Source organism: Beijerinckiaceae bacterium (assembly GCA_004564215.1).
Taxonomy (GTDB): domain Bacteria; phylum Pseudomonadota; class Alphaproteobacteria; order Rhizobiales; family Beijerinckiaceae; genus Methylocapsa.
Window position 1 is genome coordinate 570014 of sequence record CP024846.1, and the last position, 57671, is coordinate 627684.

Below are 57671 nucleotides of genomic sequence, written 5' to 3' on the forward strand. Positions count from 1 at the left end.
CCGCTTTGTCTTTGGCCGAGGGAAAACTTTCAGCTTTTCAATACTATCGAAATACAGCGATCGGGCGATTCGAAGGCTGGAGCGGCCGGCTCTTAGGGTGACTTTTAACACCCCGCAATCCTGCTATTTTTGGCTCCTGGCCTTAGTCCTCAAGCTCAAAAGCAGGGTTACGGCGTGCAACGCAACCTAACGATCGACGGCCGGTTCCTGACGCAGGCCCGTACCGGGGTGCAAAGATACGCCCGCGAGATCGTCGCTGAGCTGGATGCCCAGCTCCAAAACGAACCCCTGCGATCGTCGCTCTCCGCAAGACTCGTCAAACCCTCCGGGCCCGCGAACCCTCTCGAACTGGCTGTCATCGACACCCAGACATCAGGCGTGCCGATCGGGGGAGCTCTGTGGACGCAACTTGTCCTGCCGTGGCTGACGCGCGGCGTGCTGCTAAGCCTTGCCAACGTCGGGCCGCTGACCGTCGCCGAACAAATCCTGTGTATCCACGACGCCAACATTTGTCTGACGCCCGAAACTTACAGCGGTTTTTTCCGGCTCTATTACAAGACGGTCTTACCGATCCTCGCCAGACGAGCCGCTCATGTCGTGACGGTTTCGAATTTCTCGGCCCGCATGTTGGACGAATTTGGCCTTTGCCCTTTCGGAAAGATTACCGTCATTCCGAATGGACACGAACACGTCAAGCGTTGGCGTCCTGAACGCTCTGCTTACGCTTCACCGTCGTCATATCGTCGTCCGTTTGTTTTTGTGCTGGGAAGCCAAGCCCGGCACAAAAACGTGAAGATCCTTTTTTCCATCGCCAAGGAGCTTGACGATTTGGGCCTCGATCTTCTTGCCGCCGGGGGAACATACAAACATTTTTCCGCGATCGACGGGGAAAAAGTCCCGTCCAATGTGCGGATGCTGGGCTTTGTTTCGGATGACGATCTCGCGGCCCTTTATCAAAACGCGTTCTGTTTTGCCTTTCCCTCGCTGACGGAAGGTTTTGGGCTGCCGGCCCTTGAAGCCCTGGCTTTCGGATGTCCGGTCCTCGCGTCCGGCTGCGCGAGTTTGCCGGAAGTCTGCGGCAATGCTGCGCTTTACGCCGATCCAAATGCGCCGCGCGCCTGGCTCGATCAGGTCCGGCGTCTGCACGCGGACCCGAACTTGGCCGCAACCTTGCGCGCCGAAGGACCGCCCCGAGCTAAGCAATTCTCCTGGAGCAAAAGCGCGGGGCTGTATCTCGATTTGATTCGGTCAACATTGCGGCAAACGGATTGATCGCATCGATTTGAAGGTGTCGGTTGGAGGAACCGCAGACTATAAAAAACCAAAGTGACGTGATATATATTTTCAGCTGTCAGAATAGAACAGCCCGTTTGGGGCATTGCTCCTTGAAGCGGGCGGCGGCATATCCAATTGAGGTGAATACTGGGCGGTCGCCAGACGTTCATCCAGTTTTGGCATTTTCAACCGCGAGCGAGGTGTCAACAGGGCCGGTAAGGCGGACTTTCAAACCTTTTTCGATAATGATTATGCGAGAACATGCAATAATACTTAAAAGTTTGACGTGAGCCTCCGCACGGATCCCTGTGTGCGCTTGACTATGCTGAACATCACTGTGGGGTTTGGCGAAACGAAAGTTTAAAGAGCGGCGATGAACCGAATGTTGAAGGTGGATAAGCGTCTCCTTTCGAACGAAATGAGCCCAAATGCGGGGGGGCCTCCGGAATTGGGCCCGCGTAATTTCTATATGCGGATCATTCGCCACCAGCTTCCCATCATGCTGGTGTTTTTCATTTTGTGCATGTCCCTCGGCGTTATCTATCTATTCGTCACGAAGCCGACCTATGTCGCTACCGCCTCGATGATGATCGACACCAGAAAAGCGCAGTTGCTTGACCCGCAGGCCAAGGGCGGGGAGCCGACCGTGGACGTCGGGATGGTGCAGACCCAAATCGAACTGTTGAAATCCCAGAATGTCAGCCGTGCGGTCGTCAAGGAACTGCATCTGATGGACGATCCGGAATTTGCCGGCGGCCGTCCCGGATTTATCGGCTCTCTCACGGCCAAGTTTTGGGGCTTGTTCTCGACCCCCGGGCCACCGCCGACAGAATCGCAGCGCATGCTGAGCGTCCTCGCGGTATTCCAGGGCAAGCGGACCGTGACTCGCGTCGGACAAAGCTATGTCATGGAAATTAGCGTTCAGTCGACCAATGCCGAAAAGGCAGCGCGAATCGCCAACGCTATCGCGAACGCCTATATCGACGACCAGCTCGAGGCCAAATATGAAGCGACGCGGCGCGCAAGCGTCTGGCTGCAGGACCGCTTGAAGGAACTCAGCGCCCAAGTCGCCGCTCAGCAACAGGCTGTTGTGAATTTCCGCGAGAAAAACAACATCATCGATACCGGCGGCCGGCTGATGAATGATCAGCAGCTTTCGGAGGTCAACAGCCAGCTCATTCTGTCCCAAGCCGCAACCGCCGAAGCCAAAGCCCGCTATGACCGGATTCAGGAAGTTCTGAAACAGGAGGTGCCGGACGCGTCCATTGCGGATGCCCTGAACAATCAGATCATCATCAAATTGCGCGGCGAATATCTGGAAATGGCCTCCCGTGTATCGATCTGGACGCAGAAATACGGCGCGGAACATTTATCGGTCTTGGCCCAGCGCACCCAGATGCGCGAGGTTCTCCGCTCGATCAGGGACGAAATGGGAAAGATCGAGCAAAGCTACAAAAGCGAATACCAGATCGCCCTTGCTCGCGAACAGAGCCTGCGCACCAGCCTCGGCAAGGCGGTATCGCAATCCCAGATTACCAATCAGGCGCAAGTTCAGCTCCGGGAGCTCGAAAGCAACGCTCAAACCTCGCGGTCTTTGCACGACAATTTCCTGCAGCGTTACATGGAAGCCGTTCAGCAGCAGTCCTTCCCGATCACCGAGGCTCGGCTGATCGGGCCTGCCGAAACGCCTTTGTCGAAAAGCTTTCCCAAGACCTCGCTGATCCTTTTGATCACTGCGGCCGCCGGCTTGGCGGTGAGCTTCGGGATCGCGGCCGTGCGGGAGATGATGGACCGGGTTTTCCGTTCGAGCGATCAGGTCGAGGAAGAACTGCAGCTCAACTGCCTGGCGATGCTGCCCCGGCTGAAGGCGCCGGCCATATCCGACGCCGAAGACCTCGATAGCCCGCCGCCACCGCCCCTCCTCGGTCCTGGGCCATTGCGCATTCGGTCGCACCCTCTGCTCGATCAAGTTCTGGATGAACCTTTTTCGCAGTTCAGCGAAGCTTTGCGCACTGTGAAGGTTGCGAGCGACATCAGTGGGATTTTGAAATCCAAACGCGTCATGGGGGTGATCTCCACCGTCCCTGGCGAAGGTAAAACCACGATCTGCGCCAATTATGCGCAACTCATCGCCCATGGGGGAAGCCGCGCGATCTTAATTGACGCCGACCTGCGCAATCCGAGCCTGTCGCGCCAATTGGCCTACGACGGACCGGGGCTGATCGACGTTCTCGCGGGTTGGAAAACGGTTGACGAGGTGTTGTTGGTCAATCCGCGCAGCGGGTTGCGGATGCTCCCCTCGGGCCAAACGTCAAATCTGCCCCATACAAACGAGCTGCTTGCATCCGACGCGATGAAGAAGCTCATCATGACGCTGCAGGACACCTATGATTATATCATCGCCGACTTGCCGCCGCTTATTCCGGTCGTCGACGCGCGCGCTTCCACCAGCTTCGTCGACTCCTATCTTTATGTTGTGGAATGGGGCGCCACCAAGATCGATCTGGTCAAACACGGTCTATCCGGCGCACCGGAGCTGTACGAACGTCTTCTCGGCGTCATCCTGAACAAGGTCGACATGACCTCGATCGGACGGTATGAGCGCTATCGAAACAATTATTATTACGAAAAATATCACGCTCGATACACCAATCCGGACCGGCCGCAATCCAGTGTTCCAAAAAGCTCGGTAGGGGCGCAACGTTAGGTCTTCAGGCGAAATCACAAACCGCCGCCCTTACCGAATGGAAAAATTCCCCCGATGAGCTGCGCCAAGATCATGCTGATCCGCCACGGGGAGAGGCCCAGCGCGGATAAAACTGTCCGCGGCGTAAATCTGGAAGGCTTCAAGGATAAGGAAGAACTGACGGTGCGGGGTTGGCAACGCGCCGGCGCACTTGTTCGTTTTTTCGCGCCTTTTGAAGATCGCTTCGCGCACCCGGCCCTCGAACGGCCGACCAGTCTTTTTGCCTGCAAGGCAGGCCCCGAAGACCCGAGCTTGCGCCCCCAGCATACTTTATTGCCGCTCGCGGAATTTCTCAAAAGCGAGCTGAATTGCGACTATTACGCGGGCGAAGAGGACAAACTTGTCCAAAAAGTTCTCCGGGTGCCCGGCCCTGTGCTGATCGTATGGAAGCACCTGACCATGCATGTCATCGCCAATTTAATTCTTGGCAACACAACGGACGCGCCACAATATTGGCCTTTCGAGCGTGTTGATCTCGTCTGGGTTTTCGAAAGGCAGGGGAAAACCTGGAGCTTCAGGCAGGTGCCGCAACTTCTCCTTGCGGGTGATCGGGCAGATGTGGTCGTCTGAGCGAAAGCTTTACTGCGAGCACAGCGAGCGGCTATGAGCATCATTGTCGCCGGAGCGAACAGCATGCAGCCAAAGAAAAGCGTAAAACATCGCTTCGAGCGCATTGCCTTTCTTTCGTCCGGCACGCCGGAAGCAAATACCGCTCAGGCCCAATTCATCGCCCGATATGGAACGGTTGACCCCGAGGACGCCGATGTTGTGGTCGCGCTTGGCGGCGATGGTCTCATGCTGCAAACCTTGCATCGGTTCATGGGAAAAAACAAACCGATCTATGGAATGAAGCTCGGTTCCGTTGGTTTCCTCATGAATGAGTTTCACGGCCCCGACCTGCAAAAGCGACTCGACGAAGCCGAAGCTTCCATCGTGCATCCTCTCTTGATGGAAGCCACCGACATCCAGGGCGAAACCGTCACGGCAAGGGCGATCAACGAGGTCTCAATTTTGCGCCAGGCCTATCAGGCCGCAAAAATGCGGATCTCCATCGATGGCAAGGTCAGGCTCGATGAACTCGTCGCGGATGGGTTGCTGGTTGCCACCCCGGTCGGTTCGACGGCCTATAATCTCTCGGCCTACGGCCCGATTCTACCGCTCGACGCAACACTCATGCCCTTGACGCCGATCGCGGCGTTCCGGCCACGCCGCTGGCGTGGCGCGCTCTTACCCGACAAGGCACATGTCACGATCGATATTCTCGAAGCTGACAAGCGCCCCGTCGCCGCGGTTGCCGATCATTTCGAACGGAAAAATGTCGTGAAGGTCATTGTCGCGATGGATCATGCGACGGATCTCGTGCTTCTCCACGATCCGGGCCATTCGCTGTATGAACGGATCTTGCGCGAACAGTTCGGATATTGAGCGGATGAGCGACGATATTTTCATCCGCAGCCGCCAGATCGTGGCCCGGGGATTTGGAGTGCTGGAAAGAATGGTCGTCGAACGCAAGCGCTTCGACGGAGGCATGCAAACCAGCAATCTTGAAGTTTATGACTCCGGCGATGGCGTCGCAATCTTGCTCTATGATCCGCAGCGCTCGCGGGTCGTCCTTGTTCGCCAGTTTCGCGGGCCGGCCTATTTGCGGGGACGGCATGAAAGCCTCATCGAGGTATGCGCCGGCAGGCTCGAAGGCGAGGACCCCGAAAGCCGGATCGTCAAGGAAGTCGAAGAAGAAACCGGAATCATCGTGCGAAAGCCGGTCCGCCTTTTCGAGGCCTTTATGAGCCCAGGATGTTTTTGTGAGAAAATTATTTTCTTTGTTGCGCCCTACGCGTTGACGGATAAAACCGCCAAGGGCGGGGGCCTCGACGATGAAGATATCGAAATCTTGGAGCCAACCTTCGGCGAGGCGTTGGCAATGATCGACACGGGCATGATCATCGATGCCAAAACGATCATGCTCTTGCATTATGCCAAATTCGCTGGGCTCATGGCTGAGCGATAAGAAAATCAAGGTGCAGGCGGGATCGATGAGCGACAAAGTCCAAGCTGATCCGCAACGGCACCCACGGGGCGGCCTTTTCTACGAGGATTTTGTCGTAGGCATATTGGTCGAACATCGCCTGACGAAGACCGTCACGCAAATGGACAATATGCTGTTTTCCAACATGACCCTCAATCCGCAGCCGCTGCATATCGATGCCCATTTTTGCGCAACCGAAACCGAATGGAAGCGCCCCCTCATAAATTCTCTCTTCACGCTCGGTTTGATGATCGGAATTTCGGTCAATGACCTCTCGCTCGGCACCACCATTGCCAATCTCGGGATGACCGAGGTGAAATTCCCATCGCCCTTGTTCGAGGGCGATACTTTGCACGTTACCAGTGAAATCATGAGCAAGCGCTTGTCGAAATCGCGGCCCGACGCCGGGATTGTCGAATTCCTCCATCGAGCCTATCAGCAGGAGGGCAAGCTTGTCGCGGAATGCCGGCGTCAGGCCTTTATGAAAAAGCGGATTTCCTAAGTCAGCCGGGGGCTTCATGCGGTCGCAGCTTTTCATTCCAGCCGACAGCGAGAAAAAGCTAGCCAAAGGTCTTGTGAGCGGCGCCGACTGTTTGATTCTCGATCTTGAGGATTCGGTTGCCCCCGAAGCGAAACATAAAGCCCGGGAACAGGCGTTTGTGTTTCTCGTCGATGCCTTGCCGAGATGCCCGCGCCCGCGCCTTTACGTGCGTGTGAATGGGCTGACGTCCGGCCAGACCGAGGCCGACCTCGAGGTCGTGATGCAAGCGCCGCCGGACGGGATTCTTTTGCCCAAATGCCTCAATGGCGCGGCAATTCAGCATCTTGGCGCGATGCTCGCGGTCAAGGAGGCGGAACATGATCTCGTCGATGGTACCACGCGAATCATGGCGATCATTACCGAGACACCGGCGTCGATCTTCAACATGGGCACCTATGCCGGCGCGAGCCAGCGCCTCGAAGGGCTCACGTGGGGCATAGAGGACCTCGCTGCTTCGCTCGGCGCGGAGACAAATCGAGACGGCGATGGCGGTTATACCTTTCCCTATAGGCTGGCGCGCAGCCTGGCCCTCTTTGCGGCAGCCTCCGCCGAAGTGCTGCCGATCGACGCGGTGTATGGAAATTTTCGCGACCTGACCAGACTACGCCTCGAATGCGAGGAAGCGAAACGCGACGGTTTTACCGGCAAAATGGCGATCCATCCGGCACAGATCGAGATCATCAACGAGGTTTTCACGCCCTCGCCGGAATCGATCGCCAAGGCGCGTGCGATCGTCGCGGCGTTCGAGGCCGAACCGCAGGCGGGCGTTATCGGTTTCGAGGGCGAGATGCTCGATGTGCCACATCTTGCAAAAGCGCGGCGGCTTTTGGCGAGCGTTGGAGAGAAGTAGTCAACCCGAGGCTGCGAGCACCTGCTCGTTTCCGACGCTACAAACTTACCACGGCACCCGTTTTTTCCGATTTGCGCTTAATTTTTTTTTAAGCGTTTTGAGAAATAGTTTCCAAACTCCCACGCGAACGATTGGAAACCACATGTATTTCTCACTCGGACAGGCCGCCAAGGAGGCGGGGGTCGCCAAATCCACAATCTCGAAGGCCTTATCTTCCGGCAAGTTGTCTTACCGGGAAAAAAATCCGGAGGGGTACAAGATCGATCCGGCCGAACTTTTCCGCGTGTTTCCAAGAACGACCAAAACCGATGCGGACGAAACCTCGTCGAACGATTGGAAACCGGGCAAAAATGGCAGCGAAACCATCCCCTATTCGGCGAAATTCGAAATTCAGCTCGCTGGGTTGAAAAGCCTTCTCGAGGAAAAGGATCGCCGCATCTCCGATCTCGAAGCCGACCGCGTGCATCTACGCGAAGACCGCCACCGGCTGACTCAGAATTGGCAGGAGGAACGTGTCCGGCTTTTAAAACTGCTCGAGGATCAATCTGGCACCGTAAAACTTCTGACCGACGAACGCGCCAAAGAGGAGACCGAAGCGGCCCGTACGTTCTGGCAAAAGGTTTTTGGCCGCAAGGCCGCGGTAGCTGCGTAAGGCTCACGAGGCCTTGAGATTAAAACGATTTTTTTGGGAGCATGCCCCGCGCAACGGGTCATGCTCCAATCTTTGTTTTCCATAAACAGGTCGGGAAGCCGGTTTCCGGCTCCGCGAATAAATTTAGTACCGGGTCACGATATCGGCGAGCATGGGCCGCGCCCGGTCCTCCCGCGGATCATCGGCCCGACCGATGTAAATAAAACCAGCGATTTTTTCGTTGTCCCGGACGCCCAACCGGCCAAGAACCGCGCGGTCATAAGCATACCATTCGGTGAGCCAGATCGAGGCAAAGCCCTGCGCATTGGCCGCGACCATCAGATTCATGCACACCGCGCCGGCCGACAGGACTTGTTCCCACTCCGGGATTTTTTGGTGCGGCGCAGTACAAGAAATTACACCTATGACGAGCGGCGCCAGGCAGAAGCGCTTTTTCTCCACCTCAATGCGCTGTGCGTCCTCGCCGGGATGGGCCTCGGCATAAACATCTGCGAGAACCTCGCCGGCGCGCGCGCGGGCCTCGCCCTCGAAGACAATGAAACGCCAAGGGATAAGTTTACCGTGATCGGGGACACGGGCAGCCAGCCCCAGGAGAATTTCTAATTCCTGCGGGGAAGGACCGGGGCCGGACATCATGGCCGGAGGCGCCGAGCGCCTTGTCCGGAGAAGTGTGATTGTGTCATTCATGGAAGGTTCATGCTTTCCTGTTTAAGGACGACCTTGCCCGGCATGTTCGATGTCCATCAGATGGCAAAATTTAAGTCGTTTCGCAACAATAGACCTCATGGCCACGCGGCTCACCCGTCATGCACGCAAGGAAAAAGCCGGCTCGGAACTCTTGGTGTTTCTTGCCACGAAAACGTCAATTTACAGCCCGATCACATTCCTGTACGCCGTAACGTGGCGATCTCTACCTTGACTATTTCCATCCAAGCCTTTCAAGCCGATAGGGCCGCCTTGCTTCACAGGACAATTCCCCGGTTTCCATTGGGCCTTGCCACGGACTGGCCCGCTAGCCGACAGGCTTGGCGTGCCACATCGCCTGCGATCGATTCGAGCCTGCCGAGCTAGCCCGCATCGAAACCTCCGCCGCAAACCTCGCCACCCGGATCTTTTAATGTCGCTTTTGGACACATCTTCCGCACCGCCCAGCATCGGTCTTGCGCGACGCGGGTTTAGTCCATTCGAGGCGACCCACACAATTTCCACCCCTGCTTGGACAAGGGGCGCAAATTTTCTTGCTATCTTGAGCGTTATTATCTTTTTTGGCCTCGCCATTGGTTCATGGCTCCACATCAACGCCGTCGTGCCATGGGATTCGAAAAATCATTTTTATGCGATGTTCCGTTTCCTTGGTGATGCTTTGCACAATGGCGAGATTCCGCTTTGGAATCCCTATCATTTCGCCGGCCACCCCGCGATCGCTGATCCGCAGTCCCTGATTTTCACGCCGACCATGCTGCTATTCGCGCTCGTCGCGCCGAATGCCTCGATGCAGCTGTTCGATACAGTCATTCTCGCGCATCTTTTTGCCGGCGGCCTTTGTGTTCTTGGTCTGTTGCGCCGCTGGCGCTGGCATCCCGCCGGCGCGGTTCTCGCGGCCATTCTCTTCATGCTAGGGGGCGCCGCGTCTTCGCGGCTTCAGCATACCGGCATCATTATTTCCTATTCCTTTTTTCCAGCGGCCTTGTGGTGCCTCGATATTGCACTTGAGCGGCGGTCCTACCGATTTGCTATGGCGTTCGGCATTTTCGGATCCCTGATGGCGCTTGGGCGCGATCAGGTGGCCTTTCTGCTGTGTACGGTTCTGATCGGTTATCTAGTCTTTGCCGCGATCCAATCCGGAAGCCCGTGGATCTATCTGCGGGCACGCATCGGGATTCTCTTGACAAGCGCCGCCGTCGTCCTTGCGATCTTGATCGTCCCGGCGCTTCTCACCATGCAATTTCTGGCCGATTCCAACCGCCCGGGCTTTCCGTTTGGGGTCGCGGCGGTGGGGTCTCTGGCGCCGGTCAATCTCATCACGCTATTTGCTCCAAATTTCTTCGGCTCGCTCGATCATCTCTATGATTATTGGGGACCGGACTACGACACCATGCCGCGCGCCGACTGGACCGACCGCGCCGTCAATTATCTGTTCATCGGCACTCTGCCGTTTCTGCTCGTCGCTTGGCATGGGCTCGGAGCCGGCCGTTTGTTGGCGCGACGCGGCCGGTTCTTTCTCATTTTGCTCGCTCTTTCGCTTGCTTACGCGCTGGGGCGCTACACGCCGTTTTTTGCTCTGGCCTTTGACCGGATCCCCGGCGTTTCGCTTTATCGCAGGCCCGCGGACGCGACTTTTCTCGTCAATATCGCGCTTGCCTTTTTGGTTGGCTTCCTGATCCATCGCTATGTCGAGGAGGGGTTGCCGAAGCCGTTTGCCACGCTGCCGAAATGGCTTGCCTTCACGCTTGCCGCCGCAACAACGTTCGCCCTCGCTTTGCTGATCGGGAGCGGTCTTGCGTTTTCCTGGCGGGAAGGTCAGCTCGTGAATTCCCTCATCGAGTTGGGCGTCGCTGCCGCGCTTGCGATTGTCGGAACCCTGATTTTATACGGACTTGGATCGCCACGAAGGCGGGCTTTAGCGGCAAGCTTGTTCGTGCTTTTGAGCGGCGGTGAAATTCTTTGGCGCAACGCCGCCTCACCGCTGAACGCCGAGCCCATCGACCGCTACAGCCTCTATGCGGGCACAAAGCCGAGCGAAGCCGCCGGTATCGAGCTTTTGCGCCATGAAGTCGCGGCGCGGATGCAAGAGGGAGATCGGCCCCGCATCGAAATCCTGGGCCTCAAAGGGCCCTGGCAGAATGCGTCGATGGTGCTGAAGCTGGAAGATTCCCTGGGCTACAATCCGTTACGCATAGACGATTATGAACGCGCGGTGGGGCCCGGCCAAGATGCCGAAGATTTCACCTTGCGCCGCTATCCAGACACGTTTCGCGGCTATAATTGCCGACTGGCGCGTTTGCTCGGCCTTGAATATCTGATCCTCGATCGCCCTTTGCGAAAGCTGCCGCGCCACATTCCAGTACCAAGGGCCCGGGCCATCTATTCAAGTGAATCAATGTACATCTACAAACTCGGCAAACCTGCGCCGAGGGCCTATTTCGCGTCGACGGTGAAGCCGATCGACAATGAAGAGGTTCTCGATGAGCATGTCATGCCGGAGTTCGATTGGTCGAAGGAGGTTTTGATCGACAAGTCAAGCATGGCCGATCTGCATGCCGGTCCTTATCCGCAAGCCGATCGGAAAGCGACTGAGGGCATCAGCCAAGACAATGAGAAGAGCGTGGCCCCCGGTGCCGACACTATGCCAAGCGTCGCACAAAGCGCCTCGAAGGCCGCGATCGTCAGATATTCCGATAGCGCGGTTGACATCGATGTCGACTCTGAGAATCCAGGCATCGTCGTGCTCCACGATCTTTTCTATCCGGGCTGGGAAGTGCGCGTCGACGGGCGCGCGGAGCCGGTCCTTCGGGCCAATATTCTCTTTCGAGGTGTCGAGGTTCCGGCCGGACATCACCACGTCGAATTCTCATTCCATCCGCTGTCATGGAGTAATCTTTCGGTGGCGATGCACAATGTCTTGCATCGGAAGGGGGACTGAGGTTTGAAGCGTAGCCCATTCGCGCAGGAGATAATCCAGCCCGCCTCCCGGAGGGGCAGCTTGCGGGCGCGCTATGTGGCATTGGCTCTTTGCCTTCTGTCCTGCCCGGCATGGGCGCAATCGCCCGAAACCGGAAGCTCCGGCCTTCCTCCCTTACGTTTGCCGGGAAACCACGCGGCTCCGCCCGCGCCGCCAGCCGAGACGGCGCATGGTGCCCTCCAGCTGACCGCGCTTTTTGTGGCCTCCGACCCGCAGCCGGTCCGCGAGGGCTTGCAATGGCGGGTATTCGAAGACGCCGCGGGACAGGACGGAAAACATAGGCTGGTTGCGCAATCTTCGGACGCAATGGCCAATCTGCCGCTACCCGATGGGAATTTTATCGTTCATGCCGCCTTGGGCCTCGCAGGCGCGACCAAGCGCGTGACCATCAATGGCGCGTTGTTGCACGAAACCCTGGTGCTCAATGCCGGTGCCTTGCGGATCGCCGGGCAGCTTGGCGAGACGCCGATCAATCCAGCCAAGCAATCCATCTCAATCTATGTGCCGGAGACCGGCAATTCGGAAGCAAAATTGGTCGTGGCAAATGCCAAGGCCGGCGACACGATCGGTCTGCCCGAAGGAAATTATCATATCGTATCGACATTGCTCGATGCGGCGAGCAACGGATCGTCAAGCCCGACGAATTCGGTCATCAGCGCCGACCTCCGCGTTCAGGCCGGCAAGTTGACGGACGCAACCCTGCGCCATCGCGCCGCCACCATGACCCTGAAACTGGTGAATGGCCTGGGCGGCGAGGCCCTCGCCAACACGGCGTTCACGGTCCTGACCCCCGGTGGCGACGTCATCCGCGAAATGATCGGCGCGTTCCCGTCGGCGACCCTCGCGGAAGGCGAATATGTCGCCATTGCGCGGCACGACAACAAAACCTATCAAACGACTTTTAAGGTCGTCTCGGCACTCGACCGGGACGTCGAAGTCGTTGCCCAGGAAGCTCCGTCAAGCGCAACACCGTAAGCGCGCGGGTTGGCGTCCAATCTAACGCGACTTGCCAAGGAACGCAGTGAAGGCCGCGCGAGCTTCCTCGGAACGAACCGCGAGGTAAAATAGCCGCACTTCTTCTTCGATCCTCTCTTCTATGTCCTTGAGGTCGCCGCGCAAGAGGCGGCGCGTGGCAGCAAGCGCCGCGCGAGGTTTGGCGGCCAGTTGCCCTGCCCTCTTGATCGCAAAGGCCCGCAGCTCACTCGCGGGGACGATAGCGTTGACAAGCCCCAGCCGCAGCGCATCTTCCGCGCCGTAGGGCTCGCAAAGAGCCAGGAATTCGGCCGCCTTTGCCATGCCGACCCTGCGAGGAAGGAGCAATGAGGACGCCGCTTCCGGCACAACGCCCAGATCGACGAAAGGCATCCGAAACACAGCCGCCGGGGCGGCATAAACAAGATCGCAATGCAGGGTCATGGTGGCGCCAATGCCGATCGCCAGACCTTCGATCGCCGCGATCAGCGGAGTTTCACAAGCGGCGAGCACCTTGATGAAGGTGAAGGCGGGAAATTCTTCCGATCCGCCGGTTGCGTCAAGAAAATCGCCAATATCATTGCCGGCCGTGAACATTCCGCCGGCGCCCGAAAATACCACGGCTCCGATCGATGGATCGGATTGGGCTTGGCGCAAGGCCTCGGTCGCAGCCTTGTACATCGCTCCGGTCAGCGCGTTCTTTTTTTCCGGCCGGTCGAAGATCACGCACAAGACTGCGCCTTCGCGTTCGATCTTGAGATGAGTGGTTTCCGGTGGCAATCGCGGCTCCCGTTCGCAAGCGCGTGAACTGAATAGAGACTACCGGTTTGGGCTCGATGGCCGGCGGCCCTTATTGGCGAAGCAAGAGCCCGCCTGCGTGAACAGAGCTCGCGCCCCGGGTCACGTCGCGTTCGAGGCCGCCCGCACCGATCGCGATGTTCTCGGCAAAGAAGCGTGCGGTGGCGATTCGCGCTGCCAAGGCGGGATCGCTGTTGCCCGATTGAGCCAGCCGATGCGCGGCAAGCGCGCCTTTCGCCAGCGCCGTGCCGCCGCGCGCGTAAGCGAACAGCCGCAGATAGGGCGTGGCGCCGGCCAGCGCATCGTTGGGACGCGTCTTGGCCGCATCCTGCATGAACGTCGTGGCGCGCTCGAGGGCCTCCACGGCGTCGGCCAGGCATGGTTCCATTTCACCGATGCTGTCGGCATTGGTGTTTCGCAGGAGATCGAGAGCCGCATGCATGTCGGCGATCTCGCGGGCAACGGCGGCGCCCCCCGAAAGACCCAATTTCCGCTGCACCAGGTCGATCGCTTGAATGCCATTGGTGCCTTCGTAAATGGCGGCAATCCTTGCATCGCGCAGATATTGCGCGGCGCCCGTCTCCTCAATGAAGCCCATGCCGCCGTGAACTTGAATCCCGAGCGAGGCGACTTCGCTGCCAATGTCGGTCGAAAAAGCCTTGGCGACCGGCGTGAGCAGCGAAGCCCGCTCGGCTGCTTGGGCACGGGCGGTGTCGTTGTGCTCCCGCTTGGAGCGATCGATCGCATCGGCCGTCATGAGGCAGATCGTACGCGCGGCCGCAGTCAGGGCCTTCATCGTCATCAGCATGCGGGCGACATCGGGATGATGGACAATCGGGCTCATCGCCTCGGTTCTGTCCCCATCGGCGTGCCCTTGGCGTCTCTCTTTTGCGTAAGCCAGGGCCTGTTGGAAAGCTCGCTCGGCGATCCCGACGCCTTGCACCCCGACATTCAATCTGGCGCTGTTCATCATCGTGAACATGCAGGCGAGTCCCTTATGCTCTTCTCCGACGAGAAAGCCTCTTGCGCCGCCATGATCGCCATAGACCATGGTGCAGGTTGGCGATGCATGAATGCCAAGCTTGTGTTCCAACGAAGTGCAATAGACGTCGTTGCGCTCGCCCAGCGAACCATCGGGATTGGCAAAAAATTTAGGGACAAGAAAAAGCGAAATGCCCCGCGTACCGGCGGGCGCATCCGGCAAGCGCGCGAGCACGAAATGAAGGATGTTTTCCGTCATGTCGTGCTCGCCATAGGTAATGTAAATCTTGGAGCCGAACAGTTTATAAGTTCCGTCCGCCTGCCGTTCCGCCCTGGCGCGCAGCGCGCTAAGGTCGGAGCCAGCCTGCGGCTCGGTGAGATTCATCGTGCCGGTCCATTCCCCCGAGACGAGCTTTTCAAGATAAAGCTGCTTCAACGCCTCGGTCGCGTGCGATTGCAGCGCCTCGATGGCGCCAAGGGTGAGCAGCGGGCAAAGGCTGAATGCCATGTTCGCGGCATTCCAAATTTCATTGCAGGCCGTATTGAGAAGCAGCGGCAGCCCCATGCCGCCATATTCGGTGGGAGCGGTGATCGCATTCCATCCGCCCGCCGCCCATTGCCGGTAGGCGTCGGCGAAGCCCGGCGCCGCGACAACTTTGCCGGCATCAAACTTGGCTCCCTGGACGTCCCCAGTCCGGTTCAGCGGCGCAAGGATGTTTTCGGCGAATTTGGCGGCTTCCGCCAGGGTTGCCTCGGCAAACCCATCGCCAAGATCGGCATGAACGGAATCTTCGAAGCCCTTTCCCGACCCGGCCTCGTGGTTCATGGCAAAAAGAATGTCGGCAACCGGCGCACGATAGCTCATCGACCAAGCTCCACAAATGATCTTGCCGCTGCGAACGACGCCATTGCCCAGGGATGCGCCAGCCCACGGATTGAATTATAAGCCATCAGCGCTTCTTATGTCGTCCAGGATGATATATACGGATGAAGAGTGATTTTGTTGCACAAGGTTCGGCACAAGCCGCACAAAAAATAATGGCGGCGGATGCAGCGGGAATTGCGGAGGCGGCCCGCCTGCTGCGCTGCGGCGGCCTTGTCGCCTTCCCGACCGAGACGGTCTATGGTTTAGGCGCCGACGCGACCTCGGCGGCGGCCGTTGCCCGCATCTATGCGGCAAAAGCGCGGCCGGAGTTCAATCCGCTCATCGCCCATGTTGCCAATCTTGAAGCCGCGCAGGAACAGGGTATTTTTTCCTCCGAGGCATTAGGGCTCGCCAAGGCGTTTTGGCCGGGGCCGCTGACACTGGTCGTTCCCCTCGCACCGCAAGCGACCGTTTGCGCCGCCGCGCGCGCGGGCCAACAAAACATCGCCTTGCGGGTTCCCGCGCATTCGGTTGCGCTTGCGGTTATTTCAGCGGCCGGGCGACCATTGGCTGCGCCGTCCGCCAATCGCTCCGGCCGGGTGAGCCCAGTGACCGCAGCCCATGTCGCCGAGGATCTCGCCGGTGAGATCGATCTTATCCTGGATGGCGGCCGCTGCCCCATGGGGCTTGAATCGACGGTTGTGGACTGTCTCGAAACGCCCCCGCGCCTGCTGCGGCCAGGGGGAATTTCGCGCGCGGAGATCGAGGCCGTCCTGGGCTTTCAGCTTGGAAAGTCCGAAGCGTCAAAAGAATTGCGTTCGCCTGGATTGCTACAGTCCCATTACGCGCCCCGCGCAAAACTCCGTCTCGACGCGGATAGCCTCGCGGAGGGCGAAGCGGGTCTCGATTTCGGCGGCGTTTTTGCGGGGGAAAAAAATGTGCTGGATCTTTCGCCGCGTCGGGACCTTGCGGAAGCAGCGGCGAATTTCTTCAGCTTTCTGCGGGAACTGGATGCCCGCGCACCGCGTCGGATCGCCGTCGCGCCGATCCCCCACGAGGGATTGGGCGAAGCGATCAACGACCGGCTTGTCCGCGCCGCCGCGCCCCGCGAAAATCGCTGAAGCCTTCACATATTCGGATAGTTCGGACCGCCACCGCCTTCGGGCGGCGCCCAATCGATGTTTTGCGCCGGATCCTTGATGTCACAGGTTTTGCAATGGACGCAATTCTGCGCATTGATGACAAAGCGCGGATCTTTCTTGGTCTCCTCGTCGCGGTAGACCACTTCATACACGGCCGCGGGGCAGTAGAGCCGTGCCGGTTCGCCATATTCCGGCAGATTTTTTGCAATCGGAATCGACAGATCCTTCAGGTGAAGATGACACGGCTGGTCCTCCTCGTGATTGGTGTTTGAAACGAACACCGAGGACAGTCGATCGAAGGTCAGTTTGCCATCCGGCTTGGCATAGCGGATGGGCGTCACTTCGGCGAGGGGCTTGAGGCTCGAGTAATCGGGTTTGCCATGCGGAAGAGTCCCCAGCGGCGAAGCGCCGAAAATTTCATTGAGCCACATATCGAAGCCGCCAATCGCAATGCCGGCCCTCGTGCCATATCGTGACCAGAGCGGCTTTGCGTTGCGGACCTTGTAGAGATCGCGGCCGATGGGCGAGCGACGCCATGCGTCCTCATAGCCGCTAAGCTCATCCTGAGCGCGCCCCTCCTTGATCGCGGTCACAGCATGTTCGGCGGCCAGCATTCCGGAATAAATCGCATTGTGCGAACCCTTTATGCGGGGAAGATTCACAAAACCAGCCGCGCAGCCGACCAGCGCACCGCCAGGAAAGACGAGCTTCGGCACCGATTGCCAGCCGCCTTCCGTGATCGCCCTTGCCCCAAACGACAAACGTTGCCCGTCCCGGAACAAGGGCGCGATCGACGGATGCGTTTTGAAGCGCTGAAATTCATCGAAGGGAGACAGCGTCGGATTTGCATAATTGAGATGAACCACAAAACCGACGGATACGAGATTGTCCTCGAAATGATAGAGAAACGACCCGCCGCCGGTATGGTCGTCGAGCGGCCAGCCGAAGGAATGCTGTACGAGACCGGGCTTGTGCAAAGCCGGATCGACTCGCCAAAGCTCCTTTAGACCGATGCCGAATTTCTGCGGTTCACGATCCGCGTCGAGGTGGAACTTGGCGATGATTTCCTTGGCGAGAGACCCCCGTGCCCCTTCCGCAATCAAGGTATATTTTCCGCGCAGCTCAATGCCACGGGTAAAGCCGCTTTTGAGATGGCCATCGCGCCCGACTCCCATATCTCCGGTGGCAATGCCCAAAACCTCTCCCGCATCCCCATACAGCACTTCGGCGCCCGCAAAGCCCGGAAAAATATCGACGCCCAAAGCCTCGGCCTGCTTGCCCAAATAGCGCACAACATTGCCGAGCGAGCCGATGAAATTGCCATGATTGCTCATAAGGCGGGGCATGAAAAAATTGGGCAGGCGGATCGCGCGGCGCGGTCCCAGCACGTAGAACCGGTCCGAACTTACCTTGGTCGTCAAAGGCCGGTCTTCGTCCTGTCGCCATGCGGGTATCAGCTGGTCGAGCGCATGGGGATCGATCACCGCACCAGACAAGATATGGGCGCCAAGTTCGGCGCCTTTTTCCACAACGACCACCGAGAGTTCCGGGTCGAGCTGCTTGATGCGGATCGCAGCCGCAAGGCCCGCAGGGCCGGCGCCGACGATAACGACATCGAAATCCATGCTTTCGCGCGACGGCAAGGGGGGGACGGCCTCGGTCATGATTTATTTCGATCCTGGAATGCCGAATTAATCTGGACTCGTCTTCGTCGGCTGGATGCCCACAAGACGCTGCGCGTGTGGCAAAGGGGAGAAGAACGGCTCAAATACTAAAAGCGAGGGAGTATCGTATTTCCTGGCCCCAAAGCGTACAAAAATACCTATGCCTTTGCCAAGAGGCGTTGAAATGCGACGGAACGGCCGAGATCATGAACAAAAATCTGATTGAGCTGCTGCGCTGGTACACGGAGATGGGGGTCGATATCGCCGTCGACGAGGCTCCGCACGACCGCATCGCGGAAAGCCTGGCCAGCGTCGCCACCCGCGTGGAAAAGCCCGATCCCCTCCCCGCGCCGATGCCGCAGCCCGCGGACGCCGGGCGCCGAGCGATGTCCGAACCGGCGGCAGCGCTTCCGGCCGAGGCTATCGAAGAAACCGCGCGGGAAAGCGCCGCTGCCGCCCAGACCCTCGACGAACTCCGCGAACGGCTCTCGCAATTCGAAGGCTGCGGCCTGAAGGCAACGGCGACCAGGCTGGTGTTTGGCGACGGCAATCCAAATGCAAGCATCATGATCGTCGGTGAGGCGCCGGGCGCTGACGAGGACCGCCAGGGAGTGCCGTTTGTCGGCCGCGCTGGTCAATTACTGGACAAGATGCTGGCTTCGATCGGGCTCGACCGCACAAAGGTTTTTATCGCAAATGTGGTGCCCTGGCGGCCGCCCGGGAACCGCACGCCGACTCCCCTCGAGACGGCGGCCTGTCTTCCCTTCACGCGACGGCAGATCGAACTCGTCGATCCGAAGATTCTGGTCTGCCTCGGCGCTGCGGCAGCCCATACTCTTCTTGGCAGCAAAGATGGGATCATGCGGATGCGGGGACGCTGGTTCAGCTATATGATGGGCACTAAAGAAATCCGAGCGATAGCCATGCTGCATCCTGCTTATCTCCTTCGCCAACCCGGTCAAAAGAAATTGGCATGGCAAGATTTGCGCATGCTCGCCAAGGAAATCGAACGCCTACAATCGATGTGAACTTTTTGAGGAACGAGGATGGCCGGGGACATAGATGATGGCCCGCCGTTGGGCCGATAAACCACGCGGCGAGCCGAGGTCCGCGCCTTTCGAGGAAGCTAGATCCGTAGGCCGCCCAAGTTGAGTTGCTCGCGGAGCTCGGCGAGCTTGTCCTCGCGCCGCTGCGTGACAAGGATCAAGACGACCATATAGAGCGATGTCAGCGAGACGCCGGCTTCCATCCATGGAAAGGGAGGCGAATCGAAAGGCCGGAATCCAAGCGCGCCCGCGACCAGATTTAGGCTGATCCAGCTGCCCAACATAATGGTCAGAATTCCGATGAAACGGGGACGGCCGAGGAAAGCCGTCACGCGATCCACGGTTCGTTGAAGGGGCGTTGCCTTCTGATGGTGCTCGGCATGGAGCCGGGCCAGAGATCGAATCGTCTCTTCGATATGGGACGGAATTATCGGTAGGGAGAGTTTCTCGTCGACCATATGATCCTCGCCCGTCTGCGCCCGAACGCCAGCTTTGTCGCTGCGTCCATCGAAGAGATGCGCCGCGTTTGGACGTCAGCATCGGAACGGCTTGGCGGAAGCCGAAGTTCCCCGCTGCTGTTGTCAACGCTCCCACCACGATGAAAGGAACAACTCATGCCTTTGGTGCTCGCACTCGCCGCCATCCTATTTTTGTTGGTTGGTGCACCCGCAAAGGCACTCCAACCGCTCACCGATGTGGAAAGAGCTGAACTCCGGCCCGCGATTGCCGCGCATGGATGCACAGGTGGCAAGATCGAAGTGGAGAAGGAAAAATACAGGGTCGAAGGAGCCAAGTGCGGCGACGGGCGAAGATATGTTTTGGAGTTCAATGCCGGGTTCGTGCTGACGAACAAGGAATTGGAGTAGTCGATAAGACGGCGAGCTTGAGCTGGCTTGAGAAACGCGGTCCCAGCACCGCCCCGCTGCGGCTCAGGAGCACAATGAAAAGGCGACGCATTTGCGCGTCGCCAAGGTGCCAGAGCTGGGAGGACAGATGCTCTGTGTCCCTCTTGGTAACCCTAAAAGCTTAACAAGGGCGTACGGAATCGCACACCCTGACTCCAGCTTGCGCCTCAAAGCCATGAAATTTGAATAAAATGTTGATTTTGCTGGCGAGAGAGACGGGACTTGAACCCGCGACCTCCGGCGTGACAGGCCGGCGCTCTAACCAACTGAGCTACTCCCCCGCGGAGGCGGCAACGAGGGCCGCACCGGAGACTTGCCGGATAGGATAGGCGCGAGGCCAAGTCAAGCAAAACAAGTTCACGCAAACCAGGCCATCCCGCCCTAGAAACCTCCGTCGGGCTTCCCTAAAGCTGAAGAAGCGACTTCGGCGACCTGGTTTGCGTTGGATTTCCCTGGATCAGACTCCGATCAAACTATGCAGGAACGCCAGGATGCCTTTCCGTGGGGGTGCGGGAGGTGGCTCCGGCTCTCTTTGCTGCCAATTGATCATTGAAAGAGCCAACTTCCGTTGCTCTTCAACCTCTGCGAGACTTTGACGGAGGCTGGCAATGACGCTGTCTTTTTGAAGCAGCTGTTCGCGCAGAAGTTTAATTTCACTGCGTAATGACAGATTCTGAAGAATCAAATTTGTCCCGTCCGGATCGCTCGATTGAGGGTCGGACGAGCTGCTCACTGTTCCAACGGGCGGAAACACACTGTGGAGATCCGCTGGGTCGATGGAATAGGAACTGTCTTCATTTCTTTTGGCTGCGATAGCTCCCTTTTTTACGTAGGCGGAAATCGTTGACTTGGATTTCCCGGTTGCCTTCGCAGCCTGTCCAATGGTGTACATGACGGAACCTGCACCGATCGGATTGACAGTCACTGGACCTTAGCACCGAACAGCCTAGGGCGGAACCATCTTCATGTCATCCGTCTTGCGCTCCTGCAGCAACTAGGGCCGCTCGCTTTGCTATTTTTTCAACCGGAACAAGGGGCTGCATGGGACGTTGCTGATTTTCCAAAAAGAGTCTTTTGGCTGAACCTTGAGGAGAATCAAATGCGTCAAGGCCTCGGCTGGGGTGGCGGCCCAGGTTGGCATGGCTGGCGGAGAGCGGGCGACTGGAAAACTCTGATTTCAAAAGCTGGATGGTGGGCGGTGACGGTCTCGAACCGCCGACCCTCTCGGTGTAAACGAGATGCTCTACCAACTGAGCTAACCGCCCTTAAATCTTCCAACCGTGCCGTGGCTGCCGGGACCGCCTCCCCACGGTCGCCTTGAGGCCCTCGCTTGGCGAGACAAGAACGGGATGCGGAAAAGTGGAAACCGGTTTTCCGCCCCCATTCCGCTCTTAGCATTTGGAATCGATCACGTTCATGATTTAGGTCGCATACTGGGTCTGGAGCGTCAATCCGGTCACGGGGGTCGCGGCGAGCGGCCCGATTTCCAATCAAACCTGGCCGACGCCGGCCTTCGCCTTTTCCGCGGCTTTCTTCCCCAGCCTCCGCTCGTCGAAGCGCTGCAAAACGGTGAAAAATGACGGGACAAATAAAACCGCCAGAAGAGTCGAGGCCAGCATTCCGCTGAAGACCGCAATCCCGATCGATTTGCGCGCCGAAGCGCCGGCGCCGCTTGCAAGAACCAGCGGCACCACACCAAGAATGAAGGCAAAGGACGTCATCAGGATGGGCCGGAAACGCAGCCGCGCCGCTTCAATCGCCGCAGCCATGATTTCCATGCCCTCCGCGCGTTTTTCGCGCGCATATTCGACAATCAGGATCGCGTTTTTGCTCGAAAGGGCAATGAGCAGGATGAGGCCAATCTGCGTATAAAGATTATTGGCGACCCCGAGCCCCATCAGCGCGCCGACGGTGCCGAGCAAAGCAAGCGGCACCGCAAGCAGTACGGCGAGCGGCAGGATCCAGCTTTCATATTGTCCGGCGAGGACAAAATAGACGAGCAGAATCGCAAAGGCGAAAACGTAATAGATCTGTTTGCCGACAGCCTTCTCCTGATAGGACATGGCCGACCATTCATATCCGGCGCTCGGAGGCAAGGTTTTTTGCGCGATCTGTTCCATCAGCGCGAGCGAGTCGCCGGAACTGAATCCCTCCGACGGCGTACCGATGATCGTTGCCGTCGGGTAAAGATTGTAGAGGCTGATCAGTCCAGGCCCCACCACGGTTCGGACATCGACAATGGTGCCAAGCGGCACCATCGTTCCATTGCCAGCTCGCACTTTGAAATTGCGGATGTCGTCGGGCCTGACGCGATATTGTCCCTCGGATTGGATATAGACCTGAAACACGCGGCCGAACTTGTTGAATTGCGTGACATAGTTGGAGCCGATGAAATCCGACAGGGCGGAAAAGACCTGGCCGACAGTGACGCCGAGCGTGGCCGCCTTGACCCGGTCGACCGAGACATAAAGCTGCGGCTCACCGGCACGAAACGAGGTGGTGAGATGGCTGAGGGAGGATTGTGTTTCGCCGTCCTGGACAATGGCGCGCGTTATGTTTTCCAGCATCGCGTAGTCGAAATTTCCGTCCTTCAGTTCAACCTGCATTGTGAAGCCGCTCGCATTGCCGATGCCCTGGATTGGCGGCGGCACGATAACGAAGGTGCTGGCGTCTTCAATTTGATGCAGCGCGCCGTTCAGACCGTTGAAGATGCTGCGCAAATCCTGACCCTTGGCCTTGCTGCGGCTATCCCAATCCTTCAGCATGACATAGGCGACGCCGCCGTTCGATAGGCTGGCGTTATTGTCGAGAACAGACACGCCATTGATCGCCAACACCTGATCGACGCCCGGAAAACCTTGCGCAATGGTGGTGACTTTTTGCATCACCGCCGTGGTGCGTTCCAGCGAAGCGCCGTCCGGAAGCTGCGCCCCGATCAGAACATAGCCCTGATCCTCGATCGGCAAGAATGCGGTCGGAAGCCGGGTTAAGCCCCAGGCCGCGATCCCAATCAAAACGAGCGACACGAACACCATGGCGCCACTTACATGGACCATGCGGCTGATCAAGGCGGCGTAGCCGCGTTCGCAAGCGTCATAGACCCGATTGAATCCGCGATAGAAGATATTGCGCTGTTCTGGCGGCACCGCGGGGCGAAGCCAGAGCGCGCATTGCGTCGGCTTGAGAGTCACCGCATTGATCGCGCTGATGAAGGCGGTGGCCGCGATGACGAGCGCAAATTGCTGATAGAGCTGACCCGTCAGGCCCGGCAAAAAGGCGGCGGGAATGAACACCGCCATCAGAACCAAGGTAATACCTACAATCGGCCCGAACAATTCATCCATGGCCTTTTCAGCCGCGGCCTGCCCGTCCATGCCATCGTCGATATGGCGGGCCACCCCCTCGACAATGACGATCGCATCGTCGACGACGATGCCGATGGCGAGGACGATCGCAAACAGCGTCGACAGGTTGACGGTGAAGCCAAGCGCCCACATTGCCGCGAAAGCCGCGATGAGGGTCACGGGCACGGTCGTCGCCGGTACTAAGGTCGCACGCCAATCCTGCAAGAAAACCAGAATGACGATCAGCACCAGGATCGCGGCCTCGAACAGGGTTTTGTAGACTTCGTGGATCGAGGCCTCGACAAAGACCGTCGTGTCGAACGGAATCGAATAGACAAGCCCCGGCGGGAACCTCTTGGAAAGCTCTTCCATCTTGGCGCGGACTTCCTTCGCGACGTCGATCGCATTCGCCTCCGGCAATTGATAAATACCGATGCCTGCCGCGGGATGGCCGTTGAAGGTGAAGGATTGGCTGTAGGTCTGCGCGCCAAGTTCGACGTGACCGATATCGCCGACGCGGGTGATTTGCCCGCCATTGGCCGCGTCGACTTTTACAATGATCTTCTCATATTCTTTTGGATCGTTGAGGCGGCCGTTGATATTGACCACATATTGGAAATCAACGCCGGCCTGAACCGGGGGCATGCCGATCGCGCCGGCGGTGACCTCTTGGCTTTGCTGTTGGATCGCGGTGACGACGTCGCTCGGCGTCAAGCCGCGCGCCTGAAGAGTCATTGGATCCATCCAGACCCGCATCGCGTACTGGCCCGTGCCGAACACATTGACATTGCCGACTCCCGGCAAACGCGCCAATTCGTTTTGCAGATTGATGACGCCGTAATTTGAGAGAAAAAGACTGTCGAACCGCTCGTCCGGAGAAGACAGAGTCACGAATTGCAGAATCGATGTCGCTCTCTTCTGGGTGATCACGCCCTGAATTTGCACGGCTTGCGGCAATTGCGCCATGGCTCTCGCCACCCGATTCTGGACAAGGACCTGCATGAAGTCGGCATCGCTGCCGATGGCAAAGGTGATCGTGAGCGTGTAGGTGCCATCGCTCGCGCTCGTCGATTGCATGTAAAGCATATGCTCGACGCCGTTCACCTGCTGCTCGATCGGCAGAGCCACAGTGTCGACGACGGTCTTCGCACTGGCGCCGGGATAGCGGGCCGTAACCTGGACAGTCGGCGGCACGACATTTGGATATTGCGCGACCGGCAGCTTGAGGAGCGCCACCCCGCCGATCAGCATCATCACGAACGCCAGAACATTGGCGAGGATCGGCCGCTCGATGAAGAAACGCGACATCATGAGGGCAGCCTCAGCACCGGGCGTTTGGCCGGCCAGCAGGAAAGCAACTCATAATGCAGGGCGGGTCGCCCCGGTTGTTCTGCGTGCGTCGGGCCCGTATCCATGTTCTGGCATATTCCTCAGGCGCGAGATGAATGAAATGGATTTGGCTTTGCGATAAGCAAGAACGATCTAAAGGTTGGAGGCTCCGCTTTTGCCGGCGCCCTGCCCCCCGGTCTCTGCTGCATTGACCTGCCGCGGTGAGACTTTTTGGCCGGGAACGGCACGTTGCGTTCCGCCGACGACGATCAAATCGCCGGGGGCGATCCCGCTGTCTATGGCCCGCAAGCCATCGTCCTGCAAGGGCCCGGTTTTCACCTGCCGCTGCTCCACGATGTCGTCCTGTCCGACCACCAACAGATAGCTGCCCTGCTGCGAGGTGCCGATCGCCGTGTCGGCGACAAACAGCGCCTTGTCCCTTTGGTCGATCGGCACGCGGATGCGCACAAACAGGCCGGGGAGCAACAGATCGTCTTTGTTGTTGAAAATCCCGCGGACCATCAAAGTGCCGGTCGCCGGATCGACTTGCGGGGATACGTAATCGAGATGACCCTTGTGGGGATAGCCGGTTTCCGACTGCAGTCCCAGCTCCACCGGCACCTCGGTGATGTCGATGGCTTTGCCGCCTTCCTCGCGCCGCCTCTCCTTGACGGTAAGGACCTGTGCCTCGCTGACATTGAAATAGGCGTAGATCGGGTCGACTTGAACAATCATCGCAAGCGGCGTCGGCCCGCTGACGCCGACCAGCGCTCCCACATCGACCAAATGATTGGTCACGACGCCATCGAACGGTGCGGTCACTTCCGTGTAACCGAAGTTGATGCTGGCCGTCTCCACCCCCGCTTTCGCGCCGTCGACTCCCGCCAGCGCCTGATCAAGTTTTGCCTTGGCGTCTTCGACCGCGGACACCGAGGCCACAGCCTGTTTTCCCAGCGCGGATTTCCGCCCAAATTCCTGTTGCGCCTGGAGCAGAATGGCCTGCTGGGCGGCGAGCGTGGCCTTCGCCTGATCAAGAGCTGCGGCATAAGTATCGCGTTCAATGCCGAACAGCCTTTGCCCTTTGCTGACCTTGGCGCCGTCTTTGTAGGTTTGCTCGGTGAGGAAGCCCTGGATACGTGCGTTAAGGGTGACCGATTTGAAGGCTTGGGTGTTGCCGGTCAGTTCGAAATAAAGCGTCAGCGGCCGCTCGACCGGCGGAGCGACGGTGACCTTGGCGGGCGGTGGCGGAACATAGGCGTTATGCTTGTCGCATCCGGCGACGCCGAGAGCCAGACCACAGGCAAGAGCTCCCGCGGCGGCGGTCCAGGTCTGCGATAAGAGTCTTGGCCGCTGCATGAACGCTCCCAAATCCGCTCTGTTGGCGGAGCCGATCCGCGGCGTGTCCGACGGCTCGCCGACAAGAGCTTCTACCGAATCAGATGAAATCTTTGCGAATCGATAAGACAGAGTTGACGGAAACGTCGCCCGCTATTTAACGCCTTCAAAAATTGCATAAGCCGAAAATAGCGCAAGGAAAAGGCCGCGTACCTTTCGGCCGCGGCCTTTATCTCTGACTAGGCTGGTTGTCCTCGACTAATGGGCGATCGCGCCGGGAGTTTCCTCCTCCGTAGCAAGCGGCGCCACGGCCTTTGCGTCCTCTTCCCAGACGATCGGCTTCGGTTGACGTATCAAGGCGTAACGCAAGACTTCATCCATACGGGCTACCGGGACGATTTCCAGCGCATTCTTCACCGAGTTCGGAATCTCAGCGAGATCCTTGGCGTTTTCCTCAGGGATCAGGACCATCTTCAGGCCACCGCGCAAAGCGGCCAAAAGCTTCTCCTTCAACCCGCCAATCGGAAGGACCCGACCGCGCAAGGTGATCTCGCCGGTCATCGCGATATCCCGCCTGATCGGAATGCCCGTCATGATCGACACGATGGCGGTTGCCATGGCGACGCCGGCCGAGGGACCGTCCTTGGGAGTAGCGCCCTCGGGAACGTGGACATGGATGTCACGCCGGTCGAAGACCGGAGGCTCGATGCCAAAATCGACGGCCCGCGAGCGGACATAGGACGCCGCCGCCGAGATCGATTCCTTCATGACATCGCGCAGATTTCCGGTCACCGTCATGCGGCCCTTGCCGGGCATCATCACGCCTTCGATGGTCAGCAACTCGCCGCCGACTTCCGTCCAGGCCAGACCGGTCACGACACCAACCTGATCCTCGGTTTCGGCCTCGCCGTAGCGGAACTTCGGCACGCCGAGGAAATCGGGCAGATTCTGCTCGGTAACCGCGACTTGCTTCGTCTCGCCCGTGAGGATCTGCTTGACCGCCTTCCGCGCCAGCTTGGACAGTTCGCGCTCGAGGTTGCGGACCCCCGCCTCACGTGTGTAGCGCCGGATCAGCAGGATCAGGCCGGCATCGTCGATCGACCACTCCTTGAGCGCGAGACCGTGTTTCTTGAGCCCCGCCGGGATCAAATGGCGACGCGCGATCTCGACCTTTTCGTCCTCGGTGTATCCGGCGATGCGGATAATCTCCATACGATCCATCAACGGCGCCGGAATATTCAACGTATTCGCGGTCGTGACGAACATCACGTTCGACAGATCATAGTCGACTTCGAGATAGTGATCGTTGAAGCAGTGATTCTGCTCCGGATCGAGAACTTCAAGAAGCGCCGACGAAGGATCGCCCCGGAAATCCATTCCCATCTTATCGATCTCATCGAGCAAGAAGAGCGGATTGGAGCTCTTGGCCTTGCGCATCGACTGAATGATCTTGCCGGGCATGGAGCCAATATAGGTGCGCCGATGCCCGCGGATTTCAGCCTCGTCGCGCACGCCGCCGAGCGACATCCGGACGAATTCACGTCCGGTCGCCTTGGCGATCGATTTACCGAGCGAAGTCTTGCCGACGCCGGGAGGACCGACGAGGCAGAGGATGGGCCCGGTCAACTTATTGGCCCGGCTTTGAACCGCAAGATATTCGACGATCCGTTCCTTGACCTTTTCGAGACCAAAATGCTCGCTATCGAGCACGTTCTCGGCAATCGTCAGATCTTTCTTGATCTTCGAGCGCTTGTTCCACGGAATCGTCAGCAGCCAGTCGAGGTAATTGCGCACGACGGTGGCTTCCGCCGACATCGGCGACATCTGGCGCAGCTTCTTCAGTTCCGCGGTCGCCTTGTCGCGCGCTTCCTTCGAAAGCTTGGTCGTCTTGATCCGTTCCTCGATTTCGGCAAGATCGTCCTTGCCGTCCTCATCGCCGAGTTCCTTCTGAATAGCCTTCATCTGCTCATTCAGATAATACTCGCGCTGGGTCTTCTCCATCTGCCGCTTGACACGGGTGCGGATGCGTTTTTCGACCTGCAGAACCGAGATCTCGCTCTCCATGAGGGCCAGACATTTTTCGAGTCTCTTGGCGATCGAAATGGTCTCGAGCACAGCCTGCTTGTCATTGATCTTGACCGCCAGATGGGAAGCGATGGTGTCGGCGAGCTTGGAATAATCGTCGATCTGGGTGACCGCGGCCACGACTTCCGGCGAGATCTTCTTGTTGAGCTTCACATAGCCTTCGAATTCGGCGACGACGGAACGCGCAAGCGCTTCGACCTCGACTTTGTCGACCGGCTCCTCAAGGACCGCTTCCGCATCGGCTTCGTAGAAATCATCCGTGCGGGTATAGCCCTGCACCTTGGCGCGCACCTGTCCTTCGACAAGCACCTTGACGGTCCCGTCAGGCAATTTCAAAAGCTGCAACACCGAAGCCAGCGTTCCGGTTGTGAAAATCGCTTCTGTCGCTGGATCGTCGTCGGCGGCCGTCATCTGCGTCGCGAGCAGAATAAGCTTGTCGGTTTTCATCACCTCTTCGAGCGCGCGAATCGATTTCTCGCGGCCCACGAACAGCGGCACGATCATATGCGGAAACACCACAATGTCGCGCAACGGAAGCACGGGATAGCTTTCGGTCGTACCGGGGCGAACAGGTTCGCGTTTCTGGGTCATTTCATCGTCCTATTCGTCGAGACTACGGAGCAATATTGCTGAGATGGCAGCGCGGCTCTTGAGTTTCAAGAAGTCCTTGTCAGGACCGCGTTGCCTTTTATGACGCAGACGGCTTACAGCTCGTAGAGATCGCGGACCAAGGCTCAAGCGCTCGTGCCACTCTTTTCGCTTCGTTCCGCATAGATGTAGAGTGGGCGGGATTTGCCCTCGACCACGTCGGGGCCGATAACAACTTGTTCGACGCTGTCGAGGCCGGGAAGATCGAACATGGTGTCGAGCAGAATGCCTTCCATGATGGAGCGCAAGCCGCGGGCGCCGGTGCGCCGCTCGATGGCCTTTTTGGCGACGACGTTGAGGGCCTCGTCCTGGAAAGTAAGCTCGGTGTTCTCCATTTCGAACAAGCGCTGATATTGCTTGACGAGCGCGTTCTTGGGCTCGGTGAGGATTTTCTTCAGGGCGTCCTCATCGAGATCCTCAAGCGTCGCGATGACCGGCAATCTGCCCACGAATTCGGGGATCAGCCCGAATTTCAGCAAATCCTCCGGTTCAACTCTCCGCAGGATCTCGCCGGTTCTGCGATCGTCGGGTGACTGCACGATCGCGCCAAAACCGATCGAAGTGCTTTTTCCGCGTGTCGAAATGATTTTCTCGAGCCCGGCGAAGGCGCCGCCGCAGATGAACAGAATATTTGTCGTATCGACCTGCAAGAATTCCTGCTGCGGGTGTTTGCGCCCACCCTGCGGCGGCACCGACGCGACCGTGCCTTCCATGATCTTCAAAAGCGCCTGCTGGACGCCTTCGCCGGACACGTCGCGGGTGATCGAAGGATTGTCGGACTTGCGGGAAATCTTGTCGATTTCATCGATGTAGACGATCCCGCGCTGCGCCCGCTCGACGTTATAATCGGAGGCCTGAAGCAGTTTCAAAATGATGTTTTCAACATCCTCACCCACATAGCCGGCTTCGGTGAGCGTCGTGGCGTCCGCCATGGTGAAGGGCACGTCGAGAATCCGCGCCAAGGTCTGCGCGAGCAGGGTCTTGCCCGACCCGGTCGGCCCGATCAGAAGAATATTCGATTTCGCCAGCTCGACGTCATTGTGTTTGGTCGCGTGGTTGAGGCGCTTGTAGTGATTATGTACGGCGACCGACAAGACACGCTTGGCCTGCGGCTGGCCGATCACATAATCGTCCAGGACTTTGCAGATTTCCTTGGGTGTCGGAATGCCGTCCCGGCTCTTCACCAGGGAGGACTTGTTTTCCTCCCGGATGATGTCCATGCATAGTTCGACGCATTCGTCGCAGATAAACACGGTCGGCCCGGCAATGAGCTTGCGGACCTCATGCTGGCTCTTGCCGCAAAATGAGCAATAGAGCGTGTTTTTCGAGTCGCTGCCGCCGACCTTAGTCATGGAAAGTCTCCGTATTGGCCGAAGCCATGTGCTGCTAACTCCGGTCGGTGTCGTTGGCTGAAGTATGCTGCTTCCGCCACAGGCTGGCGGAGACGCATGAACCCGCCAAGAATGCCCACCGCAAACTCTATCCTAGTCCTGCTTTCCTTCAAACCATGCCCCGACCGCAGGCCGTTACTTTCCAATGTGTTGTTTCGCTTGCCGCCACTCGACTTGTTAAGTCCGGTGCCATTCATCACCGGCTTTCGCCGCGAGTCTAGCATCAACCTAACCATACGTTCCCACATTGGTTGCGCCAAATCGCACACGAAAGAAAATATAAGCAATTTACGTACCAATACAATCCTTCGTTCTTTGTCCGTTTCCTGACTTGGCCTACGCCGCTGCCCTTAAGCCTTCAGCCCGTTAAAGACCGATTCTCGATGCTGCCCGCTGTCCATTAATAAACAGGCAAAAACCCGCTTCGATAGACCTATTTGCTCTCCGGCAGCGGAAGGTCGTCCGGCCGCTTGACGATGACATGGTCGACGATGCCGAACTCCTTTGCATCGTCGGCGGACATGAAATGGTCGCGGTCGAGGGTTTTCTCGATCGTTTCGTAATCGCGGCCGGTGTGTTTCACGTAGATCTCGTTCAGCCGCTTCTTGATTTTCATAATGTCTTCGGCGTGCCGAAGAATATCGGAAGCCTGACCTTGGAATCCGCCGGACGGCTGATGCACCATGATCCGTGCATTCGGCAAGGCGTAGCGCATGTTCTCCGCGCCGGCGCACAACAGAAGCGAGCCCATCGAGGCAGCCTGGCCGACGCAAAGGGTCGACACCTTCGGCCGAATGAATTGAATCGTATCGTAGATCGCAAGGCCCGCCGTCACGACGCCGCCCGGCGAGTTGATATACATCGAGATTTCCTTCTTGGGGTTTTCCGCCTCCAGGAACAAAAGCTCGGCGATAATCACGGAGGCCATATGGTCCTCGACGGGTCCCGTCAGGAAAATCAGCCTTTCGCGCAGCAGCCGCGAATAGATATCGAAACCCCGCTCGCCGCGGCTGGTGTTCTCGATGACCTGGGGAATCAGGTAATTGTCATAGATTTCAATCGGATCGCGATCGCGCATGGCGCAGTCTTTCCTGGTAAGGATCTCGTCCAAGACGGGCCGGCATCACCTGGCAGGCCCAGCGGGCGAGATGTCTGAGGTACCCCTTGGTTTGAAAAGATAGCATATTGCAGGTGGCGGGCCAGAAAACCTTACCCACTGGTAAACTTGGTGGAGCGCGGTCGCCTCGGCGGCTCATTTTTCGCTGTCGACCGCGGCCTCCTCATCTTCCTCCGCGCTGGCCGCCTTCAGGAGCTCCTCCTTGGAGACCTTTTTATCGGTCACCTTGACCTGAGCGATAATGTGATCGACGACTTTTTCCTCAAACAAGGGAGCCCTGATTTCGGCCAAAGCCTGGGGGTTCTTTCGGTAATAGTCCCAAACGACCTGTTCCTGACCGGGGAAAGCCCGCGCCCGCTGAGCCAGAGCCTGGCTGACTTCCTCGTCCGAGACTTTGATCTCCGCCTTGTCGCCGACTTCGGCCAATAGCAAACCAAGCCGCACCCGGCGTTCGGCTATTTTTTGATATTCAGCCCGCGCCGCTACTTCGGTCGTGCCCTCGTCTTCATAGCTGCGCCCGCTCCGGCGTTGTTCGGCTTCAACCTTCCGCCAGACCGTTTCGAACTCCTGGGTGACCAATCCCTCGGGCACTTCGAATACATATTTGTTGTCGAGAGCATCGAGGAGATCGCGCTTCCATTTGCCGCGCGAGGCCGCAAGGTGGTCGCGTTCGATGTTTGCGCGAACGGTCTCCTTCAACTTGCCTAGATCTTCCAAGCCGAAGCCTTTGGCGAAGGCATCATCGATCGTAATTTCGCCGGGTGCCGCCGCCGCCTTGAGCGTCACATCGAAGGTCGCCTCCTTGCCCGCGAGCTTGGCGGCGCTGTAATCCTCCGGAAAAGTCACGGCAATCGTCCGGCTTTCGCCGATCTTCATGCCTTCGACTTGCGATTCGAAGCCGGGAAGAAAGCTGCCCGAACCCAGCACGACATCGATATTTTCGCCGGCACCCCCCTCGAAGGCTTCACCGTCGATCTTGCCGACAAAGTCCAATGTGACCTTGTCCCCGTTTTCTGCAAGGGCTTCCCCCTCTTTGGGCGTGTAGGCCCGATTTTGTTCGGCAAGCCGGTTCATGACCAGATCGACCTCGCTGTCGGGAACATCGACGATCAGCCGTTCGATGGCGATCTCTTCGAACCCGCCCAACTCGATCTTCGGCAAGACTTCGAGCGCGACCGTGAAGGCGAAATCGGCCTGCGCTTCAAACACTTTTTCGATTTCGTCCTTGTCGCCGCCCAAATCGATCTTGGGCTCCGTGGCGAGCCGCAGCTGATTGTCTTCGACAATCTTGCGATTGGCTTCGTTGACGGCGTCCTGGACAACTTCCGCCATGATCGAGCGGCCGTAGAGCCGCTTCAAATGCGAAACCGGAACTTTGCCCGGCCGAAACCCATCGATCCGAGCCTTGGCCCTGACCTCGGCGAGCTGACCTTCGACGCGCTCCGCCAGATCGGTGGCGGGAATCACCACCTTGAATTCCCGCTTGAGGCCCTGCGAGAGGGTTTCCGTAACCTGCATCTTACTAAACCTTTTTTGACTGCGTCGCCTTAGAGCAGGTCCTTAAAAAAGTTACCAGACTTTTCGACAAGAACCCGCCGCAACTGTTTGATTTCAACCGAGTCCTTGAACCTCAAATGAGGCCATCCGACCGCGATATACAAGACCTAACTTTCACTTTGAGAGGGGCTCGGCTGGCGAGGCGCGGCCGTTTTGCCGGTTGATCGTCGACCCCACGCTCCCGGAGACCGCTCAAAGATTTGGTGCGGGCGGAGGGACTCGAACCCCCACGATTTTCACCACCGGAACCTAAATCCGGCGCGTCTACCAGTTCCGCCACGCCCGCCACATATTTCAAAGGCTTAAGGTTCAAGCCGCGCCTCCCGCAGCCAGGTCGCGGAGCTAACGCTCCTCCAGCGGCGCTCTCAACCACCCCAAGGCACGCTACGAAGTTAATTTTGGATGACGGCTGTATATCGGTCTGCTCTCGATACCTCAAGCTCTCCTGAGCAGGTATTTTCCAAGATCATCCGATGGGGTCTGGGCGATAAATCTGACACGACAAAGCCGCTCGGAGAAATGAGCGGTGGCCGCCTGCTGATGAAGTTGCGAGACGAGAGACTTCAGGGCGAGGGAAGCCTTGTCGAAGGGATGACCGGCAGCCACCGCTTTTACGGCTTCCGGGCAAACTACCCCCAGACTTCCTGGCGGTATTTGCCGTAGTTGGATTGGCCTCCGGACTACACGTTCCGGGTGCCGCTTGGCCGTCGGTGCAATTAAGACGACGAAACGCTGATATGGCTCGACTCGTTCTGGCTCAAGCTGGAGGCGGAAGTTCCGACGGGTTCTATCGAAACGACTTCAAAAATATGGAACTCGCTTTCCTCCCGGATCGAAACATGGTCTCCCAAAATGAACCGGTCGGTAATGAAGTCGTGGCTGGTCGCGTTTTCGGAATGATCGCCCTCGAATTGGAAGGCCCAGCTGCGACCGGATTTCCTCAGCAAATGGGCAGTTTCGACCGCCGCGGCCGGCCTAAGGCGAATAATCCCACAAAACTCATGATAAAGGCGCCACAAAACGCTATCGATTCTTCCGTTGCCATCGATGGGCGCGATAAGAATGTATCCAATGGATTGAGCGCGCTGCCGCCGGCCTCTGTCGCTTGCAGGCTCCAGCCGAATGCGCAGAAAACTTGCAGGAAGTTCTGCCCAGGTGATTTTTGCGATTTGGGCCAATCGTTGCATGTCGCCCTAGCTTGCTGAGAAATTAAAGACAAAATTCCGGTCGACGTTGAAGCTGATCTTAGAGCGATAAGTTTGAGCGCGCTGTGCGTTGAAACAGCGACCCAGCCCGCGAACGGAATAGGAGCTAAATTGCAGCAAGCGGCGACAGATGAACAAAGTCTCGCTTTGCGTGCTCAGTCAGACCGGAGGTTCCCCACCCGACGATTTCCGAAGTTCTTGCGCCATCTCGCGCGCAAAAGAAGCGCAGCGATGGTCGAATTTTTGAACAAAATCGGACCAGGGCGAGGCGTTTTCAAAGAACGCAGCGTAGGCCTGCAATTGCGCAGCCGCGATATCCTGTGGCTTAGCGCTTTGGTTGAGTCCAGCCAGCGAATGCCCTAATTCCCTCATCGCGGCGACATAGGGGACGGCCTGGCGGCTCAGGGCGTCGGCGTAGGCCTTCTGAATATCCAACGCGAAATGTTGAAAACGCTTCACATTCTCATCGAGACCGTTGGTGCCCGGCGCCGGGAAGCCCGGCCACATCAGGAAGGTTAAGGACCGGTCCGATCCTAATGGAGACGTGTGATCATTTGGATTTATCACGCTCATGGTTCCCATCCAGAGGTTTCCGACGGGCCAAGTCGGATGTACCGCACCCGCTAATAGCCAAAGCCGATGTCAAACGTCATTGACGCAGATCAACAGGGCCGTTGATGGAGCGGTCTGTTGCCTTGCGCGGGGACAATAGACGCCCAAGATAGGGATAAGCCGTCTGGCTATAGGCGGCATGACATTCGCGGAGATCAGCAGACAATGCAGGAAAATTTCCCTGACAAACCAGGTGTCATCGCCCTGCCCCCGGTGATCCTAGGCGGAGCCGTCGCGCTCGGATTAATTCTTAATTTTATTTGGCCGGCGAATTTCTTGCCCCGCGAGCTTGCCATTCCGCTCGGCATACTCATTGCCCTCGGCGCCGTTGGCCTCGCTTTTTTGGCGGTTCGAGAAATGCACGCCGCGAACACGCCCCTGGACGTCCGCAAAGCCTCGAAGGACATCGTATCATCCGGCATCTTTCGCTTCACTCGCAATCCGATTTATCTGGGAATGGTTGTTCTGTGCGTGGGCATTGCCTTTCTCATAAATTCCCTGTGGATACTTTGCCTTGCGGTGCCGCTTGCGTTTATTCTCCAAAAGGGTGTCATCGAACGGGAAGAGGCCTATCTCGAGCGAAAGTTCGGTGAAAAATATTTGCGCTATAAGGCGAGTGTCCGCCGTTGGCTATGACAGAGTCAGCGTGACCGCGACCTCCTGTTCACTTAAGGATTTTTGATGCCGCCCTCGTGTGCGACCCTCAGTCGTCGGCTTTTTCTTGGGCAGACGATCGCCAGCGTGCTGACCCTGCCGGCTAGGGCGGACTCCTCTCCCCATGCTGCGGACAATTTTCATATCCTCGAAGCAAGACCCGGCAGCCTTCGCCTTGTACCGGTGCCCGGCGTTGCAACCGACGTCTGGGGATATAATGGAGAAGTCCCTGGGCCGCTCCTGCGTTTTAAGAAAGGCGAGGAGGTTAAGGTCCGGCTCATCAACAAGCTCGAACAGGACACAACTCTGACTTGGCATGGCGTGCGGATTATCAACGCCATGGATGGTGTGGCCGGCCTCACTCAAAAGCCGGTGCCGCCGGGCGAATCCTTCGATTATCGCTTCATCCCCCCGGACAGCGGGCTTTACTGGTACCATCCGCACCTCTTGTCCTCGATTCGCGAACAGATCGATCGCGGCCTTTATGGCGTCATGATTGTTGACGAGCCGGAACCACCTCCAGCCGATCGCAACATGCTCGTCGTGATTGCTGATTGGAAGCTCGACGAAAAAAACCAAATCACCGGCGGGCGCGACACTCAAGCCGATCGCGGCGGCGAGCGGAACGCTGCGCGGGTCACCGTCAATTCACGGATTGCCCCTATCGCTGAAACGCTGCCGCCCTGTTCGCGATTGCGGCTGCGTATTTTGAGCGCCGTGGACACAAGGCTGATCCAGATCCGCTTTACCGGGGTGAAACCTCTGATCCTGGCGCTTGACGGTCAACCTTGCGAAGCCTTCGAACCGGCGGGGCAGACACTACCCCTTGGACCTGGTGCGCGTTTCGATGTCATGCTCGATCTTCCGGCGGAGGCCGGACAAGAGGCGCATGTCATGCTGCTCGGCGAGGATGAGCCGGACAGCGTTCTGCTTTCCTTCAAAACGATGGGCGAAAAGCGGGCGCCGCTGTCCCCCATTGTCTCGCTGGCACCAAATCCGCTCCTGCCCACGCAAATCAAGCTGCAGGCCGCCCGCAGGATTACGATCACGATGGAGGCGGTCCTCGGTGCCGCGCCGGCAATGGCCAACGCATCGGATCGGTCGTTAAATTGGAAGCTCAATGGTGTCGCCCGGGACGGGTTTGCCCCCGCTCCGCTGTTCTCGGTCAAACGCGGAACCCCGGTCACTCTGGCGTTCATCAATCAGACGGCCGTCGTCCAGCAAATGCATGTGCATGGGCATGTGATGCGCCTGCTGCATGATCTCGACGATGGCTGGGAGCCCTATTGGCGAGACGCCGTTCTCGTTCCGGAAGGAAAAACCAAGCACGTCGCCTTTGTTGCGGACAATCCCGGCAAATGGGCGATCGATTGCCTGTTAGCCGGGCGGCTGGCACATGGGATGGCCACATGGTTCGAGGTGACCTGAAGCAACCCTTGGCCGACAAGCGCTAGAGGCTTGCTGTCAATTGTGCGCCGGGCGCATTTTCTTGACAAAGAGGCTGACGATCAAAGCATGCGCGCCAACACGACATAAAGCGGCAGAATGCGCGCATGGTCTGTTTGGAAACTCTCCGCCGCCATGGCAATGCCGCGCCTTCTTGGGTTCGCGTAATAACGTCGCTCGCGGGCTTAAGTTCGGCTTTAGAGGATTTTCAAAGCCTATTCAGGCGTGGCCTTGGGGTACTATCCCCGACGCGAACAGCGCGCGTAAAACGGGCGGCAGATTTTCCGGAATGTCCTCCGCAATGAGGCCCGGTCCAAAATGCCGGGCGGCGGCGCCATGCAGCCAAACGCCTGCCGACGCCGCTTCAAAGGCCGGCATCGATTGAGCGAGCAGCCCGCCGATGATTCCAGCCAGAACATCGCCCGAACCCGCAGTGGCCAGCCAGGGCGGCAAATCCTCTGCCACGCTCGCAAATCCTGCCGGATCGGCGACCACCGTATCGGCGCCTTTCAACACCACGACAGCTCCGCTCAGAGCGGCGGCGGCACGCGCCCGGCTGAGCTTCGACTCCGAATGCAGACCCGCCAAATGCAATGGCGCTTGGCCCGCCGGAAGAAGCCTCGCCCAGCGAGGTTCGTCCTCCGGAACCAGGCCGCCGAAAAGCCGCGCGAATTCGCCGTCATGGGGCGTAAGCACCGCGCGGGCATGGGCCGCTCCGATCGCTTGCGCGAGACCGTAGGCATCGTTTTCAAAACTCGTCAGGGCGTCGGCATCGAGAACCATGGCACGGCCGGGAGCGCCTCCTTCCACATCGAATGCGGCCTGGGCAAACGCACGGGTTTTTTCCCCGACGCCAAGTCCCGGTCCCATCACCAGCACATTTTTCCGCCGGTCGGAGAGGAGGCCCTTAAGCTCCTCGGGCCCGTCGCAAACGCGCGTCATGACCGCGGTCAGCGCCATGGCATGAACGCAAAGCGCTTCCTGCGGCGTTGCGACGGTCACGAGGCCGGCGCCGGCGCGGAGGGCGCCACGCGCGGCCAGCCGCGCCGCCCCTGTGTAGGCGAGCCCGCCGGAAAGGACGAGCGCGTGACCCCGCGAATATTTATGGCCGTCGACTTGCGGGACTGGGAACGATTGCCGCCAGACGGCCGGACAGTTCACCCGCGTCCTGGGGGCGATCCCGGTCAGCACGTCATAGGAGATTCCAATATCGGCGACGACCGTATCGCCACAATGCAAACGGCCCGGCAGCAGCACATGCCCCGGCTTGCGGCGAAAAAAAGTGACGGTGCGCGCGGCCTTGATCGCAACACCGCGGATTTGTCCACTTGAACCATCGATTCCGGAAGGAATATCGACGGCGAGGATCTGCTTCTTCGTCCCCTTGGTCCATTCATTGAGGCGCAGCACCAAATCCTTGGCCGCACCTTCGAGATCGCGGGCTAGGCCGGCACCAAAGAGGGCGTCGATGACAAGGTCGGCCGCCTCGAGATCGAGCTCCCCGATGGTGTGGATTTTCCCAGTCCAGCACCGCGCCGCAAGCGCCGCATCGCCGCGCAAAGCGTCGCGCGAACCCAAGAGGCCGAGGTCGACCGCAAAATCCTGCGCCGCCAGGAGACGCGCGGCAACAAATCCATCGCCGCCATTATTGCCCGGTCCGCAGCAGACCAGGATGCGGCCATGCGGTGGAACAAGTTGCGCGGCCTCGCGGGCCACCGCCGCGCCAGCCTGTCCCATGAGCGTGGATCCGGGCGTCCCCCCGGCGATGGTCAGGCGGTCGGCCTCCGCCATTTCGGCGTTCGACAGGAGCTCGGGGGAAAGATTTTCATTCGACATTCAAAAAACCGTAGCGAAAAATGTTAACCGAGCCCGAAGCGCAGCCGCGGGATCTTCTCTGCCGGCGCCATTAAGTTGACAAGGGAGCACGCGGCAGCTAACCACCCTGTCCCTGTAAGGTCCGCCTTCTTGCCATCCGCGCCGCCCCGTCGTCGCCCATTTTGGCGGCTAACCAATTTGAGCGGCGACGTCCATGTCATGAAACCCCTTATCGCGAAATTCGCCATAGGTCAGGTGGTGAGGCACCGGAAATATCCATTCCGGGGAATCATCTACGACGTGGATCCGGTCTTCGCGAATACCGAGGAATGGTGGCAGTCGATCCCCGAAGAGGTCCGCCCCCACAAGGATCAGCCTTTTTATCATCTTTTTGCTGAAAACGCCGACACTGAATATGTCGCCTATGTCTCGGAACAAAATCTCATGGCCGATACCTCGGGCGATCCCATTCGCCACCCTCAGGTCGACGAGATGTTCGTGCGGGCGCAGGACGGCGTCTACAAAATCAGAACAGCCCGCTTAAACTAGCCCCTCACTTGCGGCGGCGGTCTTCGAGCTCGAGCGTTACCAGCCGTGCCAGCAATGTCGCAGGATAGAGCTGCCCGATGATCCCTTCGAGATTGCACAGGCTACGCGCAAAAGGGTGGACCGGCACAATATCCCCATAACCGGTCGAGGTCAGGGTCACGAAGCTGAAATAGATCAGATTGCTTGCGAGCGATGAGCTGTCGGTAAAATTCAGGCCCGAGAAGGCATGCGGCGTCAGCAAAGCGACAAAAGTGAAGAGCGCCACGAACGTCAAGCCGATGGTCATGTAAAGCAAGACGGCGCCGTTGATGCGATGATAGGTCACCCGTCCGGGCGCAAAAACCGCGCGGGCGATCACCCAGATCAGCATCGCTCCGATGGTGACACATGCGCCGGCCTCAAGATAAATGTCGAGAACCGACGCGAGTTGCAGGCGAAGTACTGTGGCCGTGGCGGCGACGCCGATCGCCCCCAAGAGGATCATGATCACCAACAAGGTCCGCGATTGGACGAGGACACAGCTGGCGAGCAAGAGCGCGATGACGAAGCCGTACCCCTGCGCCGAAATAATGCCGGACGCATGGAGGGGCACGATGACAAAGACCAGCACCATGAGCAGGACGGTCAGAACCGTCAGAAGCGGATCGTGCAGCTGGTCGCGGACGTGACCGAGCCGCTTCTGCACGTGGCCGTTGAGCGTGTGCACACGCTGGCCTACGCCGACCCGCGGACGCTGCGCCAAGCCGCCGGCATCTGGCCCCATGCTCTCCATCTACACTCCCAAGCCTCGTTCGCCTTAGGAGACCGCTAACAACCAATTAAGGCGCATTTTTGCCGCATTCAGGAGGCGCTTTCTTCGCCGCCGTCGTCTCCGTGGGTTTCCTCCTCCTCCGCGCGCGGCGTATCCTCGTCGCTGATCCGTTCGACCGCGACCACCTGCTCATCATCGGCGGTGTTGAAGACGATCACGCCTTGGGTTCCACGGCCGGCAACCCGGATGCCATCGACCGGGCAGCGGATCAATTGGCCGCCGTTGGTCACCAGCACGATCTCGTCGCCATCCTCGACCGGCATCGAGGCCACCAGTTTGCCGTTTCTCTGATTGACCGCCATCGCGACGATGCCTTTGCCGCCGCGTCCGGTAATGCGATATTCGAAAGATGATGTCCGCTTGCCATAACCATTCGACGAAACCGTCAGAATGATCTGCTCGGCGGCCGACATTTCGGCATAGCGCTCCGAACCGAGGTTCGAGGCGACCGGGGTTTCCATAACTCCAGTATCCTCGCCAACCGGCTCGTTGGCCTCGGGCGAAGCGTCACCGGCAATCGCGCGCCGCATTTTGAGATAGGCGAGACGTTCGCCGCTATCGGCCTCGATGTGGCGCAAAATGGCGAGCGAGATCACCCGGTCCCCCTCCCCGAGCGCGATGCCGCGCACACCCATGGAATCGCGGCCCTTGAAGACTCGCACATCGGTCACCGGAAACCGGATGCATTGGCCATCGGCCGTCGTCAAAAGGACATCCTCGGTCTCTCGGCAAATCTGCACATCGACAATGTCCTCGCCAGGATCGAGCCGCATCGCTATTTTGCCGGCGCGGTTGACCTGAGCGAAATCCGAAAGCTTGTTGCGCCTGACGCTGCCCCGCGTCGTCGCGAACATGACGTCGAGATGCTCCCACGCGGCCTCGTCTTCGGGAAGCGGCATGATCGTGGTGATCCGTTCGCCGGTTTCGAGCGGCAATATATTGACGAGCGCTTTTCCGCGCGCCTGCGGCGCCGACAGGGGAAGCCGCCAGACTTTTTCCTTATAAACTTGGCCCTGCGAAGAAAAGAACAGCACAGGCGCGTGCGTCGAGGCGACAAACAGCCTTGCGACGAAATCCTCGTCGCGAGTCTGCATTCCCGCGCGGCCTTTGCCGCCGCGTCTTTGCGCGCGGTAGGCCGCGAGTGGAACCCTTTTGACATAGCCGAGATGCGAAACGGTGACGACCATGTCCTCGCGCTGGATGAGGTCCTCGTCCTCGACGCCGGGGGCATCGTCGAGAATGATGGTGCGCCGGGGCGTCGCATGCGCGGCCCTGACTGCGAGCAACTCCTCCTTGACGATCGAAAACAGCCGGGCGCGCGAGCGCAGAATGTCGAGATAGTCAGCGATTTCGACGCTGAGCTTATTCAAAGCCTCGGCAATTTCCTCGCGGCCGAGGGCCGTCAGCCGCTGCAGCCGGAGTTCAAGAATGGCCCGCGCTTGCGTCTCGGACAGGCGGCAAGCGCCGTCCTCGCTGAGGACGTGGCGCGGATCGGCAATCAGCGTAATCAGCGGCGCCATATCATGCGCGGGCCAAGAGCGTTCCATGAGGGCCATGCGGGCGGCGGCCGGATCCGGAGCAGTCCGGATCAGATGGATGAATTCGTCGATATTGGCGAGCGCGATCGCCAGACCCACCTGCACATGCGCGGCGTCGCGGGCCTTGGTCAAAAGATGCTTGGTACGCCTTGTGACGACCTCTTCGCGGAAATCGATGAAGGCGGTCAAGAAATCCCGGAGCATGAGGACTTCCGGGCGGCCGCCGTTGAGGGCTATCATGTTGCAGGCGAAGCTCGATTGAAGCGCAGTAAAGCGCCAGAGCTGATTCAGCACGACATCGGCGAGCGCGTCCCGCTTGAGCTCAATGACGATCCGCATGCCGTCGCGATCGGACTCGTCGCGGAGATCGGAAATGCCTTCAACGCGCTTGTCGCGCACAAGCTCGGCGATCTTCTCGATCAAAGTGGCTTTGTTGATCTGATAGGGAATCTCGGTGACGATGAGCGCTTCGCGTTCCTTGCGGATCTCCTCGACTTCCACCTTCGCGCGCGTCAACACCGAACCGCGCCCGGACATATAGGCGGTTCGGATGCCGGCCCGACCCAAAATACTTCCGCCGGTCGGAAAATCGGGACCGGGAACGATGGCGATCAAATCCTCGATGGTCATTTCCGGGCGGTCGATCAGGGCTATCACCGCATCGATCACCTCGCCGAGATTGTGCGGCGGAATATTCGTCGCCATGCCGACCGCGATGCCGCCAGCGCCATTGACCAGGAGATTTGGGAACCGTGCCGGGAGAACGGTCGGTTCATGTTCCTTGCCGTCGTAGTTCGGCTGAAAATTGACCGTGTCGGAATCGATATCTTCGAGCAGCGCCATGGCCGGACGGGCGAGCCTCGATTCCGTATACCGCATGGCGGCCGGGGGATCGCCATCAACCGAGCCGAAATTGCCCTGCCCGTCGATCAAAGGCAGACGCATCGAGAAAGGCTGCGCCATCCGCACCAGCGCGTCATAAATCGCGCTGTCGCCATGCGGATGATATTTACCCATCACATCGCCGACGATGCGGGCGCATTTCACATAAGGCCGGTCCGGCGTGTGGTTATTCTCGTGCATCGAAAACAAAATCCGACGATGCACCGGTTTCAGCCCGTCGCGCACATCGGGAAGTGCCCGGCTCACGATGACGCTCATCGCATAGTCGAGATAACTCCGGCGCATTTCGTCGGAAATAGAAACCGGCCGCACGTTGGAAGCGTGCGGCGGTGAAGTGTTGTCGTCAGTGTCGGCCAAGTGGAGCTAATCCAGAGCGAGAGAAATATGCCAAATTCTACCCTGCCCGGCCCTGAAACAGCAACTCCGGAATTCCAAGAGTCTCAATAAAAACAGATTTTTAATGGGAATTTTCAGCAGCCGCGAAAAGCTCAGGCGCGGGCTCGAAGAGGAACACCTGAACATTAGAAAGGGATGTCGTCGTCAATGATATCGGCGGTCCGCCCAGCGGTCGCGGGACGCCGCTCCGGCGCGCGTGCCATCGGCGACGATTGGCCAAACCCCGCGCCGGTTGAAGCCTCGAAACTGGAGTCGGCATCGCCGCGGCCACGGCTGTCGAGCAGGGTCAGTTCGCCGCGAAAGCGTTGCAGCACCACCTCGGTCGCCTTGCGCTGATTGCCGTCGCGATCGGTGTATTCGCGGGTCTGCAATTGCCCCTCGAGATAGACCTTCGTGCCCTTCTTGCAATATTGCTCCGCGATCTTGCCGAGGTTCTCATTGAAGATCACGACATTGTGCCATTCGGTGCGTTCCTTGCGCTCGCCCGAGGCCTTGTCGCGCCATGTCTCGGACGTGGCGACCGAGAAGCTCACGACAGGGTCGCCGGCGCCAGTGCGCCGCACTTCAGGATCGCGGCCAAGATTGCCGACCAGAATGACCTTGTTGACGCTCCCAGCCATCAACCCGCTCCCTTAACTTGTAAGACCACGAATACGCGCAAACCGATCGAACCGCGTGCCGCCTATCCTTACCCTATCGGCATGGCCGCGGGCCCCAACAAATGGGTTATCCACGATAATCCCGCAAGCTCAATGTTCTTTTTTTGTTCTAGCAGCCTAGACACGCGCATGCAAGCCGGTCCGGCGCGAAATCTTCTCGATTGACAAAGCTTGGCCGCAAGGCGATCCTCACATCATTGGTGGTTCCCGCAAGGGATCAAAAGGGAACGCGGTGCGCGCTTCAGGCGCAACGCCGCGGCTGCCCCCGCAACTGTAAGCAGCGAGCCTGCAACCAACAACGCCACTTGGGGCTTCGGCTCCTGGGAAGGCGGTTGGAGGCCTTGACCTGCGAGCCAGGAGACCTGCCCCCAAGCCGTGGTCACGTGCGAAAGCGTCGGGCGGGGTGCACCGAGGTGGATGAAGCATTCATGGCATACTCGCGCGCCATGAGAGCCAAATTCAATTCGCAGTGACGGTCCACGTTCGCTGCGAGGTTTCTTCGTGCACATTTCCTATCTTCAAGCCGCCAAATGCGGCTCCAATCCCGCTTGCTCCCGCCGTCTCGGGGTGCCCCTTCGCTGTCTGCTGCTGGCGTTGGCGCCCGCGGGCTTTATCCCCGTTCCTCTGAGCGCGCAGGAGGCTTCGCCCGCGTCTGAGACCGCGAGCCTTCCCGAGGTCACTATCAGCGCCACCGCAACTCCCGAGCCGATCGCCGACGTCGGCAGTTCGGTCACGGTGATCGATTCGGCGCAGATCGAGCGCGAGCAACGCCGCACCGTGCCCGACGCATTGAACGTTACGCCGGGCCTCAATGTCGTTCAGACCGGCGGACCGGGCGGAACCACTTCGGTATTCATCCGGGGGACCAATTCCAACCAGGTCAAAGTTCTGATCGACGGCATCGACGCGAGCGATCCAAGCAATCCCAACGGCAGTTTCGATTTCGGCCAATTGCTGACCTATGACATCGACCGCATCGAGGTTTTGCGCGGTCCCCAAAGTGGCCTTTATGGCGCCGACGCGATTGGCGGAGTCATCTCCATCACGACCAAGGGCGGCGAAGGGCCGCCCAAGGCCAAGGCGCTCATCGAAGGCGGCTCCTTCGGCACGTTGAACGAAACGATGGGCTTCAGCGGCTCGACGCCGGTTTTCAGCTATTACATGAACCTCGCGCATTTCAATGTGGCGCACACCCAGGTGACGCCTCCCGAACTGCTGCCGCCCGGGCGTCAGGGCATTGGCAATGCCAATGAGAATTGGACGCTCTCGACCAAATTCGAGGCGCATCTTGCCGATCATTTGGATGTCAGCCTTGTCGCTCGCTATATCGATTCGACGCTTCGCTTTACCGGCGATGATTTTTCCACTTTTCCGGCGACCCCCGCCGCATCCCAAAGCATCCAGCGCGACAATCAGCTCTATACGCGCGGCGAAGCCAATTGGGTCACTTTCGACGGAGTCCTGAAAAATCGTTTCGGCGTGGGCTACACGCAATCCTATATGTCGGAAAAAGATCCCGACACTGGTTTCGGGTTTACCGTGCCGGCCAGCAATCTGGGGCAAAGACTCCAATACGACTGGCAAGGCGAGGTCGCCCTTTCCAAGGATTGGACATTGATTGCGGGATTCGAAAACAAAGCCGATCAATTGTACAGCGCGCCGACTTTCGCCCGCAATGCCAACCGGGCCGGCTACGTCCAGCTTTTGACCCGCTACGATGACCGGTTTTTCATGGCCTCGAACATTCGCTACGACGACAATGCTCAATTCGGCGGCCATCCGACCTACCGCTTCGCGCCAAGCTTTCACGTTCCAGTCACTGAAACGATCTTGAAGGGCAGTGTCGGCACCGGCTTCAAGCCACCGTCGCTGAGCCAGCTCTATGTCGATTTTCCGGCCTTCGGCTTCTTCGGCAATCCGAATCTGAAGCCTGAGGAAAGTATCGGATTTGATATCGGGTTTGAGCAGCCGCTCATGAATGAGATGATCCGTTTCGGCGCCACCTATTATCAGAACAATCTCACCAATCTCATCGACATCAACGCGACCGGCAACTCCTACACCAACATCGGTCGGGCGAAGACCTTTGGCTGCGAGGCGTTCTCCTCATTCGCGATTACCCCGCAGCTTAATTTGCGTGCCGATTATACCTTCACCATTGCCAAGGATGAGACAACGGGGCTCGAACTGCTGAGGCGGCCGCGAAACAAGCTCAGCTTCCAAGCGGCATGGAAGCCGATCGACAGGCTCTCGCTTTCGACGACGCTTGTGTTCGTCGGCAGCTTTGTCGATGGCAATCGCGATTTCTCGATTCAGCGGCTGACCGCACCCGGCTATACGCTGGTCAATGTCGCGGCGAACTACCAGGTCGACGAAAATTTCCTGGCCTTTGGTCGGATCGATAATTTGTTCAATGTGCGGTATCAAAACCCCACGGGGTTTTTGACGCCCGGGCTCGGTGCCTATGCCGGGCTTCGCATGACCTATTAATCTGGAGCTTACGCGATGCGGTCGGCGGTCAACTTGGCCGCCCCGCATCTGCGGGCGGTTTTTCCCAGAGTTAGTCAGTGATCCCAGGGCGGTTCAATGAGAGTCCGCAGAGCGCCGATCTCCTTGTCAATCTTGGCTCGCTGGCGTTCGAGATGGCTGATCCGAGCGGAGATCTGTTCGGGTAAGAGTCCCATTTCAGGGCCCGCCATGGCTTCTGCGGAAGATAGAATCTCCTTGATTTCGGCCAGGCTTAATCCGAGCTTCTTGCCCTTCTGGATCATCTGCAGATGCAGCTTGTCGCGTGCATCGTACTTTGGGAAGCCCGCGCCGTCTTTGGGTCGAATAAGACCCCAGTCCTCGTAGAAGCGAAGCATCCGAATTTTCAGCCCCAAATCCTTGGCCAATTCGCGCAACGAACTCAAATTGGAAACGCTCGTCGGCGGCTCCGTAGACCATCCCTCATGAATTTCCGCATCCGGAGGGGGAATGAACGGAGGAAGTTTTTGCTTCGACTCCTTATTTCTCGTTAGGGTCATGTGAGACCTCATCTCTTGAGCCTTGCATCGGCCAAACCAAATAAACATAGAAACCGAAGTGAACGGCTTTAAAAAAATGCGCCCGCCGGGGAGGGTCGACGGGCGCAAGCGGCTATAGGCGCTTAGGAGCAGCCATTAGCCCCCATCGGTTACCTAAACCTCAACTACTTAAGCGTGACAACAATCGAATAAGGTTAAGCCTAATTTCGTACCAAAACTGTACAAAATTGGTCACATCCAAAAATTGGCGGTGTTATCCACATCAACGTATCAGGACGAGGTATTTTCAGTATTTATTTTTGGCTCATCGTGCAGAACGACATTCAGCAAGGAACTATGAACCTCGATGCCGTCATCGTAGTCAATAAAGCCGAGTTTGCGGAATTTGTTCATAAAAAAGCTTACCCGGGATCGGGTCGTCCCGATCATATCCGCAAGTGTCTCCTGGCTGATTTTTGTGATCATCGGCTCCGGCTTGCCCTCCTTGCCGAAGTTCGCCAACAGCAGAAGCAGCCGGGCAAGACGCTTCTCGCTCGAATTGAAGAGCTGATCGACGAGATCCGCTTCGACCCGGAGGGTGCGACCCACTAGATGGGCGATAAACATTTCGGAGAAAGCCGGTTCCTGATGGATCGCATGAAGAATCGCCGCTTTTTCCAATCGCATGATGACCGATTCCGTCATCGACGTCACCGTCGAGATGCGCTGCATTTGTCCGGCGAGGCATCCTTCCCCGAAAAATTCGTGGGTCCCAAGAATGGCCACGACTGCTTCCTTGCCTTGCTCCGAAACAACGGTGACCTTCCCCTTGCCTTTCTGAATGTAGAAAACCGCATCCGCCGGCTCGCCCTGAGCGAAGATGACCTGCCCCTTGCCGTACTTGCTGATACTCCGGCCCTCGCCGACTTTGCTGAGAAATGATTTAGGATCAAATAGACTTTTCGGTTTAATCGCCATGACAAGACCTTCTTTACTGCGTCTAGGAACAGCGAGCTGATTCTTTAGCATAGTCGAGTTTCGCTGATCCACTGTCGTGATCGACACCGAGTCCCTTCGCAGGCTTGGCCGTTCGGCCAACTCCAAAACCAGATGCAATGAAGGTTTCGTCATAGGTTTTCAGGTGATAGCGTCCGATGCCCTATTCCTCGAACGAGCAAAGGTAAGGCTGTGCGCACCCGCCTCCAGGCGTTTTATAAAATCCGCAGCGACGCTGCTTCAATCGAGGAGCGTGCGCACTCCATTGCGATCGAACAAAGCGTGGAGACACCGCTCGCCGCGATCCGCGATTCCCGCATCTTGTCCGAAATTGTCGGACAGGTGGCGGCGATCGAGGATGGCGGCGACGGCTGGTTCGACGTGCGCGTTGATCTTGCCGCCGCCACCGTCGGCGAGGATGCCGGCCAGCTTCTCAACATGCTGTTCGGCAATACTTCCCTTTACGAGGACGTCATTCTCGATGACGTCATCTTGCCAGACGATCTAGCGGCGGCTTTCCGCGGTCCAAACCACGGCATTGAGGGAATTTTCGCGCGCGCAAAGGCCAAGCGGCGGGCCCTCACCTGTTCGGCTCTGAAACCCCAAGGCCTCGGCGCAGAAGAATTGGCCGAGCTCGCGTTCAAGCTGGCGCTCGGCGGGGTCGATTTCATCAAGGACGATCACGGGATAGCCAACCAAGCGTTTAGTCCTTTTGAACCTCGCGTGCGGGCCTGCGCCGCCGCCACGCGCAAGGCTGCCTCAATCACCGGCCGGCAAACGCACTATGTTCCAAATCTTACCGGTCACTTTGATCAAATCGAACAGCAATTAACCATTGCCCGCTCGGAGGCACTCGATACGGCGATGATTGCGCCGATGATTGCCGGTGTCTCGAACGTGCAGGCGCTCCGCCAAGCCTATCCGGATTTTGCGTTGATCGCGCATCCGGCGATGACCGGCGTCAGCCGCATGTCGCCCTATGTTTTCGCCAAGCTGTTTCGCCTGTTTGGCGCCGATGCCTATATCTTTCCAAACCCTGGCGGCCGGTTCGGTTATACCGTTGCTTGCTGCAAGAAAATTGCGCACGCATTGCGAGCCCCCTGGAATGACTTGCTGCCAAGCCTGCCGGTGCCGGCCGGCGGCATGAGTCTTCAGCGGGTGCCGGAAGTGCTCGACTTTTACGGCCGCGATGCAATGCTGCTGATCGGCGGTGCCCTTCTATCGGCGCCTCCCGACGAGATCGTTACGGAAACCGCCGCTTTTGTGCGCGCGGTCGTTGACCATCATTATGGGTGATCCCATGCCCCATGCGAAAGCCGCTTCAATACCTTTGCGCAAGGCCGGACCGGATTTCGACTGGGAGGGGATCGAACGCCTCGCCTATAAAGAAGCCGATGCAGCGCCGTTCAAGGCGATCTCCCGACAGACATTGTTTTCAGATCCCCGTCTTCAAGGCGAATTGCGCTATTTCGAGATCGAGGCCGGCGGGTTTTCAACCCTTGAGCGGCATGATCATATGCACGCGGTCGTCATTCTGCGCGGCAATGGCCAATGTCTGATCGGCGAGTCCGTCCATCCGCTGAACCCGCACGATCTCGTCACCATCGAGCCATGGACCTGGCATCAATTCCGGGCAGCGAAGACTGAGCCTTTGGGATTTCTATGCCTCGTCAACAGCGCGCGCGACAAGCCACAATTGCCCAATGCGCGGGAGCTTGCGGAGCTGAAAGCGATCGCCGCGGTCGCCGCGTTTCTTGAGGGGTAGCAAGCCGCTCTGCCTGGGAGCGGCGGCGAAGATACGCGCTTCAAAAAAGCTCATGTCCGGTCGGACAGGCGTTCGATCACCGCACCGCAGGCGCCGAGCTTTTTTTCGATATGTTCGAAACCGCGGTCGAGATGATAGACACGATTGACCATGGTCTCGCCCTCAGCCGCAAGCGCCGCGATCACCAGCGACATCGAGGCGCGAAGATCGGTCGCCATCACCGGCGCGCCTTGCAAATCCTCGACGCCCTCGACCACCGCGACATCGCCATCGAGCTTGATATGGGCGCCGAGCCGGGCCAATTCCTGAACATGCATGAAACGATTTTCGAAGATCGTTTCGGTAATCCGCGAGGAACCCTTCGCCTTGGTCATCAAGGCCATGAACTGGGCCTGCAAATCCGTCGGAAAGCCGGGAAACGGCGCGGTTGTGATATCGACGGGCGACAGGCCCGCGCCATTGCGCTGAACCCGCAAACCTTCGTTGGTCGCGGATATTTGGGCGCCGCTCCGCTCGATCGCTTCAATCGCGCTTTCCAGCAGGTTTTGGGTCGCGCCCTCCAGCATGACATCGCCGCCGGCCATCGCAACGGCCATTGCATAGGTGCCGGCTTCGATACGGTCGGGCAGGACCGTGTGGCGGGCGCCGGATAGACTGCAGACACCCTCGATCTCAATGCGGGATTGCCCCGCCCCTTTGATCCTCGCGCCCATCTTGATGAGGCAATCGGCGAGATCGACGATCTCCGGTTCGCGCGCGGCATTGACAAGGAGCGTATGGCCCTTGGCCAGCGAAGCGGCCATGAGCGCGGTATGCGTGCCGCCGACCGTCACCTTGGGGAAATGGATCTCGGCGCCGGACAGGCCCTTGGGCGCCTTGGCATGAACATAACCGGCCTCGATCTCGACGCTGGCGCCGAGCTTTTCGAGGACCATGATCAAAAGATCGACCGGCCGCGTGCCGATCGCGCAGCCGCCCGGCAAGGAAACCTTGGCCTCCCCCATCCGTGCGAGCAACGGGGCGATGACCCAAAAACTCGCCCGCATCCGGGAGACAAGCTCATAAGGGGCCAGAATATCGACGATCTGGCGGGCGCTGAGGTGGATGGCCCGGCTCGCATGGGCGGGCGCGCCCGGACGGCGGCCATCGACCGAATGATCGACGCCATGATGGCCGAGGATGCGCAACAGCATCGCCACATCCGCGAGATTGGGGATGTTTTCAAGCGTCAGAGTCTCGGTGGTCAGAAGCGAGGCGATCATCAGCGGCAGCGCCGCGTTTTTGGCGCCGGATATTCTGATGACGCCATTCAGTTTCTGACCGCCGACGATACGAATTCGATCCAATGAAGCCCCCGCTTTGTCCTATGAGCCCGGTTTTCTATTTCCTGGCGACCCCGCCCTGCATGGTGCTCGCTTCGCCGTCGTCTCCCGCCTGCTTTCCCCGATCGAGCTTTTGCGCCTTCCGGCGTCGAAGATTGGCCCGCAACGCCTCCGCCAAACGCGCGCGCTCGGCGGTTTTGCGCGAATCTGCGGCGCTTTGCGCTTCCGAATCTGTGGCCTTGGGCGCCGATCGATTATTATTGCCGGAAATGCTCATAATTTCCTTCATAAAGGCTTAGAAATTTGAGATGCTGCCGGCCGGGACCGGTTTTTGCTGCAACTCTAAGCACTTAGAAGTCTTGTAAAACGTCAAGACGGCCAAGACAAGGCAGCGTGCTTGCCTAAGCACGAGCGCTATGCCACATACGCCGGCGCCTCGAAGTTTCAAGCCGCTCAGGCCAGCGCTGCGGTAGCTCAGTGGTAGAGCACTCCCTTGGTAAGGGAGAGGTCGAGAGTTCAATCCTCTCTCGCAGCACCATCTAGGTCGTTTTCAAATCGAGACGATCTTCGATCCGGAAGTTTCGGACGCACTTGAGAGTGGGAGCGCGGCCGTGTCAGCTTTAATTTCCAGGTGATCTATTGATCCAGGCCAGCCGACGCGCTGAGACTGGCTGCGCGAGGCGAGAAGACCGAGGAAGCGATAAGCAAATTGTATCACATTAAATAGATAGAATGCTAATTGTACGCTATACGCCGACATAAATCGACAGTGATTTTTTCTTGTTTTTATGGCCGCGTTGCCGGTATATGGAGCGGCCTCATTGGTTTCCCGCAGAGGCTCGCGACATCTCGCGTCCGCAGTCCTGATTATGTCGGGATCATGTCACAAATATTTTGATCAGCTGACATTTCAGCGCGATTCGCCGCGCTCGCGTTCTCCTTCCTCCTAGCCATTTCGAGAGTTATCCAACCTTATCCACAGGAACATTTGACACCCGCGCGGTTGTACTCTATTTGTTCTCTATATGATCCCGGAACATTCAGAGCCCAGAAAATAGCCCGCTATAATGCTCGCAAGACGCGAAAGCGGCAGAAATTGGGCGCTGATTTGACGGCAATGCGACCAAATGTCAGGTCGGACGCCGGCCCTGACGGAAACTCAACCATGAGAGCACCGCAAAGCCAAGATCTATTCGCCGTTCCAAAAGCCTCGCGGCAAGCGGGTGCGAATCTATGGCGCGGCGCCGCAAAGCTCGGTTCGGCCGAGGCCGATCCGGCTCGCGGGGAGACCTCTTATGCAGGGCGGCAACGCCAGCGTGGCCGGGGCGCCCTGTCCAATGCGACCGGACGGTTCGAGCCCCTCGCCCGTTTGGCCGAGGATGACGGCTGGGATTTGCCCGACGAGCTGCCGCCGCTCGCGACCCAAATCACGCACGAACATGCCAAAAAGATTATCACCCGAAACGAATCGCCGGATATTTCCTTCGACCGGTCGATCAACCCCTATCGCGGCTGCGAACACGGCTGCGTCTATTGTTTCGCGCGGCCGACCCACGCCTTCCTCGGCTTGTCGCCGGGGCTGGATTTCGAGACGCGGCTCTTCTCCAAGCCCAATGCCGCAAGCCTGCTGGAGCGTGAATTGTCGGCGCCCGGCTATGAGCCCAAAACCATTGCGATAGGCACCAATACGGATCCCTATCAGCCGATCGAACGCAAAGAACGGGTCATGCGCCAGGTGCTCGAGGTGCTGGCGCGAACTCAACATCCGGTCGGTATCGTTACCAAATCGGCGCTGGTTTTGCGCGACCTCGATCTTCTCGCGCCCATGGCGGAAAAGGGCTTGGTGAAAGTGGCCCTGTCGGTCACAACGCTCGACCCTCGCCTTGCCCGCAAGATGGAACCGCGCGCCAGCACCCCGGCGCGGCGCCTGGATGCGATCCGGCGCTTGACGGAAGCGAATATTCCCGCCGTCGTCATGGTCGCTCCGATCATCCCTGGCCTCAATGACGCGGAGATCGAGGCGGTCCTCACCCGCGCCCATGCGATGGGGGCGCGCGAAGCCGGCTATGTCATGTTGCGGCTGCCGCTCGAAGTGCGCGACCTTTTCACCGAATGGCTCGCGGTACATTATCCGGACAAGCTCAAGCACGTCCTCGCCTTGATGCGAGGCGCGCGCGGCGGCAAGCTCTATGACGCAAGCTTTGGCGCACGGATGACCGGGTCCGGTCCCTACGCCTGGATGATTGGGCGCAGATTCGAGGCGGCCGCGGCGAGACTTGGTTTTGCAAAAACCAGATTGCCCTTGCGCACGGATTTGTTCGACCCTCCCCCGCGGCGCGGCAAACAATTGGAGTTGCTGTTTTAGAACTCGATCCGGCAAGCCTTTTCAGGCCCCGCCGGATCGCTTAGATCCGTAACCATGTCACCCGTCCCAAAGGATCCCCCAAGCTCGCCCGAGCCCGAGCGCACCGCGCCTGGAGATACTCCCAAAGCGTTGATCCCCCCGCAAGATGGGGAGGACATCGACACCGCCGCTGATTTCGATCTCAACCTTGAGGAGGCGGAACTTCCGGCCTCGGTCCGCCATGGCGCGGCGGTCATCCGCCGGTTCTGGCAGCATGCTCCTGCCGGCCCCGGTGTCTATCGGATGATCGGGGCCGACAATGAAGTTCTCTATGTCGGGAAGGCAAAAAGCGTCCGCAACCGGATCGCAAGCTACCTACGCCCGTCCGGCCATACCAATCGCATCGCCCGAATGATCGCCCTGACGGCGTCCATGGTCTTCGTCTCGACCGAAACCGAGACCGAGGCGTTGCTCCTCGAAACCAATTACATCAAGCAGATGAAGCCGCGCTTCAATGTGTTGATGCGCGACGACAAATCGTTTCCTTATATTCTTTTGACCGGCGACCATGCGGCGCCGCAAATCACCAAACATCGTGGGGCGCGCAACCAGAAAGGCGATTATTTCGGCCCGTTCGCGAGCGTCTGGGCCGTCAATCGAACCTTGAACGCTCTGCAGCGCGCGTTTCTCCTGCGGTCCTGTTCGGACAGTTATTACGCCAACCGCACCCGGCCCTGTCTGCTCTTCCAGATCAAGCGGTGTTCGGCACCCTGCACCGGCGAGATCGATGAGGCGAGTTATGCCGAACTTGTGCGCGAGGCGCGCGCGTTCCTCTCGGGCAAGAGCCGCGCCGTCCGCGACCAGCTCGCGGCGGAAATGGCGCAGGCTGCGGAGATGATGGAGTTCGAACGCGCCGCGCGGCTGCGGGATAGGATTGCCGCGCTCTCCGCGATCCAGGGATCTCAGGGCGTCAATCCAAAGACTGTCGAAGAGGCCGATGTCTTTGCCATCGTCGAACAAGCCGGACAGTTTTGCGTCGAGGTGTTTTTCTTCCGGACCTTTCAGAACTGGGGCAATCGCGCCTATTTCCCCCGCGCCGACAAGAGCCTCACGCCGGAAGAAGTGCTCGATTCCTTTTTGGCGCAATTTTACGCCGACATCCCGCCGCCACGTCTCATTCTGCTCTCCCATGCGATCGAAAATCGCGGGATCCTCGAACAGGCCCTATGCGAGCGGTTTGGGCGAAAAATCGAGATCGGCGTGCCTCAGCGGGGAGAAAAAAAGGAACTGGTCGAGCAGGCCCGGCAGAATGCGCGCGAGGCCTTGGGCCGGAAACTCTCCGAGACCGCCTCTCAAGAGAAGCTTCTAGCCGCTTTGGTTCAGCCTTTCGGCCTGTCCGGCGTGCCGCGACGGATCGAAGTCTATGACAATTCGCATGTGATGGGCACCAATGCGGTCGGGGCGATGGTCGTGGCGGGTCCGGCAGGGTTCATGAAAACGCATTACCGGACGTTCAACATAAAGGACAATGATCTCACCCCTGGCGATGATTACGGGATGATGCGGGAAGTTCTGCGGCGGCGGTTCGCGAGACTTGTCAAGGACGAGGCAGCCGGAACCGAAGGCTTGGGGGATTTGCCGGATGACCTGAACGGCGGCGAAACCGAAGACGATAGCGCGGCCAGCTTTCCGAACCGGCCCGATCTGATCCTGATCGACGGGGGCCAAGGACAATTCGATGCCGCGCGAAAAGTCTTGAGCGACCTCGGCGTCACCGGCGTGGCCGTCGCGGCAATCGCCAAAGGACCCGACCGCAACGCCGGGCGGGAAAGCTTTTATGTCGACGGCAAGGAGCCGTTCAAGCTGTCGCCGCGCGATCCGGCGCTCTATTTTGTCCAGCGTCTGCGCGACGAGGCCCATCGTTTCGCAATCGGAACCCACCGGGCGCGCCGTAAAAAGGAGTTCACAAAAAGCCCTTTGGACGAGATTCAAGGGATCGGGCCGGCCCGGAAACGGGCGCTCTTGCACGCCTTTGGCACGGCCAAGGCCATTTCGCGGGCGACCTTGTCCGATTTCGAGAAAGTCCCGGGCATAAACGCTGCCACTGCGCGACTCGTCTATGATTTTTTTCACGAACGTGGCAGATAATAGAATTATTATACGTCTTCGGCGCCGCCCCGCCTCTATGCCAGCGGGCTGGAATCTGCGACACCATCTCGGAAAGAGTGTTCCCCGACCATGGCGATCACAACCGTATCGAGAAATCTGGGCGTGGCCTGGAACGTGCCTAATATCCTGACCTATGGGCGGGTGGCGGTTGTCCCGGTCGTCGTCGGCTGCCTTTTTTGGCCCGAAATCGACGGAATGCGCTGGATCGCGCTCGGTTTTTTCATTGCCGCCGCGATTACGGATTTTCTCGATGGGTATCTGGCGCGGGCCCTCTCGCAGCAGTCGAGCCTTGGCCAGATGCTCGACCCGATCGCGGACAAGCTGCTGGTTTCGGCCGTGCTGATGATGCTTGTTGCGGACCATACAATCGCCAGCTATTCGCTTTCCGCCGCGATCATCATTCTGTGCCGGGAAATCCTGGTTTCCGGGCTCCGCGAGTTTCTGGCCGAGCTAAAGGTCTCGATCCCGGTGAGCAAAGTCGCGAAGTGGAAAACCACGCTGCAACTTGCCGCTCTTGGGTTTCTGATCGCCGGCCCCTCGGGCGATGAAATCATTCCGGGCGTGACCAAGGCCGGCTTGGTACTTCTGTGGCTGTCCGCCTTGCTCACGCTCTACACGGGCTGGGACTATTTGAAGGCCGGCCTGAAGGAAATGATCAACGAATGATTCGGTTTGATGTTTCATCAAACGCCCAAGAGTAAGCTTATGAAAGCCCTTTATTTCGCCTGGGTGCGCGAACGCATCGGCAAAGCCGAAGAGGAAATCGCGCCGCCTGCCGGCATCAACACGGTCGCTGACCTCATGAACTGGTTGAGCGGCAAGGGCGAAAATTATGCCGCCGCCTTTGAAAACATGAAGACCCTTCGAGCCGCCCTCGACCACACGCATGTCAAGCATGACACGCCGATCGCAAACGCGCGGGAAATTGCCTTCTTCCCCCCGATGACCGGAGGATGAGGGCATGAGCGCCCGGATCGTCGTGCGCGTTCAAAAGGAAATTTTCGATATCGAAGCGGAAGCGTCCGCCTTGACGCGAGGCCGCACCGACATTGGCGCGCTGGTGACTTTTACCGGATTCTGCCGCGACGAAAATGGGGCGCTGACCGCGCTCGAGATCGAGCATTATCCCGGCATGGCGGAAGCGGAAATCACCCGCGTCGTGAACGAGGCGACCGCGCGCTGGCCGCTGGAAGGTGTCGTGGCCCTCCATCGCTATGGGCTGATCCGACCGGGCGAGCCCATTGTTCTTGTGGCCACCGCGAGCCTGCATCGCGGCGAAGCTTTTTTGGCGGCATCTTTTCTCATGGATTTTCTGAAGACCGAAGCGCCGTTCTGGAAGAAGCAGCATTTGGCGGATCAAACCTCCGGCGATTGGGTCGCGGCCAAAGCGCAGGACGATGCCGCCGCGCAAAAATGGCGGGTGTGAGAGTTTTTATTAGGTGATTTGAATTTCAGCTTGCCGAGTTTTGGGCGCTAAGCTGGCGTTGCCACAACGACCGCTCAACCCCAAAAGCCGAATCCGGGGCCTTCAGAATTACAGAACAAATACCAGCAGCCAACACAGGTTGCAGTGGCTTGAGTCGGTAGGCTCGTTACGTCCACGCAGCCGGATGTTGGTCGTATTGTTCCGAACATCCTGGCACCACCGATGAGCTATCCGGGACCGAGCCTCCAAGTAGGTTTTGGCGTGCCGTGCCGCCTTGGTTTTCATTGAGCTCAAGCTTATGCCCCAAAACCGCCCGGTGATTCGCGAATTGTCGAGCAAATGTTTTTAGTGCATATCTAGGTCGAATCACGTCTCGCCTCATACAAAAACTGTCTCACTATATAAATTCACCTTATATATCAGCACTTTATGATTAAGCTATATATACACCAACAAATCTATCTTAGACACAGACATACATTATAATACGCCGCCCTTGCAATTATTGGTTCTTCTGCCTACATTCTTCGGCAATCGAGAACAAGCTGCGAGGTAGAAAAGATGCAAGTCGAGAGCAATGAAGAACTGTACTCGGTGTCCATTAAGGGCAACGGCATCACGATTGAAAAGAGCGTCGCCTCCCATTTAGCCCGACAAATGATCAATATGATTTTGGGCGGCACAACCACGTATGGGTCTGTATCTCCGCAAGAACCGTTGGTATCCGGGAATCGCACTTCGGGGACTAGCACTGCTCCCCCCCCGGGCGGTGGTAGAACGTCGCTTCGAGAATTCCTTGACGAAAGCCAAGCAACCCGGAACCCCGACAAAATCACCGCCATCGCCGAATATCTAATCGCACATGAAGGAACAGAATCTTTTACGCGAGATGACATCAAGGGGCGGTTTCGCACGGCTGGTGAGGCGGCTCCAGCCAATTTCCCGAGAGACTTCACATGGGCTGTCAAAAATGGGTGGATTGCGGAGGACCCCAAGTCGCCCGGCTCATTCTACGTCACGAAGAAAGGCCGCACCGCAATCGAGAACAAGTTCTCAGACGAAGTTAGGAAAGCGACAGCAAAGCCGAGCACCCGAAAGCGCTTGC

At 58.6% G+C, this 57671-nt stretch carries 50 protein-coding genes, 4 tRNA genes and 1 riboswitch (2 of these 55 running past the window's edge); of the genes, 28 read left to right on the plus strand and 26 right to left on the minus strand.

Annotated features, from left to right (window positions below; all coding sequences use genetic code 11):
- The 9 genes from CU048_02710 to CU048_02750 all read left to right on the plus strand — a co-directional run.
- Positions 1–101 carry the final stretch of a glycosyltransferase family 2 protein gene (locus CU048_02710; GenBank protein QBR70366.1) on the plus strand. 901 nt of this gene lie to the left of the window's left edge, so 101 of the gene's 1002 nt are visible here — the last part of the coding sequence; its start codon lies off the left edge, out of view; it ends in the stop codon at positions 99–101.
- Between the two features lie 28 nt (positions 102–129).
- Positions 130–1272, plus strand: coding sequence for a glycosyltransferase family 1 protein (locus CU048_02715; GenBank protein QBR70367.1), 1143 nt, complete (start codon positions 130–132; stop codon positions 1270–1272).
- A 385-nt stretch (positions 1273–1657) separates the two neighbouring features.
- On the plus strand, positions 1658–3982 hold the full coding sequence (locus CU048_02720) for an exopolysaccharide biosynthesis protein (GenBank protein ID QBR70368.1): 2325 nt from the start codon (positions 1658–1660) through the stop codon (positions 3980–3982).
- Positions 3983–4036: 54 nt separating this feature from the next.
- A complete protein-coding gene (locus tag CU048_02725) occupies positions 4037–4591 on the plus strand; it encodes a histidine phosphatase family protein (GenBank protein ID QBR70369.1) in 555 nt (184 codons plus the stop codon).
- Between the two features lie 33 nt (positions 4592–4624).
- Positions 4625–5446 (plus strand): NAD kinase, encoded by an 822-nt coding sequence (locus CU048_02730; protein QBR70370.1) that lies wholly within the window; start codon positions 4625–4627, stop codon positions 5444–5446.
- Between the two features lie 4 nt (positions 5447–5450).
- Complete coding sequence (locus CU048_02735) at positions 5451–6029, plus strand: GDP-mannose pyrophosphatase (GenBank protein QBR70371.1); 579 nt, start codon at positions 5451–5453, stop codon at positions 6027–6029.
- Positions 6030–6054: 25 nt separating this feature from the next.
- On the plus strand, positions 6055–6549 hold the full coding sequence (locus CU048_02740) for a dehydratase (protein QBR72608.1): 495 nt from the start codon (positions 6055–6057) through the stop codon (positions 6547–6549).
- Between the two features lie 16 nt (positions 6550–6565).
- The gene (locus tag CU048_02745; protein QBR70372.1) at positions 6566–7438 is read left to right on the plus strand and encodes a CoA ester lyase; all 873 of its coding nucleotides are present in this window, start codon (positions 6566–6568) and stop codon (positions 7436–7438) included.
- 142 nt (positions 7439–7580) lie between these two features.
- Positions 7581–8090, plus strand: a complete 510-nt coding sequence (locus CU048_02750; GenBank protein QBR70373.1) for a hypothetical protein — start codon at positions 7581–7583, stop codon at positions 8088–8090.
- Positions 8091–8213: 123 nt separating this feature from the next.
- Here the strand turns inward: CU048_02750 and CU048_02755 are convergent, their stop codons facing one another.
- Positions 8214–8777 (minus strand): nitroreductase, encoded by a 564-nt coding sequence (locus tag CU048_02755; GenBank protein ID QBR70374.1) that lies wholly within the window; start codon positions 8775–8777, stop codon positions 8214–8216.
- Between the two features lie 514 nt (positions 8778–9291).
- On the opposite strand from CU048_02755, the gene CU048_02760 reads away from it, so the two are divergent.
- Both CU048_02760 and CU048_02765 read left to right on the plus strand, forming a co-directional pair.
- Positions 9292–11733, plus strand: coding sequence for a hypothetical protein (locus CU048_02760; protein QBR72609.1), 2442 nt, complete (start codon positions 9292–9294; stop codon positions 11731–11733).
- Positions 11734–11763: 30 nt separating this feature from the next.
- Positions 11764–12747: a hypothetical protein gene (locus CU048_02765; GenBank protein QBR72610.1), complete on the plus strand. Its 984-nt coding sequence runs from the start codon at positions 11764–11766 to the stop codon at positions 12745–12747.
- 21 nt (positions 12748–12768) lie between these two features.
- On the opposite strand, the gene CU048_02770 is transcribed toward CU048_02765, so the two are convergent.
- Complete coding sequence (locus CU048_02770) at positions 12769–13524, minus strand: enoyl-CoA hydratase (protein ID QBR70375.1); 756 nt, start codon at positions 13522–13524, stop codon at positions 12769–12771.
- Between the two features lie 70 nt (positions 13525–13594).
- A complete protein-coding gene (locus CU048_02775) occupies positions 13595–15388 on the minus strand; it encodes an acyl-CoA dehydrogenase (protein ID QBR70376.1) in 1794 nt (597 codons plus the stop codon).
- 122 nt (positions 15389–15510) lie between these two features.
- On the opposite strand from CU048_02775, the gene CU048_02780 reads away from it, so the two are divergent.
- Complete coding sequence (locus CU048_02780) at positions 15511–16509, plus strand: threonylcarbamoyl-AMP synthase (protein QBR70377.1); 999 nt, start codon at positions 15511–15513, stop codon at positions 16507–16509.
- A gap of 5 nt (positions 16510–16514) precedes the next feature.
- On the opposite strand, the gene CU048_02785 is transcribed toward CU048_02780, so the two are convergent.
- Positions 16515–18194 (minus strand): electron transfer flavoprotein-ubiquinone oxidoreductase, encoded by a 1680-nt coding sequence (locus tag CU048_02785; protein QBR70378.1) that lies wholly within the window; start codon positions 18192–18194, stop codon positions 16515–16517.
- Positions 18195–18400: 206 nt separating this feature from the next.
- On the opposite strand from CU048_02785, the gene CU048_02790 reads away from it, so the two are divergent.
- Positions 18401–19222 (plus strand): uracil-DNA glycosylase, encoded by an 822-nt coding sequence (locus CU048_02790; GenBank protein ID QBR72611.1) that lies wholly within the window; start codon positions 18401–18403, stop codon positions 19220–19222.
- A gap of 98 nt (positions 19223–19320) precedes the next feature.
- On the opposite strand, the gene CU048_02795 is transcribed toward CU048_02790, so the two are convergent.
- Entirely contained in the window at positions 19321–19698 is a 378-nt protein-coding gene (locus CU048_02795) for a hypothetical protein (protein QBR70379.1), read from the minus strand.
- Between the two features lie 156 nt (positions 19699–19854).
- On the opposite strand from CU048_02795, the gene CU048_02800 reads away from it, so the two are divergent.
- Positions 19855–20106: a hypothetical protein gene (locus CU048_02800; GenBank protein QBR70380.1), complete on the plus strand. Its 252-nt coding sequence runs from the start codon at positions 19855–19857 to the stop codon at positions 20104–20106.
- A 243-nt stretch (positions 20107–20349) separates the two neighbouring features.
- Here the strand turns inward: CU048_02800 and CU048_02805 are convergent.
- The 11 genes from CU048_02805 to CU048_02855 all read right to left on the minus strand — a co-directional run bounded on the left by CU048_02805 (position 20350) and on the right by CU048_02855 (position 33237).
- Positions 20350–20426: transfer RNA gene (locus CU048_02805), tRNA-Asp, on the minus strand.
- A 176-nt stretch (positions 20427–20602) separates the two neighbouring features.
- Positions 20603–21037, minus strand: a complete 435-nt coding sequence (locus CU048_02810) for a recombinase (protein QBR70381.1) — start codon at positions 21035–21037, stop codon at positions 20603–20605.
- Between the two features lie 297 nt (positions 21038–21334).
- Positions 21335–21410 (minus strand) — tRNA-Val (locus CU048_02815).
- Positions 21411–21635: 225 nt separating this feature from the next.
- Positions 21636–24800: a hydrophobe/amphiphile efflux-1 family RND transporter gene (locus CU048_02820; GenBank protein QBR70382.1), complete on the minus strand. Its 3165-nt coding sequence runs from the start codon at positions 24798–24800 to the stop codon at positions 21636–21638.
- 171 nt (positions 24801–24971) lie between these two features.
- Positions 24972–26174, minus strand: a complete 1203-nt coding sequence (locus CU048_02825) for an efflux transporter periplasmic adaptor subunit (protein QBR70383.1) — start codon at positions 26172–26174, stop codon at positions 24972–24974.
- Between the two features lie 237 nt (positions 26175–26411).
- Entirely contained in the window at positions 26412–28829 is a 2418-nt protein-coding gene (locus CU048_02830; GenBank protein QBR70384.1) for an endopeptidase La, read from the minus strand.
- 143 nt (positions 28830–28972) lie between these two features.
- Positions 28973–30238 carry an ATP-dependent Clp protease ATP-binding subunit ClpX gene (locus tag CU048_02835; GenBank protein ID QBR70385.1) on the minus strand — a complete coding sequence of 422 codons (1266 nt, stop codon included), beginning with the start codon at positions 30236–30238 and terminating at the stop codon, positions 28973–28975.
- Positions 30235–30525 carry a hypothetical protein gene (locus tag CU048_02840; GenBank protein ID QBR70386.1) on the minus strand — a complete coding sequence of 97 codons (291 nt, stop codon included), beginning with the start codon at positions 30523–30525 and terminating at the stop codon, positions 30235–30237. Before CU048_02840 ends, CU048_02835 begins: the two co-directional genes overlap by 4 nt.
- 185 nt (positions 30526–30710) lie before the next feature.
- Positions 30711–31355, minus strand: coding sequence for an ATP-dependent Clp protease proteolytic subunit (gene clpP, locus CU048_02845; protein QBR70387.1), 645 nt, complete (start codon positions 31353–31355; stop codon positions 30711–30713).
- Between the two features lie 174 nt (positions 31356–31529).
- Positions 31530–32912, minus strand: a complete 1383-nt coding sequence (locus CU048_02850) for a trigger factor (protein QBR70388.1) — start codon at positions 32910–32912, stop codon at positions 31530–31532.
- A gap of 240 nt (positions 32913–33152) precedes the next feature.
- Positions 33153–33237 (minus strand) — tRNA-Leu (locus tag CU048_02855).
- 116 nt (positions 33238–33353) lie between these two features.
- On the opposite strand from CU048_02855, the gene CU048_02860 reads away from it, so the two are divergent.
- On the plus strand, positions 33354–33614 hold the full coding sequence (locus CU048_02860) for a hypothetical protein (GenBank protein QBR70389.1): 261 nt from the start codon (positions 33354–33356) through the stop codon (positions 33612–33614).
- Positions 33615–33667: 53 nt separating this feature from the next.
- On the opposite strand, the gene CU048_02865 is transcribed toward CU048_02860, so the two are convergent.
- Positions 33668–34138 carry a hypothetical protein gene (locus CU048_02865; GenBank protein ID QBR70390.1) on the minus strand — a complete coding sequence of 157 codons (471 nt, stop codon included), beginning with the start codon at positions 34136–34138 and terminating at the stop codon, positions 33668–33670.
- Between the two features lie 177 nt (positions 34139–34315).
- Positions 34316–34663: a hypothetical protein gene (locus CU048_02870; protein ID QBR70391.1), complete on the minus strand. Its 348-nt coding sequence runs from the start codon at positions 34661–34663 to the stop codon at positions 34316–34318.
- Positions 34664–34933: 270 nt separating this feature from the next.
- On the opposite strand from CU048_02870, the gene CU048_02875 reads away from it, so the two are divergent.
- The gene (locus tag CU048_02875; GenBank protein QBR70392.1) at positions 34934–35404 is read left to right on the plus strand and encodes an isoprenylcysteine carboxylmethyltransferase family protein; all 471 of its coding nucleotides are present in this window, start codon (positions 34934–34936) and stop codon (positions 35402–35404) included.
- A 45-nt stretch (positions 35405–35449) separates the two neighbouring features.
- Complete coding sequence (locus tag CU048_02880; GenBank protein ID QBR70393.1) at positions 35450–36850, plus strand: copper oxidase; 1401 nt, start codon at positions 35450–35452, stop codon at positions 36848–36850.
- A 237-nt stretch (positions 36851–37087) separates the two neighbouring features.
- Here CU048_02880 and CU048_02885 read toward each other — a convergent pair whose 3' ends face one another.
- Entirely contained in the window at positions 37088–38704 is a 1617-nt protein-coding gene (locus tag CU048_02885; protein QBR70394.1) for a bifunctional ADP-dependent NAD(P)H-hydrate dehydratase/NAD(P)H-hydrate epimerase, read from the minus strand.
- A 198-nt stretch (positions 38705–38902) separates the two neighbouring features.
- On the opposite strand from CU048_02885, the gene CU048_02890 reads away from it, so the two are divergent.
- Complete coding sequence (locus tag CU048_02890; protein QBR70395.1) at positions 38903–39232, plus strand: DNA-binding protein; 330 nt, start codon at positions 38903–38905, stop codon at positions 39230–39232.
- Positions 39233–39236: 4 nt separating this feature from the next.
- Here the strand turns inward: CU048_02890 and CU048_02895 are convergent, their stop codons facing one another.
- The 3 genes from CU048_02895 to CU048_02905 all read right to left on the minus strand — a co-directional run bounded on the left by CU048_02895 (position 39237) and on the right by CU048_02905 (position 43500).
- Positions 39237–39995 (minus strand): ion transporter, encoded by a 759-nt coding sequence (locus tag CU048_02895; protein QBR70396.1) that lies wholly within the window; start codon positions 39993–39995, stop codon positions 39237–39239.
- 77 nt (positions 39996–40072) lie between these two features.
- Positions 40073–42841, minus strand: coding sequence for a DNA gyrase subunit A (locus CU048_02900; protein QBR70397.1), 2769 nt, complete (start codon positions 42839–42841; stop codon positions 40073–40075).
- 164 nt (positions 42842–43005) lie between these two features.
- Positions 43006–43500, minus strand: a complete 495-nt coding sequence (locus CU048_02905) for a single-stranded DNA-binding protein (protein QBR70398.1) — start codon at positions 43498–43500, stop codon at positions 43006–43008.
- A gap of 223 nt (positions 43501–43723) precedes the next feature.
- Positions 43724–43924: riboswitch (cobalamin riboswitch) on the plus strand.
- Between the two features lie 116 nt (positions 43925–44040).
- Here CU048_02905 and CU048_02910 point away from each other — a divergent pair.
- Complete coding sequence (locus CU048_02910) at positions 44041–46029, plus strand: TonB-dependent receptor (GenBank protein ID QBR70399.1); 1989 nt, start codon at positions 44041–44043, stop codon at positions 46027–46029.
- A 74-nt stretch (positions 46030–46103) separates the two neighbouring features.
- On the opposite strand, the gene CU048_02915 is transcribed toward CU048_02910, so the two are convergent.
- The gene (locus CU048_02915; GenBank protein QBR70400.1) at positions 46104–46613 is read right to left on the minus strand and encodes a hypothetical protein; all 510 of its coding nucleotides are present in this window, start codon (positions 46611–46613) and stop codon (positions 46104–46106) included.
- Positions 46614–46835: 222 nt separating this feature from the next.
- On the minus strand, positions 46836–47522 hold the full coding sequence (locus CU048_02920) for a Crp/Fnr family transcriptional regulator (protein QBR70401.1): 687 nt from the start codon (positions 47520–47522) through the stop codon (positions 46836–46838).
- Between the two features lie 210 nt (positions 47523–47732).
- Between CU048_02920 and CU048_02925 the strand changes: the two genes are divergently transcribed.
- Both CU048_02925 and CU048_02930 read left to right on the plus strand, forming a co-directional pair.
- Positions 47733–48836, plus strand: coding sequence for a ribulose 1,5-bisphosphate carboxylase (locus CU048_02925; protein QBR70402.1), 1104 nt, complete (start codon positions 47733–47735; stop codon positions 48834–48836).
- A 4-nt stretch (positions 48837–48840) separates the two neighbouring features.
- A complete protein-coding gene (locus tag CU048_02930; protein ID QBR72612.1) occupies positions 48841–49305 on the plus strand; it encodes a cupin domain-containing protein in 465 nt (154 codons plus the stop codon).
- 50 nt (positions 49306–49355) lie between these two features.
- Here CU048_02930 and murA read toward each other — a convergent pair whose 3' ends face one another.
- Both murA and CU048_02940 read right to left on the minus strand, forming a co-directional pair.
- Positions 49356–50651 carry a UDP-N-acetylglucosamine 1-carboxyvinyltransferase gene (gene murA, locus CU048_02935; protein QBR70403.1) on the minus strand — a complete coding sequence of 432 codons (1296 nt, stop codon included), beginning with the start codon at positions 50649–50651 and terminating at the stop codon, positions 49356–49358.
- Positions 50652–50685: 34 nt separating this feature from the next.
- Positions 50686–50916, minus strand: a complete 231-nt coding sequence (locus CU048_02940; GenBank protein QBR70404.1) for a hypothetical protein — start codon at positions 50914–50916, stop codon at positions 50686–50688.
- Between the two features lie 174 nt (positions 50917–51090).
- On the opposite strand from CU048_02940, the gene CU048_02945 reads away from it, so the two are divergent.
- The 7 genes from CU048_02945 to CU048_02975 all read left to right on the plus strand — a co-directional run.
- A tRNA-Thr gene (locus CU048_02945) sits at positions 51091–51165 on the plus strand.
- Positions 51166–51792: 627 nt separating this feature from the next.
- Positions 51793–52992 (plus strand): radical SAM protein, encoded by a 1200-nt coding sequence (locus tag CU048_02950; GenBank protein QBR72613.1) that lies wholly within the window; start codon positions 51793–51795, stop codon positions 52990–52992.
- A 54-nt stretch (positions 52993–53046) separates the two neighbouring features.
- Positions 53047–55119: an excinuclease ABC subunit C gene (locus CU048_02955; GenBank protein ID QBR70405.1), complete on the plus strand. Its 2073-nt coding sequence runs from the start codon at positions 53047–53049 to the stop codon at positions 55117–55119.
- A gap of 90 nt (positions 55120–55209) precedes the next feature.
- Positions 55210–55806, plus strand: coding sequence for a CDP-diacylglycerol--glycerol-3-phosphate 3-phosphatidyltransferase (pgsA, locus tag CU048_02960; GenBank protein QBR70406.1), 597 nt, complete (start codon positions 55210–55212; stop codon positions 55804–55806).
- Positions 55807–55845: 39 nt separating this feature from the next.
- Positions 55846–56097, plus strand: a complete 252-nt coding sequence (gene moaD / locus CU048_02965; GenBank protein QBR70407.1) for a molybdopterin converting factor subunit 1 — start codon at positions 55846–55848, stop codon at positions 56095–56097.
- Between the two features lie 4 nt (positions 56098–56101).
- Positions 56102–56566: a molybdopterin synthase catalytic subunit gene (locus CU048_02970; GenBank protein QBR70408.1), complete on the plus strand. Its 465-nt coding sequence runs from the start codon at positions 56102–56104 to the stop codon at positions 56564–56566.
- A 561-nt stretch (positions 56567–57127) separates the two neighbouring features.
- Positions 57128–57671: the 5' portion of a hypothetical protein gene (locus tag CU048_02975; GenBank protein QBR70409.1), read on the plus strand. 44 nt of this gene lie beyond the right edge of the window; only the first 544 of its 588 coding nucleotides appear in the window; the start codon lies at positions 57128–57130; the stop codon falls past the right edge of the window.

Excerpts from the sequence above, each read along its gene's own strand:
- CU048_02720 (QBR70368.1), top strand. The coding sequence starts at position 1,658 with ATGTTGAAGGTGGATAAGCGTCTCCTTTCGAACGAAATGAGCCCAAAT.
- CU048_02725 (QBR70369.1), top strand. The coding sequence starts at position 4,037 with ATGAGCTGCGCCAAGATCATGCTGATCCGCCACGGGGAGAGGCCCAGC.
- CU048_02730 (QBR70370.1), top strand. The coding sequence starts at position 4,625 with ATGAGCATCATTGTCGCCGGAGCGAACAGCATGCAGCCAAAGAAAAGC.
- CU048_02735 (QBR70371.1), top strand. The coding sequence starts at position 5,451 with ATGAGCGACGATATTTTCATCCGCAGCCGCCAGATCGTGGCCCGGGGA.
- CU048_02740 (QBR72608.1), top strand. The coding sequence starts at position 6,055 with ATGAGCGACAAAGTCCAAGCTGATCCGCAACGGCACCCACGGGGCGGC.
- CU048_02745 (QBR70372.1), top strand. The coding sequence starts at position 6,566 with ATGCGGTCGCAGCTTTTCATTCCAGCCGACAGCGAGAAAAAGCTAGCC.
- CU048_02750 (QBR70373.1), top strand. The coding sequence starts at position 7,581 with ATGTATTTCTCACTCGGACAGGCCGCCAAGGAGGCGGGGGTCGCCAAA.
- CU048_02755 (QBR70374.1), bottom strand. The coding sequence starts at position 8,777 with ATGAATGACACAATCACACTTCTCCGGACAAGGCGCTCGGCGCCTCCG.
- CU048_02775 (QBR70376.1), bottom strand. The coding sequence starts at position 15,388 with ATGAGCTATCGTGCGCCGGTTGCCGACATTCTTTTTGCCATGAACCAC.
- CU048_02780 (QBR70377.1), top strand. The coding sequence starts at position 15,511 with ATGAAGAGTGATTTTGTTGCACAAGGTTCGGCACAAGCCGCACAAAAA.
- CU048_02785 (QBR70378.1), bottom strand. The coding sequence starts at position 18,194 with ATGACCGAGGCCGTCCCCCCCTTGCCGTCGCGCGAAAGCATGGATTTC.
- CU048_02790 (QBR72611.1), top strand. The coding sequence starts at position 18,401 with ATGAACAAAAATCTGATTGAGCTGCTGCGCTGGTACACGGAGATGGGG.
- CU048_02795 (QBR70379.1), bottom strand. The coding sequence starts at position 19,698 with ATGGTCGACGAGAAACTCTCCCTACCGATAATTCCGTCCCATATCGAA.
- CU048_02800 (QBR70380.1), top strand. The coding sequence starts at position 19,855 with ATGCCTTTGGTGCTCGCACTCGCCGCCATCCTATTTTTGTTGGTTGGT.
- CU048_02810 (QBR70381.1), bottom strand. The coding sequence starts at position 21,037 with ATGTACACCATTGGACAGGCTGCGAAGGCAACCGGGAAATCCAAGTCA.
- CU048_02820 (QBR70382.1), bottom strand. The coding sequence starts at position 24,800 with ATGATGTCGCGTTTCTTCATCGAGCGGCCGATCCTCGCCAATGTTCTG.
- CU048_02825 (QBR70383.1), bottom strand. The coding sequence starts at position 26,174 with ATGCAGCGGCCAAGACTCTTATCGCAGACCTGGACCGCCGCCGCGGGA.
- CU048_02830 (QBR70384.1), bottom strand. The coding sequence starts at position 28,829 with ATGACCCAGAAACGCGAACCTGTTCGCCCCGGTACGACCGAAAGCTAT.
- CU048_02835 (QBR70385.1), bottom strand. The coding sequence starts at position 30,238 with ATGACTAAGGTCGGCGGCAGCGACTCGAAAAACACGCTCTATTGCTCA.
- CU048_02840 (QBR70386.1), bottom strand. The coding sequence starts at position 30,525 with ATGTGGGAACGTATGGTTAGGTTGATGCTAGACTCGCGGCGAAAGCCG.
- clpP (QBR70387.1), bottom strand. The coding sequence starts at position 31,355 with ATGCGCGATCGCGATCCGATTGAAATCTATGACAATTACCTGATTCCC.
- CU048_02850 (QBR70388.1), bottom strand. The coding sequence starts at position 32,912 with ATGCAGGTTACGGAAACCCTCTCGCAGGGCCTCAAGCGGGAATTCAAG.
- CU048_02860 (QBR70389.1), top strand. The coding sequence starts at position 33,354 with ATGACGGCTGTATATCGGTCTGCTCTCGATACCTCAAGCTCTCCTGAG.
- CU048_02865 (QBR70390.1), bottom strand. The coding sequence starts at position 34,138 with ATGCAACGATTGGCCCAAATCGCAAAAATCACCTGGGCAGAACTTCCT.
- CU048_02870 (QBR70391.1), bottom strand. The coding sequence starts at position 34,663 with ATGTGGCCGGGCTTCCCGGCGCCGGGCACCAACGGTCTCGATGAGAAT.
- CU048_02875 (QBR70392.1), top strand. The coding sequence starts at position 34,934 with ATGCAGGAAAATTTCCCTGACAAACCAGGTGTCATCGCCCTGCCCCCG.
- CU048_02880 (QBR70393.1), top strand. The coding sequence starts at position 35,450 with ATGCCGCCCTCGTGTGCGACCCTCAGTCGTCGGCTTTTTCTTGGGCAG.
- CU048_02885 (QBR70394.1), bottom strand. The coding sequence starts at position 38,704 with ATGTCGAATGAAAATCTTTCCCCCGAGCTCCTGTCGAACGCCGAAATG.
- CU048_02890 (QBR70395.1), top strand. The coding sequence starts at position 38,903 with ATGAAACCCCTTATCGCGAAATTCGCCATAGGTCAGGTGGTGAGGCAC.
- CU048_02895 (QBR70396.1), bottom strand. The coding sequence starts at position 39,995 with ATGGGGCCAGATGCCGGCGGCTTGGCGCAGCGTCCGCGGGTCGGCGTA.
- CU048_02905 (QBR70398.1), bottom strand. The coding sequence starts at position 43,500 with ATGGCTGGGAGCGTCAACAAGGTCATTCTGGTCGGCAATCTTGGCCGC.
- CU048_02915 (QBR70400.1), bottom strand. The coding sequence starts at position 46,613 with ATGTTTATTTGGTTTGGCCGATGCAAGGCTCAAGAGATGAGGTCTCAC.
- CU048_02920 (QBR70401.1), bottom strand. The coding sequence starts at position 47,522 with ATGGCGATTAAACCGAAAAGTCTATTTGATCCTAAATCATTTCTCAGC.
- CU048_02930 (QBR72612.1), top strand. The coding sequence starts at position 48,841 with ATGCCCCATGCGAAAGCCGCTTCAATACCTTTGCGCAAGGCCGGACCG.
- CU048_02940 (QBR70404.1), bottom strand. The coding sequence starts at position 50,916 with ATGAAGGAAATTATGAGCATTTCCGGCAATAATAATCGATCGGCGCCC.
- CU048_02950 (QBR72613.1), top strand. The coding sequence starts at position 51,793 with ATGAGAGCACCGCAAAGCCAAGATCTATTCGCCGTTCCAAAAGCCTCG.
- CU048_02955 (QBR70405.1), top strand. The coding sequence starts at position 53,047 with ATGTCACCCGTCCCAAAGGATCCCCCAAGCTCGCCCGAGCCCGAGCGC.
- pgsA (QBR70406.1), top strand. The coding sequence starts at position 55,210 with ATGGCGATCACAACCGTATCGAGAAATCTGGGCGTGGCCTGGAACGTG.
- moaD (QBR70407.1), top strand. The coding sequence starts at position 55,846 with ATGAAAGCCCTTTATTTCGCCTGGGTGCGCGAACGCATCGGCAAAGCC.
- CU048_02970 (QBR70408.1), top strand. The coding sequence starts at position 56,102 with ATGAGCGCCCGGATCGTCGTGCGCGTTCAAAAGGAAATTTTCGATATC.